This window comes from Rhodococcus sp. NPDC019050, assembly GCF_055664235.1.
Map to the genome: position 1 here is coordinate 230,687 of NZ_JBVOON010000003.1, position 56,313 is coordinate 286,999.

Here is a 56,313-nt window from a genome sequence, read left to right on the forward strand (position 1 = left end):
CATCGTGAGGTTCAGCCGATCTTTGCGGGAGCGGGAGCGGGAAGCAGTGCGGCCCTGCCGTGGGCTGCGAACTCGGCCTCGAGGCGCGTGCGCGCCTCGTCGTCGAGCGGGACGTATTCGGGCGTACGCCCGACACGCACGTACACGGTGTCGTCGGTGTTCCAGGCCGCGGCACGCAACGGCGCCTTGTCGACCTTGTTGCTGCCGGTCAGCGGAATCCGTTCGGTCAGCCGGACGAATCGGGGCCACCACTTGTCGCCCATGTCCGGCTGTTCGGAGAGAAACGCACCGAAGGCAGCAGGATCGAATGTCGCGCCGGGCTCGAGTTCGACGGCGCACATCACCTGGTCGCCGGTCGACGGGTCCGGCACTGCGAAGACCGGCGCGGACAGGATCCCGGGGCAGCGGTGCAGAACCCGCTCGACCGGGGCAGCCGAGAAGTTCTCGCTGTCGACCCGCAGCCAGTCGGAGGAACGGCCTGCGAAGTAGAAGAACCCGTCGGCGTCGCGGTAACCCAGGTCGCCCGACCAGAAGTCGTTGCCCTTGATCCGGTCCGCCATCGCGCCGGGATTCTTGTAGTACCCCTCGAAGGTGTGGGCCGTGTTCCGCGCGACGATCTCCCCGACCGCCTCTCCGTTGAGGAGGCGTCCGGTCTCGTCGAATCGGGCCGGCGGGCATTCCTCGCCGGTCGACTCGTCGAGGATCCGCACGTCGACACCGCTCACCGCGACGCCGAGGGAACCGGCCGGAGTGTCCGGGGTGCGGTTGATCCGGAAGACTCCTTCGCTGGAGCCGTAGCCCTCGATGACCGTGCAGCCGAACCGCTCCGAGAAACGGGCGACATCGACCTCGGAGGCTTCCGTGCCGAAGGCGACCTCCAGCGTCCCGGTCCGGTCGCGCGGGTCCTCGGGGCGGCTGAGGACGTACGCCAGCGCACGCCCCACATAGTTGACGAAGGTGGCACCGTACCGGTGGATGTCGTCGGCGAACCGGCTCGCGGAGAACTTGCGGATCATGCTCACCGTCGCGCCGACGCTCATCGCGGTACCGAGGTTGAGCATGAGGGCGTTGCCGTGGAACAACGGCATGCACAGGTAGGCGACCGAGTCGCGATGCATGCGCGTGCGTTCCGCGAGCGGACCGAGCAGTCGCGCGAGACGACCCTGACTGACGATGACGGCCTTGGGTGCGCCGGTGGACCCCGAACTGAACAGCAGGAGCGCGATGTCCTCCGCGGACGGCGCCGTGCCGGGCAGCGGGGACCCCCGGAAGGGTTCGAGGAACTCCCGGTAACCGGGGGCATCTATGTCGAGAACCTTGTCGGCCGGCAGGCCGTGGTCGGTGCCCTGCACCAGGTGCGCGAGACGAGATTCGGTGATGATCAGATCGACGTCGGCGTGCCGCACGTCGCGTGCGATCTCCGGCCCGCTGCGGCTGGCGTTGATGCCGACGACAACGGCGCCCGCGACGGCACCGGCGCCGATCCAGAAGACGAAGTCGGGAACGTTCTCGAGGAGCACGCCGATGTGGCGCTGCCGCCCGGCGGGCTGGGGCACGGCCGAGACCAGTGCTGCGGCGCGATCGGCGCTCTCCTGCACGACCTCGTCCCAGGTCCACTGCCGGTTCTCGAAGCGCAGACCGACCTTGGTGTCGCCGCGGCGAGCCCGCACTACTTCGGCGAACGTGTCCAACTCATACCTCCAGATAGTGACCAGCCGGTTGGTGACCGAATGAGGACGTCACAGACGGTTCGATCACAACAGACCCCGGTGGTCGGCCGTGTCACATTCCCGACCAGCGGGAGCGTGCGACCCGCTATGCGCCGGCGAACGCGGCCCGGCCACCCGAGAGAACGGCACCGGCACCGGTGGTGACGTCGAACCGGACGTCGTCGGCACCGCCCCACGCGCGGACCTCGGCGACGTCTCCCGGAAAGACGGGAGCCGCGAACCGGCCGGACAGAGCGGTGAGATCGGCGGGATGCGCGCCGAGCACCCGAGCGAGCGGCAGGGTGGTCGCGGCCAGCGTGCAGAGCCCGTGCAGGATCGGGCGCGGCTGCCCGATGCGGGCCGCAGCCTCCGGGTCGATGTGGATGTGGTGCCGGTCGCCGGTGAGCCGGTACAGGACTGCCTGCTCCGCGTGGGTGGTCAGGGTTGCGGTCACATCGGGTTCGCCCTCGGGGTGGGCGGGTGCCGAAGGCCCGCGCTCTCCCCCGAAGCCGCCTGCTCCCGGTGCGAACAGCGACCACGTGGCGACGAAGTAGTCGCTCTCCACGACAACCTCGAACACGGCGGCGCGGCCCTTGTCCCAGACCTCTCCGACGCGCGCGGTCATCGTGATGCTGCCCGAACGCGGCAGCGGTGCCCGAACCTCGAGGCTCTGGGAACCGTGCAGTGCGGTCTTCGTGTCGAACGCGCCGAGGGCACCGAGCGCGTCGGGCGCCCACTGGGCCAGGGTCAGAGCGAACGTCGGCAGGACCCGCAGACGCTCCTCGAACACGAGGTCGAGATCGGTGGCGCCGGCGCCGACCGCCAGCGCGTACAAGATGGCGTCGCGCTCGTCGTAGTCGACCGTTCGGGTGCCGAGTTCGGCACCGCGCCAGGTTGCCGGCGTCGTCGCATCGGTCGTGGTTACGGCGTGTGTGGGCATCGTTTCGTGTCCTTTCCAGGCGTCCGTTCGCACGCTAGGCACCACGTCCGCCCGGGTCACCAGGCATCCCACTGACCGGTACATTCGAACGTCGGGGTGAGGGCGTGAGAGATTCTTGCGATCCACGGCCCAGGAGGAGGGGACAGTCGTGCAGCGTGCAGGAACACCGGGGATTCGCCGGTCGGCGACGCCCCGGCCGGGTCGCGGGAGGCGACCCCGGGTCGACGGTGCGCGATGAGTATCCCTCCCGGTCCCTTCCCGTTCCTGGACCAGCTCATCTCGCGGCTCACAGGGCCAGGCGGCGAATTCGAGATCGTGATGGACGAGGTCCTCGGTACCTCGATGCCGGTCATGCGTAAACGCAACCGTGCTGTGGCCGATCTGCTGTCGCAGTCGCTCGCCTGGGGTGACCGCGAGTATCTGGTCACGGCCGACCGGCGCATCACTTTCGCGGAGAACGCGCGGGAGTCGTACGCACTCGCGGCCGCGCTGCACGAGCGGTACGGCGTGCGCCCGGGTGATCGCGTGGCGATCCTGTCTGCGAACAGACCCGAGTGGGTCACGGTGTTCTGGGCGACGCAGGCGCTCGGTGCCATCACGGTCGGCCTCAACGCGTGGTGGGTGCAGCCGGAACTGGAGTTCGGCATCCGTAACTCGCGTCCGCGCATCGTCTTCGTCGACAGCCCCCGCGTCGAACCGGTCACCGGCATCGTCACGGACGACACTGTGGTGTTGTCCGTCGAAACCGATCTTCCCCGACTGATCGCAGAGTTCGACGGGCGACAACCGTCGCCCCCGAGAATCGACGAGGACGACCCGGCCGTCCTGCTGTACACCTCCGGGACGAGCGGAGATCCCAAGGGCGCCTTGCACTCCCAGCGCAACCTGCTGGCAGTCGTCGACTACCAGCGTTATACCGAAGCGATCCAGAGGATCTGGACGGGCGAAACGTACGACCGCGCTGCCCCCTCCGAGTCCCGCTACCTGCTGACATCGTCGCTTTTCCACATCACGAGCCTGCACAACACAATCGTGCCCAGACTGGCGATGGGAAGCACCGTGGTGATGAACCAGGGGTGGTTCGACGTCCACCGGGTTCTGGAGTTCATCGAGCGCGAGCAGATCACGCATTGGCTGGCCGTGCCGTCGATGGCGGCGCGCATGCTCGAGGACGAAGACCTGGACCGATACGACCTGACGTCGCTGACCCGGTTCACGCTCTCGTCGGAACCCTCCACACCGGAGTTCAAACAGCGTCTGCGCGAGCAACTCCCGTTCGGCCGGCACGCCATGGTCGACAGTTACTCCATCACCGAGTGCAGTACGTCGATCGCCGTGGCCACTGCGCAGGAACTCGAGCACCATCCAGGCACCGTCGGCACGCCCATCCTCACCGTCAGCCTGGAGATCCGCGACAAGTACGGAGCGTGGCTACCCGACGGCCACGTCGGCGAGGTCTGCGTCCGCAGTCCGTTCGTCATGCTCGGATACTGGGACGACGAGAAGGCCACCGCCGAAGCGATCACTCCGGACCGCTGGCTGCGGACCGGCGATTTCGGCGTGGTCGAGGACGGTCGGCTGCGACTGGTCGGCCGTCGCGCGGATCTCATCCACCAGAACGGTGAGAACATCTACCCGTCCGAGGTCGAGCGGGTGCTTGCGCAGCATCCTGCCGTGCGTGAGTGCCTGGTCACGGGAACGCCGCACGCCGACTGGGGACAGGAAGTCGTTGCCGTGGTCGTCCTCGTCCCGGGTGCGACGGTCACCGAAGAGGATCTGACGAAGTTCGCCGCCGAGCACCTCGCCTACTTCAAGGTGCCCACCCGGTGGCGTCTGACCCATGATCTGCTGCCGCGCAACTCCACCGGGAAGATCGTCCGGAAGGGCTGGCGCGGTACCCGCGGACCGGATCTGTGACCGTCCGGGTGGTTCCTGCTGCTGCGCGGGAACCACCCGGACGCTCAACCGGTACGAGATCAGCTCAGGCGCTCCAGAACCATCGCCATACCCTGACCACCACCGACACACATCGTCTCCACACCGAACTGCTTGTCCTGCTCACGCAGGTTGTTCAGCAGCGTGTTCGTGATCCGCGCACCCGTCATACCGAACGGGTGACCCAGCGCGATCGCACCACCGGAGATGTTCAGCTTGTCCTCGTCGATCTCCAACTCACGCGCCGAGCCGAGCACCTGCACCGCAAACGCCTCGTTGATCTCGAACAGATCGATATCCGAAATCCCCATACCGGCATTGGCCAGCGCCTTGCGGGTCGCATCGATCGGGCCCAGGCCCATGATCTCCGGCGAGAGCCCCGACACCCCGGTCGAGACGATCCGCGCCAGTGGCGTCAGCCCGAGGGCCTTCGCTTTGGTATCGGACATGATGACCAGCGCCGCGGCACCATCGTTGAGCGGGCACGCGTTGCCCGCGGTGACCGTGCCGTCGGGCCGGAAGACCGGCTTGAGCTGGCTGACCGCCTCGTAGGTGGTGCCGGGACGCGGGCCGTCGTCGGTGGAGACGACGGTGCCGTCGGCGAGGGTGACCGGCGTGATCTCCTTTTCGAAGAATCCCGACTTGATCGCTTCCTCGGCCCGGTTGTGCGAACGGACGCCCCACCGGTCCTGGTCCTCGCGGGAGATTCCGGTGAACGACGCGACGTTCTCCGCGGTCTGACCCATTCCCAGGTACACGTCCGGAAGCAGACCGTCCTTGCGCGGGTCGGTCCACGCGACGCCACCCTCGGCGAGCGTTGCACTGCGCGCCTGGGCATCGTCGAACAGCGGGTTCTTGGTGTTCGGCAGGCCGTCGGCGTTGCCGGTCACGAAGCTCGACACCGACTCGACGCCGGCGGAGATGAACACGTCCCCTTCGCCGGCCTTGATCGCGTGCAGCGCCATGCGGGTGGTCTGCAACGACGACGAGCAGTAGCGGTTGACGGTCACGCCGGACAGGAAATCGTAGCCGAGTTGCACGGCGATCACCCGCGCGATGTTGAATCCGGACTGACCGGCGGGCTGACCGCAGCCGACCATCATGTCGTCGATCTCGGTGGGGTCGAGTTCGGGGATCTTCGCGAGAGCCGCCGCGACCATCTGGGTCGCCAGGTCGTCGGGGCGGATCGACGCGAGGGACCCCTTGCGTGCACGCCCGATGGGCGATCTCACGGCCGACACGATCACTGCTTCGGTCATCTTCTCTCCTCGTATTCGTTTTCGTAACAGGTTGGGGCCGAATGCAGTACGCCCTCGAGTTTCGAGGGAATCGTGTTTCGGCAAGAGAGCTGTGGGGCGGGCGAGCGTTTCGGGCTCCTGTGCCCCACAGGGTTCGTGTGCTAACTTACCAAGCAATCGCTTGGTTTGGTACAGACGTTAGGAACATGCCATGGGCATCACCTCGACCTCCGACAGCGCCGGTATCACCACGGTCACCGTCGACTTCCCTCCCGTGAACGCCCTTCCTTCACAGGCGTGGTTCGACCTGGCCGACGCGGTCCTCACCGCCGGGAAAGACCCGAAAACGCACGTCGTCATCCTTCGAGCAGAAGGCCGCGGCTTCAACGCGGGCGTCGACATCAAGGAAATGCAGGCCACCGAGGGTTACGAGGCGCTCATCGCCGCCAACCACGGCTGTGCCGCAGCGTTCGCGGCGGTGTACGACTGCGAGGTCCCGGTGATCGTCGCCGTGAACGGCTTCTGCGTCGGCGGCGGCATCGGTCTCGTCGGCAACGCCGATGTCATCCTCGCGTCCGACGACGCGGTCTTCGGCCTCCCCGAGGTGGACCGCGGGGCACTCGGAGCCGCAACCCACCTTGCGCGGCTTGTCCCGCAGCACCTCATGCGCACGCTGTACTACACGGCACAGAACGTGACGGCGCAGCAGCTCGAACACTTCGGTTCCGTCTACAAGGTGGTCCCGCGCGACGAGCTGGACGGTGCCGCGCGTGAAGTCGCCGAGATGATCGCGGCGAAGGACACCCGCGTCATCCGTCGCGCGAAGGAAGCCATCAACCGCATCGACCCCGTCGACGTCAAGACCAGCTACCGCCTCGAGCAGGGCTTCACCTTCGAGCTCAACCTCGCCGGCGTCGCCGACGAACACCGCGACGAGTTCGTCGCCACCGGAAAAGCCCGGTCCAACAGCTGAAGTCCCCACTCTCACAGGAGTTCGAAATCCATGCGTGACAAGAGAATGTCGCTCGACGATGTGGTCGGCGAGCTGCGCAGCGGAATGACCATCGGCATCGGCGGCTGGGGTTCGCGCCGCAAGCCGATGGCGCTGGTCCGCGCGATCCTGCGATCGGACATCACCGACCTGACGGTCGTGACCTACGGAGGCCCGGACCTCGGCCTGCTGTGCTCGGCGGGGAAGGTCAAGAAGGCGTACTACGGTTTCGTCTCCCTCGACTCGGCACCGTTCTACGACCCGTGGTTCGCCAAGGCCCGCACGGGCGGCGAGATCATCGCCCGCGAAATGGACGAGGGAATGGTCAAGTGCGGCCTCGAGGCCGCCGCGGCGCGCCTTCCCTTCCTTCCGATCCGTGCCGGACTCGGTTCGGATGTCGTCGAATTCTGGGAAGGCGAACTGAAGACCGTCACCTCCCCCTATCCGGGACCGGACGGCACCGAGACCTTGATCGCGATGCCCGCACTGAACCTCGATGCGTCGCTGGTGCATCTCAATATCGGTGACGCACACGGCAACGCGGCATACACCGGTGTCGATCCCTACTTCGACGACCTCTACTGCATGGCAGCCGAGAAGCGTTACGTCTCGGTGGAGCGAATCGTCGATACCGAAGAGCTCGTCAAATCCGTTCCGTTGCAGTCGATCATCCTCAACCGGATGATGGTCGACGGCGTTGTCGAAGCACCCGGCGGTGCCCACTTCACTCTCGCGGGTGACAGTTACGGACGCGACGAAAAGTTCCAGCGTCATTACGCCGAGTCGGCCAAGGACCCCGAGTCCTGGCAGAAGTTCGTCGATCGCTTCCTGTCGGGCAGCGAAGACGACTACCAGGCCGCCGTCCAGAAGTTCGCAGCCGAATCCAAGAGTGGGGAGCAGGCATGAGCACCACCGAAACCGTGACCCGCGCCGAATACTGCGCGATCGCATGTGCGGAAATCTTCTCCGGCGCAGGCGAGATCATGGCCAGCCCGATGGCGACCCTCCCGCAGATCGGTGCGCGCCTCGCCAAGCTCACCACCGAGCCCGACCTGCTGATCACCGACGGTGAGGCGCTCATCCTCGCCGAGGTCCCGCCGCTCGGCGCGAAGGCACCGATCGAGGGATGGATGCCGTTCCGGAAGGTGTTCGACGTGGTCGCGTCCGGCCGTCGCCACGTGGTCATGGGCGCCAACCAGATCGATCGCCACGGTAACCAGAACCTTTCGGCGTTCGGTCCGCTCCAGCACCCCACCCGCCAGATGTTCGGCGTGCGCGGCGCTCCGGGCAACACCATCAACCACGCCACCAGTTACTGGGTCGGCCGGCACACCGCCCGGGTGTTCACCGACAAGGTCGACATCGTCTCGGGTGTCGGATACGACAAGGTCGATCCCGAGAATCCGGCGTACCGGTTCCTGAGCATCCCCCGCGTCGTCACGAATCTCGGTGTGTTCGACTTCGGCGGGCCGGGCCACACGTTCCGGGCGCTGTCGCTGCACCCTGGCGTCGAGGCCGCGACGGTCGCCGAGAACACCTCTTTCGAGGTCGCCGGGCTGGACGAGGCCGGCGTGACCCGCGAACCGACCGCCGAGGAACTGCGGCTCATCCGGGAGGTGCTCGACCCGAAGAGCCTGCGTGACCGCGAGGTCTCCCTGTGACGATCCTGCGCACGCCCCTCACGGAACTGGTGGGCATCGAACATCCCATCGTCCAGACGGGCATGGGATGGGTCTCCGGCCCCCGCTTGACGGCTGCGACGTCGAACGCGGGTGGCCTCGGCATCCTCGCCTCGGCGACGATGACGTACCCCGAACTCGAAGCCGCGGTCGCGAAGACCAAGTCGCTCACCGACAAGCCGTTCGGTGTGAACATGCGGGCCGACGCGTCGGATGCCGCTGAGCGCATCGATTTGCTGATCCGCGAGAACGTCAAGGTCGCGTCGTTCGCGTTGGCTCCCAAGAAAGAGCTGATCGCGAAACTCAAGGATCACGGCATCGTCGTGATTCCGTCGATCGGCGCCGCCAAGCACGCGGTGAAGGTCGCGTCGTGGGGTGCGGACGCCGTGATCGTGCAGGGCGGCGAGGGTGGCGGGCACACCGGGCCCGTCGCCACGACACTGTTGCTCCCGAGCGTGCTCGACGCAGTCGACATCCCGGTCATCGCCGCGGGTGGTTTCTTCGACGGGCGAGGACTTGCCGCAGCACTCTCGTACGGTGCCGCCGGCGTTGCGATGGGGACGCGCTTCCTTCTCACCAGCGACAGCGCCGTGCCGGATTCGGTCAAGCAGCAGTATCTCTCGCGTGGTCTTCAGGACACGACGGTGTCGTTGAAGGTGGACGGCATGCCGCACCGCGTGCTCAACACCGACCTCGTCGACAGCCTCGAACGGTCCAGCTACGCGAAGGGATTGTTCGCGGCCGCCCGCAACGCCACGAAGTTCAAATCCATGACCGGGATGAAGTGGTCCACCCTCGTCCGCGACGGTCTCGCGATGAAGAAGGCGAGCGACCGCACGTGGCAGCAGATCATCATGGCCGCCAATACGCCGATGTTGCTCAAAGCCGGTCTGGTGGAGGGTAATACCGAGGCCGGTGTTCTTGCCTCCGGTCAGGTCGTCGGCATGGTCGACGATCTGCCCAGCTGCCGGGAACTCATCGACCGGATCGTCGCCGAGGCTGTCGAGCGGATCGACGCCCTCGATGCACTGCGCGAAACCGGGCGCCCTGCCGCCTGATCCGTCATCTCGTCTGCAGCACCCGGCCACCCGTGGCCGGGTGCTGTGGCATTTCCGGGCCGCAGGCAGCGCGGGCACGGTACCGTTCCCGAAAAGCTGTCACGGCAGGTCGGGGGGTCTCACGTGCAAAGAGCCAGGTCACGAGCATGGGTTGCCGCCGTCATCGCGACGATCGCCGTGGTGTCGGCCGCTCCGGCAGCGGCCGACCCGTCGGGTGGTCCCGATGCGGTGACATGGCAAGCGAGTGTGGACGCTCCCGACGCGTATCCCGGAACCTCGGTCGATTGGGACGTCCCCATCACTCTCGGTGACGGTACGGTGCTGCGGGCGAACGTGTTCCGGCCGGCGCATGCAGACGGCTCACCCGTCTCCGAGCCGACGCCGGTGGTACTGAACCTCACGCCCTACACCAAACTGGTGTCCACGCTCGCCTCGGTGGTCATGGAGGATCCGCCCCTCGGGCCGGTCGTCGAGAATCTCGGCACCACCTTGAATTTGGGTGCACCGCTCGACGGCATCACCGAACTCGCGGCCCCCGCGTCACAACTCGGCAAGGTTTTCGGGCTCAACCGTGACCTCGTGCAGAACGGTTACACCCAGGTCGTCGTGGACGTACGCGGCACGGGTTTCTCCCACGGGCAGTGGCAGATTCTGGGCCCGCGCGAACAACAGGACACGGTCGAGGTCATCGAATGGGCGGCGTCGCAGCCGTGGTCCAACGGTCGCGTGGGAACGACAGGTGTGTCGTACTCGGCGATCAATCAGATTCAGGCGGCGGGACTTCGGCCCCGGGCTCTCGACGCCGTGTTCGCGGTCGAACCCGGCAACGACCTTCTCCGCGACATCGTCGGTACGGGTGGCGCACTGGGCATCGGTTTCATGCCCGCCTGGCTGGGTCTCGTCAACGGCCTCAAGTGGCTGCCCGATCTGCAGGCGCTGATCGAGGGCCGCTTCGATGCCCAGTGGTTACGCGATCGGCTCGTCGACCCCACCACGAAGATCCCCGAACTGATCGAGGTCATCACGGCCCCGAGCGTCGACTCCGTCTCTCCGGGCGCCCTCGAGGTCGCACAGGACGGGCCCTTCTATCAGGAGCGGCAGGCGCGTCTCGAGTCGATCACGGTGCCCACCTTCGTCTTCGGGAATTGGCACGACATCTTCGCGAACAGCGAACCCGACATCTACAACCGGATTCCCGTCGAACCCGGCCGTAAGCAACTCGTCATGGGCGACGGGTACCACGCCGTGACGGGAACGGGCTTCGGCAGGCCGGGATATCCGCCGAACATCGCGGCGCTGCAGCGCGCGTGGTTCGACCGCTGGCTCCGGGACATGGACAACGGAATCGACGCGTACGGTCCCGTCACCTTGTTGCAGCAGGGCGGGGGGTGGACCACCACCGGGCAGTTTCCCCGCGCGGGCGTCCGCCACGAGAAACTGTTCCTGGCGGCGGACCCGAGCGGGACGGCGGGGCATGCGGTGCACGACGGGACACTCGTGTCCGCTCCCCCGGCCGACGCACGACGCTTGACCGTCGCCCCGGGACTGCGCGGGTTCTGCTCGCGCGAAGGAGCACAGGGCACCGCCGGCATCACCGTGTTGCTCGGCGCGGCGTGCAGCAAGGACTCCCGATTTCACGAGGCCGAGGCACTGACGTTCACCACCGATGCCCTTTCCGAGCCGATGGTGTTGTCGGGGCCGATCAACGTGCACCTCAACACCGTCCTCGACGCCACGGACGGGTTCTGGTCGGTGACGGTCAACGACGTTGCCCCGGACGGACGCTCCACGGTCCTGTCGAGTGGCTCGCTCGTCTCCTCCCTCCGAGCGATCGACGACTCCCGGAGCTCGTTCACGGCCGACGGCGACTACGCCGAGGCACACCCGATCCTCACGCTCGCGACGAGGAAGCCTGTCGTGCCGGGCGAACCGACGGCGCTGGACATCAGCACACTGCCCACGGATGCGTTGGTCGCACCGGGCCACCGGCTACGCATCGACGTGTACGCCGCCAACGTTCCGCGGTCGCTTCCGCTGGGACCGATGACCAGAGAGAGCGGGCTGCGTCCGCAGCACCTCGAACTGGACCCGTCTACCCCGAGTCTCGTCACTCTACCGACGGTGCGCTAGCTCAACTGGGAGAATCAATCGTCAGGACCGCCGCAGTGGTCGCGCAGCCCGACGCGGTGTGAAGTCTGCAGCCACCACTGTGAAGGGTGCCTCGATGCCGAAACTGAGCCGTTCTATGAGAACGTCCAATCGCATTACGACCTGTCCGACGAATTCTTCGACCTGTTCCTCGATCCCACGCGAACCTACAGTTGCGCCTTCTTCGAGCGCGACGACATGTCGCTCGAGGAGGCGCAGAAGGCGAAGATCGACCTTTCCCTCCGCAAATGCGACCTGCGACCCGAGATGACACTGCTCGACATCGGGTGTGGGTGGGGCTCCACCATGCGGCGGGCGATCGAGCGGTACGACGTCAACGTCATCGGCCTGACGTTGAGTCGCAACCAGTACGAACACGTCTCCGAGATGATCTCGGGGCTCGCGCTCGGGCGCCGTTCCGCAGAGGTCCGGTTGCAGGGCTGGGAGGACTTCGACCAACCGGTGGACCGGATCGTGAGTATCGGGGCGTTCGAGCATTTCCGCCGGCGCCGCTACGACACGTTCTTCGAGCGCACCGCGCGCATCCTGCCGCCGGACGGCCGGATGTTGCTGCACACCATTGTCGGCCACTCACGGCAACTGCTCGAGGACATGGATGTCGAGGTGAACCGGGACGACGCCCTTTTCCTCCGGTTCATCCTGCGAGAGATCTTCCCGGGTGGACAGCTCCCCGAGCGCGACATGATCATTACCGGCGCACAGCGTCACGGCTTCTGGGTGCAGAACATCGAATCGCTCCAACCGCACTACGCGCACACCCTGGACCTGTGGGCCCACGCCCTCGAGTCCCGCCACGACGAGGCGGTGGAGTTGGCGTCCGAAGAGGTCTTCCAGCGGTACATGCGGTACCTCACCGGCTGCGCCGAGAACTTCCGTCGCGGACTGATCGACCTTCAGCAGTTCACCCTCGTCAAGCATCCCCGGGCGGGTGCGCCAGGTACCGCCTGACGCGACGGTGATCACACGTAAATCTGCAGCGACCACTGTAGACAATCGCTTTTTGTGGTTGTAAATTATGCGTTGTAAGTGAGAGCGAGACCGAAGAGAAGAGCAGGGACGACCTGCCTACGGAGGAATCGAGAAGCTTGGAGTAGGGCGCGTCGAGCCGGTGAGTTGAGTATCCGGAAGTGCTCGAAGCGTTCGACTCCATCGGGGCCGGAGCTGGTGCGGCCCCTGGATACAGGAATTACCCGACTGGAGGTGGTGCGCGGTCAGTAGTCGAAATCGAGTTCCGTCCACCGAGGCGGGACGACAGTGAATGGCCGACCGACCAGTTGGCCCGTGTAATTAGATGAACCCCTTGGACCCCGGCGCCGACGGCGCCGGGGTCCCCGTCCATGTATACGAAGGGCGACGCGGACACCCCGTGAAACGAAACAGAGACGCCGAAGACAAGTTCGACGACGAGAACTTCCCTGCGTACAGCATGGGACGCGCGGCCGAAATCCTCGGCGTCACCCAGGCATTCCTCCGGAGCCTCGACACCGCGAACCTGGTCAATCCGATGCGGTCGGAAGGCGGTCACCGGCGGTACTCGCGATACCAACTGCGCATCGCATCGCGGGCACGGGAACTCGTAGATCAGGGCACCGCACTCGACGCCGCCTGCCGGATCATCATCCTGGAAGATCAGCTCAGCGAAGCGTTGCGCATCAACGAAGAACTACGGCAATCCACGTCCGGCGCCCCGGAGACAGCTGGGCCGGGCGGCGCCTCGACCCCCGAGACCGACTCCCTCGACTGAGCGGGATCGTCAACAACACCGTGCACCGGGCTTCGCGTCCGCCTCGGCGTGCCGCTCCCTCCAGTACTCGCGCTCACTCGGAACCGCGCAGCCCGGATGGTGCCTGCGGTGCCACTCGGCATACCGGGCGTAGTCGTGGTCGCCCATCAGCGCGCCGACCCACCACCACAGCCGGCGCAGTGCGGCGCTCATTGCGCACCTGTCTTCTCGGAACTGGGCCGATGGGCACTGCCGTCCCGCGTACCCGCCGCGCCGGGTGCCCTGACCTTTCCGGATGCGATCAATTCGTCCCACTGCTTCTGCAACTCGCGTTCGGCCGGAGTCGGGATGAAGCCCGCGGGCGCGAAGATCTTGGACGGAACTTCCGGGGATTCCGTCGTCGGCAGACCACCCGCACGGACCGCTCGGACACAGACCACGAGGCCGGCCGCGACCACCACGAGCACCAGAACCGCGAACACGATCGACAACGTGCCCTGAATGAACGTGTTGCGGATGACGGCGTCGATCTCGGCGGCACTGTCTGCCGACCCGAACGCCGTGGCCCCCGAATTCTTCGCGTCCACGAAAGCCCTGTGCTGCGCCCAGTACCCGACCGCACGGTCGGAGGAGAAGATCTTCTGCCACGAGGCGGTCATCGTCACCACGAGGTCCCACAGCAGCGGAACGCCGGGGATCCACGCCCACTTCAGCATTCCCTTCTTCACCACGATGGCCAGGACGACCGTCAGAGCGATCGCCGCGAGCAACTGGTTGGCGATGCCGAAGAGCGGGAAGAGCGTGTTGATGCCGCCGAGCGGGTCCGTCACGCCCATCAGCAGGATCGCGCCCCACGCAGCGACCACTATCAGGGAGCAGAGCCACGCACCGGGCCGCCAGGACGGATCCTTGAAGCGGTGGGCGGGTCCCCCGAAATTGCCGAGCGAGTCCGAGAGCATGAAGCGGGCGACACGCGTGCCCGCGTCGACCGTCGTGAGGATGAACAGCGCCTCGAACATGATCGCGAAGTGGTACCAGAACGATTTCAGGGCGTCGCCACCGAACAGATCGCTGAGCACCTGGGACATCCCGAACGCGAGGGTCGGTGCCCCGCCGGTACGCGAAATGATGCTGTCCTCCCCCACGGCGGCAGCGGCCCCGGCGATCTGTTCGGGGGTGATGTCCGGCGCCGACAGACCGAGTCCGTTCACGTACGCGGCGGCCGTTTCCGGAGTACCGCCGGTGAGAACCGCGGGGGCGTTGAGCGCGAAATACAGGTGCTGATCGATGATGCACGCGGTGACCAGAGCCATGATCGCGACGAACGATTCGGTAAGCATCCCGCCGTACCCGATCAGCCGGGTCTGCTTCTCCTTTTCGAGCATCTTCGGCGTGGTGCCGGACGAGATGAGGGCGTGGAATCCCGACAGCGCACCACAGGCGATGGTGATGAAAAGGAACGGGAACAGCGAACCGGCGAATGCGGGACCGTTACCGGCGATCGCAAAGGACGACACCGCCGGCATCGTGATGTCGGGACGGGCGACGAGGATGCCCAGTGCGAGCAGCGCGATGGTGCCGACCTTCATGAAGGTCGAGAGGTAGTCGCGGGGAGCGAGCAGCAACCACACCGGGAGCACCGAGGCGGCGAACCCGTACGCGATCATCAGCCATGCGATCGTCACCGGGGATAGCGTGAACCACGCTGTGCCCCAGCTCGTCTCGGCCACCCATCCCCCGGCGATGATCGCGAGGAGCAGCAGCGCCACGCCGATGAGCGACACCTCGGAGACCTTTCCGGGCCGCAACAGCCGCAAGTACACGCCCATGAACAAGGCGATGGGGATCGTCATCGCGATGGAGAACAGACCCCACGGGCTCTGGGCCAGCGCATTGACCACCACGAGCGCAAGCACGGCGATGAGGATGATCATGATGACGAAAACCGCGATGAGCGCGGCTGTTCCGCCCACCACGCCGAGTTCCTCCCGGGCCATCTGGCCGAGGCTGCGCCCGCGTCGGCGCGTGGATATCCACAGCACGAGGAAGTCCTGGACGGCGCCGGCGAACACGACGCCCACGATGATCCAGATCGTGCCCGGCAGATAACCCATCTGTGCGGCGAGGACCGGCCCGACGAGCGGTCCGGCACCGGCGATCGCGGCGAAGTGATGCCCGAACAGGACCCGGCGGTCCGTCGGCATGTAGTCCTTGCCGTTCTCCAGGATCTCGGCCGGGGTGGCGCGGTCGTCGCGCGGCCGCACGATCTTTCGCTCGATGAACTTGGCGTAGAACCGGTAGGCGATCAGGTACGTACACACCGCCGCGATGACGAACCAGACCGCGTTGATGTTCTCCCCTCGTACCAGCGCGATCATCGACCAGGCCACGGCACCCACGAGCGCGAGAATCACGAACACGATTCGTGAGGCGAGCGACATCGGAGTTCGGTCGATGACGCCGACAGGGGGAAGATCCGGATCCGTACGGAGATATTCGACGTACTCGCGACTGGGCGACGACTGCTCGACGGCCATTTCGGCTCCTCACCGGATCGGCGCGGGACCCTGCGAGACGCCACGGTGGTCCGCGTCGTCGCGCACGGTGTTGGCCTGGGTCACGGTACTCGGGTGACCCCGGTGAAAACCTCGGAAATGGCGCGAATGTGAAGGTTCGATCTGCTGTCGCCCGAGCTTCGCTGTGGGGCGGCAGCAGGGTCAGCCGCGCGCCGCTATCCGCGCCCGTACCTCGGGGCGGCGTAGCGGCGGCACGGTGCGGGGAGGTTGTCTGCGCTCGGGCAGCGACGCCAGCAACCTGGTGGTCGTCGCAGCGACCTCGGCGACAGCCTGCTCGAACGGCTCCCGGGTCGCGTCGGACAGGGATTGGATTCCGGTGACCTTGCGGACGTACTGCCGGGCGGCCGCCTCGATTTCCTCAGCGGTCGCTGCCGGTTCGAGTCCGCGCAGCTCGGTGATGTTCCGGCACATGATTCGAGGGTAGAGGCGCCGCGCCCGTCGCGCGCCGTTCGGCAACAGCCGGAACGAACGCGCCACGGGCGCGACGGACTACGAACGTGGTGGAGCGGAGCGTCAGAGGCGCTCGATGATCGTGACGTTGGCGGTGCCGCCACCTTCACAGATGGTGAGCAGACCGTAGCGGCCGCCGGTGCGCTCGAGTTCGTTGAGCAGCGTCGACATCAGCTTGGTGCCGGTCGCGCCGAGGGGATGACCGAGCGCGATCGCGCCGCCGTTGACGTTGACCTTCGCCGGGTCGGCGCCGATCTCCTTGATCCAGGCCAGCACGACCGGCGCGAACGCCTCGTTGATCTCGATCAGGTCGATGTCGTCGATCGTCAGGCCGGTCTTTTCGAGGGCGTACTGCGTCGCCGGGATCGGCGCGGTCAGCATGAAGATCGGGTCGTCGCCACGTGCGCTCAGGTGGTGGATCCGCGCGCGGGGCTTCAGGTCGTACTTCTTCACGGCCTCCTCCGACGCGAGCAACACTGCGGAGGCGCCGTCGGAGATCTGGCTCGCGACGGCTGCGGTGAGGCGGCCCCCTTCGACGAGCGGCTGCAGCGTCGCCATCTTCTCGAGGCTGGTCTCGCGCGGTCCCTCGTCGACGGTGGCGTCACCGAGCGGCACGGTCTCGTTGTCGAAGCGGCCGGCGGCGATCGCGGCCTTGGCGCGTTCGTGGCTCTGCAGCGCCCACTGCTCGAGCTCTTCGCGGCTGATGTCCCACTTCTCGGCGATCATCTCGGCGCCCTTGAACTGGGAGACCTCGTCGCTGCCGTAGCGCTCGGTCCAGCCCGTCGAACCACCGAACGGGGTGTCGAATCCGTACTGCTGTCCCGCCGTCATCGCCGACGAGATCGGGATCTGCGACATGTTCTGCACGCCGCCCGCGATGATGAGGTCGGCGGTGTTGCTCATGATCGCCTGTGCGCCGAAGTGCAGTGCCTGCTGGCTCGATCCGCACTGGCGGTCCACGGTCACGCCCGGCACGTGCTGCGGGTATCCGGCGGCGAGCCACGCGGTGCGGGCGATGTTGCCGGCCTGACCGCCGATGGCGTCGACGCAGCCGAACACCACGTCGTCGACGTCACCGGGGTCGATGCCGGTGCGCTCGACGACAGCCTTGATGACGTGCGCGCCGAGATCGGCCGGATGCACGCCGGACAGGCCGCCCTTCTTCTTGCCGATGGGTGTGCGCACCGCGTCGACGATGTAGGCCTCGGTCATGATTGCTCCTTATGCAGGTCCGGGTTCGACAGTCCGTCGAGCACGATGGAAAGGTATTGCTGTGCAACTTGTTCTGCGGTGAGTGCGCCACCCGGGCGGTACCAGCGCACCGCGACCCACACGGTGTCGCGGACGAACCGGAAGACGAGTTCGACGTCGAGATCCGGGCGGAACGTACCGTCGGCGACACCGCGTTCGAGCACACCGACCCACAACTCCCGAAATTCGGTGTTGCGTTCGCTGATGTACGCGAAGCGCTCGCCTTCGAGGTGCTTGGCTTCGTCCTGATAGATGGCCACCGCCGAATGCGACCTGTCGATCGAGTCGTACGAGGTGGTCACCAGTGCCTCGAGAGTCGACCGGGAATCGAGTCCCGACGCGACGATCTTGCGGTAGCGGTCGAACAGGTCGTCGAGGAATCCGCGCAGGATCTCGTCGACCATCGATTCCTTGGAGTCGAAGTGGTGATAGAGGCTTCCCGAGAGAATCCCGGCCGCATCGGCGATGTCGCGCACGGTCGTCGCGCGGACGCCCCTCGAAGCGAAGAGATCGGCGGCAATGGCGAGCAGTTCGGCGCGGCGTCCGGTCTTGCCGTTGCTGTCGTCGCGAGGTGGAGTCATGAAGACATCCTTTCAAGCTGCCGTACGCGGTCCCGGTCGCGGGGAGCCACGCTCGGGCGAGTCAGGCGCGCTGGGACGAGACGGACACGACCTCGCCGGTCAGGTACGTGGTGTAGTCGCTCGCGAGCATCGCGATGGTTGCCGCGACCTCCCACACCTCCGCGGCGCGACCGAACGCTTCACCCGCTGCGAGCCGGTCGAGCAGTTCCTCGCTGGTGACCTTTGCGAGGAAGGCGTGCCGCGCGATGGACGGGGCCACGGCGTTGATCCGCACTCCGTACTCCGCGGCTTCGATCGCCGAGCACCGGGTGAGCGCCATGACGCCGGCTTTCGCCGCGGCGTAGTGCGCCTGCGAGTGCTGGGCACGCCAGCCGAGCACCGACGCGTTGTTGACGAGCACCCCGCCGTGATCGACCGAGCGGAAGTAGCGCAGCGCCGCCCGCGTGGCGCGGAAGGTGCTGGTGAGGGTGATGTCGAGAACGCGGTCCCACTGCTCGTCGGTCATGTCCACGACGGGCGTCTCGCCGCCGAGACCGGCGTTGTTGATGAGGACGTCGATGCGGCCGAGTCGCTCGGCGGCACCGGTGATGAGCGCGTCGACCTGTTCGGTGGACGACACGTCGCACACGATCGAGGCGACCTGCTGCTCGGGGAACTCCGCCGCGAGCTTGTCGGCGGCTTCCCCGAGACGACGCTCGTGGAAGTCGGAGACGAGCACGTCGGCGCCTTCGAGCAGGGCGCGCCGCGCCGACGAGAAGCCGATCCCGGTGCCGGCTGCGGCCGTGACGACGACCTTCTTGCCCGCGAGCAGCCCGTGACCCGGTGTTTCGACGGGCGCGGTGGCGAGCGGTGAAACGGCTGGCGAAGTGGTCACGGACGTGCCTCCCGGGGAAGGCCGAGCACGCGCTCGGCGATGATGTTGCGCTGGATCTCGTTGGATCCGCCGTAGATGGTGTCGGCGCGGGTGAACAGGAACAGTCGCTGCCACTCCGCGAGTTCGAGATGTTCGGGGTCTGTGAGGACGGACGGCGTACCGGCGTGGTCGTGGTCGGGGCCCACGAGTGACGCAGCGCCCTCCACGTCCATCGCCAGTGCGCCGAGGTCGCGATGCCAGTTGGCCCACAGCAACTTCGCGACCGACGCCTGTCCCGGGTCCGCGTCGTCCAGGGTACGCACGGCGTGCGCGCGCATGACCCGAAGCCCGATGCGGGCACGTGCGATCTTCTCGCGAACGGCGGGGTCGTCGAGCGCGCCGTTGGCTGCCGCGACGTCGGTGATGGTCCGGAGTTCGCGGTCGAACCCGATCTGCTGACCGAGGGTAGAGACGCCGCGCTCGAAGGTCAGCAGCCCCATCGCGACCTTCCACCCGTCACCGGGTGCTCCGACGACGAGATCGGCGTCGATCACGGCGTCGTCGAAGAAGACTTCGTTGAATTCGGACGTGCCGGTGAGCTGCTGGATGGGCCGCACCGTCACGCCGGGCTGGTCCAGCGGCACGAGCAGGAAGCTCAGACCGTGGTGCCGCGAGGATCCAGGTTCGGTGCGGGCGACGACGAATGCCCACTGCGCGACGTGGGCCAGCGAGGTCCACACCTTCTGTCCGTTGATCACCCACTTGTCGCCCTCGAGGCGGGCGGTGGTGGTGACGTTGGCCAGATCCGAGCCGGCGCCCGGTTCGGAATAGCCCTGCGCCCACAGTTCGGTGACATTGCGGATTCCGGGCAGGAAGCGCTGCTTCTGTTCCTCGGTTCCGAACGCGATGAGGGTGGGACCGAGCAGTTCCTCACCGAGGTGGTTGACCCGCGCGGGCGCATTCGCCTTCGCGTATTCCTCGTGGAAGATGACGCGCTGTTCCATCGTCGCGCCTCTTCCGCCGTACCGGGTGGGCCAGCCGATGCAGGTCCAGCCCGACTCGGCGAGGTGACGATCCCACGCAAGGCGTTGTTCGAAGAATTCGTGTTCGCTACCGGGTCCGCCCTTGCCCCTGAGCTCGGCGAACTCGCCGGTCAGGTTCTCCTCGAGCCACTGCCGTACGGTGGCCGCGAATTCCGCATTGTCCAGGCTCTCGCTCTCGTGCACGTCTGTACGATAACCTACCAAGCAATTGCTAGGTAGGGAGCTACGTGAACACAACACCCGGAACCACGCCGGCCGCCCTCATCCGTGCCGTCGGCGACCACGCGAACAGACTCGCCGTCGCCGACGGCGATACCCGTCTGACCTTCACCCGACTGCACGAGTACGTCCGTGACTTCGCTGCCGCCCTCGTGGCCCGCGGATTCCGGCCGGGTGAGCGTGTCGCCATCTGGTCCCCCAATACTTTCCACTGGGAGATAGCCGCTTTGGGCGTGCACTGGGCCGGCGGAGTGGTCGTACCCGTCAACACCCGCTACACGGGCAGCGAAGCCGCCGACATCGCCGAGCGCGTCGGTGCGGCCGCACTCGTCGTGGCGGGGGAATTCCTCGGCGGCGACCGTCTGGCCGCTCTGCGCGAGGCAGCCCCCGAGCTGTCCATCCCGACGATCGTGCGAGTCCCGCTGGGCGGGAACGACACTCCGTCGGACAATGTGTTCGAGTGGGACGACTTCCTCGCGCTCGCGACCGACGACCTGCGCGCGGAAGGTGACGCGCGCGCGGCAGCCGTGCAGCCGGATGACGTGGCCGACATCCTCTTCACCTCCGGCACCACCGGCCGCAGCAAAGGCGTACTGAGCGCGCATCGCCAAACGATCGGTGTCGCCGACGCCTGGGGTGACTGCGCCGAACTGTCCCCCGACGACAACTATCTGATCATCAACCCGTTCTTTCACAGCTTCGGCTACAAGGCGGGCTTCGTCGCGGCGCTGCTCGAGGGTGCGACGGTGATCCCCATGGCGGTGTTCGACACCGAGAAGGTCATGGAGATCGTGTCGCGGGAGAACATCAGTGTGCTTCCCGGGGCGCCCACGATCTATCAGTCGATTCTCGATCACCCCCGGCGCGACGAGTACGACATGTCGACCCTCCGCATCGCGATCACGGGTGCTGCACCGGTGCCCGTCGCTCTCGTCGAGCGCATGCAGCAGGAACTGAGCTTCGACGCGGTGCTCACCGCGTACGGGCAGACCGAAGCCGTGGTCGCCACGATGTGCCGGGTCGACGACGATCCGGTGACCGTGTCCACCTCCTCGGGCCGCGCCACCGCCGGCTTCGAGGTGCGCATCGGTGAGAAGGACGAGATCCTGCTCCGCGGCCCCAACGTGATGCTCGGGTACCTCGACGATCCCGAGGCGACCGCCGCCACCATCGACCCGGACGGCTGGCTGCACACGGGCGACGTCGGCGTGCTCGACGAGCGCGGTTACCTCGACATCACCGACCGGCTCAAGGACATGTACATCAGCGGCGGATTCAACGTGTATCCGGCGGAAGTCGAAGCCGCCCTGTTGCGGGTCCCCGGGGTGCACGAGGTGGCGGTCATCGGGGTGCCCGACGCGCGTATGGGCGAGGTCGGGCGGGCGTTCGTCGTCCCACTGGACGGGCAGCAGCCCACAGAGGCCGACATCATCGCGTATGCCAAAGAGAAACTCGCCAACTTCAAGGTTCCGCGGTCGGTCCGATTCGTGGACGCACTGCCCCGAAACCCGTCCGGCAAGGTACTGAAAAACGTTTTGCGTGAGGAGAAGTCATGACCGTCCCGTTCGAGCCCGATGTCGTCACCTACGAGGTGCGCGACGGCGTCGCGATCGTCACTCTCAACCGTCCCGACTACCGCAACGCGCAGAACTCGGTCATGACGTACGCCCTGGACGCCGCGTTCGAGAAGGCGGTCGAGGACGACGAGGTGAAGGTGATCGTGCTCGCCGGCAACGGCAAGCACTTCTCCGCCGGTCACGATCTCGGCACACCCGGCCGCGACCACCACGTGCACTACGACAACAAGGCCGTCATGTGGTGGGACCACGTGGACAAGGACGGCGGGGACCAGCGCTACGCACGCGAGATGGAGGTGTACCTGGGGATGTGCCGTCGCTGGCGTGAGATCCCCAAGCCGACCATCGCTTCCGTCCAGGGCGCGTGCATCGCCGGTGGTCTCATGCTGGCGTGGGTGTGCGACCTGATCGTCGCGTCCGAGGACGCCTTCTTCTCCGATCCGGTCGTGCGCATGGGTATTCCCGGCGTCGAATACTTCGCGCACCCCTGGATTCTGGGAACGCGGTTCGCGAAGGAAATCCTCTACACCGGCGATCGTTTCAGCGCACAACGCGCCTACGAGGTCGGCATGGTCAGCCGCGTCGTCACACGTGAGAACCTCGAGTCCGAAACCCTCGCTCTGGCAGCACGTATCGCCGAGATGCCGCGGTTCGGTCTGGCTCTGACGAAGCGCGCGGTGAACCAGTGCGAGGACCAGATGGGCATGCGCAACGGGATGGATTCCGTCTTCGGGCTTCATCATTTCGCGCACGCGCACAACGCCGAGGTGGGCAGCGATTCCCTCGGTGGCATGAATGCCAAGTCGATGGCCGCGAGCGCGCGGCCCGCCCAGGAAGGGTCGAAGTAGTGGACCTCGAACTCGACGACGCGACAGTCGCGTTCCGCGACGAGGTGCGCGCGTTCCTGAAAGAGAACGTGCCCGCGACCCCGCTGAAGTCGATGGACACAGCGGAAGGTTTCGAAGAACACCGTCAGTGGGAACGCCTGCTCGCAGATGCGCGTATGTCCGTCGTGGCGTGGCCGACCGAACTCGGTGGCCGCGACGTGAACCTGCAGCAGTGGGTCGCATTCGAAGAGGAGTACTACCGCGCGGGTGCGCCCGGGCGCGTAAGCCAGAACGGCATCTTCCTGCTCGCCCCCACGCTCTTCGAACACGCACACCCCGAACAACTCGCACGGATCATGCCGCGCATGGCACGCGCCGACGACATCTGGGCGCAGGCCTGGTCGGAGCCGGAGTCGGGCAGCGACCTCGCGTCGCTGCGGTCCACCGCGACCCGGGTGGACGGCGGATGGCTGCTCAACGGACAGAAGACGTGGAGCTCCCGGGCGTCGTACGCCGACATGGGTTTCGGGCTCTTCCGGTCCGATCCGGACGCCCAGCGCCACAAGGGCATCACGTACTACATGTTCGATCTGCGGGCCGAGGGTGTCACCGTGCGTCCCATTCCGCAGCTCGACGGCGAGCCCGGCTTCGCGGAGATCTTCCTCGAGGACGTCTTCGTTCCCGACGACCCCGCGAACCCCGGAGAGTCCGGCGTGATCGGCGCCGTGAACGAAGGCTGGCGGGTCGCGATGAGCACCGCGTCCAACGAACGTGGGCTGTCCCTGCGCTCGCCGGGCCGGTTCCTCGCGGCGACCGACCGGTTGCTGCGCAGCTACCGCGACTCCGCCCTGCACGGCGACACCGCGACCCGCAATCGTGTCGCCGACGCGTGGATCGGTGCACGCGCCTACGAGTTGTCGACGTGGGCGACGGTCACCCGCTTGCACAACGGCGGTCAGCTGGGTGCGGAATCGTCGATCAACAAGGTGTTCTGGTCCGAATGGGACATCGCCACGCACGAAACCGCGCTCGGCCTGAAGGGTCCGGAAGCCGAACTCGTCGACGGGTGGACCGACGGTTACCTGTTCTCGCTGTCGGGTCCGATCTACGCGGGCACCAACGAAATCCAGAAGAACGTCATTGCCGAGCGGCTGCTCGGCCTCCCGAGGGGTGACCGATGAGATTCGCACTCGACGAGTCCCACGAAGACTTTGCGTCCAGCATCGATGCGCTGCTCACCAAGTCGGACATGCCCGCGGTGATCCGCGCGTGGAACACAGGTGACACCGCCGCCGGTGCCGCCGTCTGGCAGCGACTCGCCGATACCGGGGTCAACGGGCTGCTCGTTCCCGAGGAGCACGACGGTCTCGGTGCCGACGCGGTCGATCTCGTCGTCGCCCTCGAGCAACTCGGACGCCACGCTGTTCCGGGTCCTGTCGTCGAAACCGTCGCGGTGGCACCGCTGCTGCTCGCGGCGGTCGCCCCGGACCGGCTGGGCGCACTGGCCGGCGGATCGCTCGCCACCGTCGCCTTCGCACCGCACGTCCCGTATGCGGTGGACACCGAGGTCGCCGATCTCGTGCTCCACGTCGCCGACGGCACCGTGTCGGTGGGCACTGCAGGCCGGGTACGCGAATCGGTCGACCGGTCGCGTCGCCTTTCGGAGGTGAGCCCGGCCGAGACACTCGGAACGTCCGACACGGCCGCAGCATTCGACGTCGGCGTGCTCGCGTCCGCCGCCCAGTTGCAGGGGCTCGGCCGGACTCTGCTCGACACCACTGTCGAGTACGCCCAGCAGCGCAAGCAGTTCGGGAAGGCGATCGGCTCCTTCCAGGCCGTCAAACATCATCTCGCGGAAGTAGCAGTGGGTCTCGAGATGGCCCGTCCGCTCCTGCACGGCGCCGCGATCGCCGTGCGCGACGGACTGCCGACCGCCTCGCGCGACGTCTCGGCCGCCAAGGTGGCCTGCGGGGACGCCGCATACCGCGCCGCACGCACCGCGCTCCAGGTGCACGGCGCGATCGGGTACACCCAGGAATACGACCTGTCGCTGTGGATCACCAAGGTGCGCGCCCTGGTCACCGCGTGGGGCGCACCAGACCTGCACCGTGCCCGCGTCGTCGATGCGCTGGAGAAGGCAGAAACCGCAGGAGTGGCGTCGTGACGTTCGAAAACGAGGATCGCGCCGCACTGCGGGAGTCCGTCCGCACTCTGCTCGCGAAGCACTCCGACTCCGCAGCGGTGCGCAAGGCGATGGCGTCGCCCGACGGGTACGACGCCGAATTGTGGACCCGGCTGGTCGAGCAGATCGGAATCGCGGCCCTCGCGATCCCCGAGGAGTACGACGGCGTCGGTGCGAGCCTCGCCGAAACCCACGTCGTACTCGAAGAACTCGGCCGTAGCCTCGCCCCGTCGCCGTTCCTCGGATCCGCAGTTCTCGCCGCGCAGGCCGTGCTGCTGTCCGGTGACTCCGACGCGGCGGGCAGGCTGCTGCCGGGAATCGCCGCAGGCGAGATCGTGGCCGTGTGCTGGGCGGCGAAGTCCGGCTGGGACACGCCCGGTGTCGTCGCCGACGGTGACGTCCTGACCGGCACCGCCCACTACGTGCTCGGCGGCGACGTCGCGGCGACGCTGCTGGTACTCGCCACCGACGGCGACTCCGTCGCTCTCTTCGAAGTCGATCCCGCAGCGGAGGGCGTGTCGAGGCGGCGGGTACCGACGATGGATCCCACCCGCACACTGGCGGAGGTGTCGTTCACGGACGTGCGCGGGACGCGGTTGTCGTCTCCTGCCGATCTCGTCGACCGACTCCGGACCGTCGCCGTGATCGCGGTGTCCGCCGAGCAGGTGGGTGCCGCGCAGGCCGCACTCGACCTCACCGTCGAATATGCGAAGAACCGCAAGCAGTTCGGCCGCGTCATCGGGTCGTTCCAGGCGCTCAAGCACCGGATGGCCGACATGTACGCGCTCGTCGAGACGGCACGCTCGATGTCGTATGTGGCCGCACTCTCGCAGGATCCGCAGGATGCCTACGCAGCGAAGGTGTACTGCTCGGAAGCGTTCGAGCAGGTCGCGGCGGAGACGATCCAGTTGCACGGGGGCATCGCCATCACCTGGGAGCACGACGCGCAGCTGTACTTCAAACGCGCACACGGCACCGCCCAGTTGTTCGGCCCGCCCCGCGCCTACCTGCAGGCGATCGCCGGCTGATCGGACCGTCTGCACCGGTACCCCCGTCGCGCCACCGCTCCGTCGCGCCACCGCCGGAGGACGCGGGCACGCATGTCCGTGCCCGCGTCCTGCGGCAGTGGTTAGCCTGTAGGGATGACAACTCCCGACATCACGCTGAATTCCGGAACGACCATCCCGCAGCTCGGCCTGGGAGTGTGGCAGGCCACCAACGAGGAAACCGAGCATGCCGTGCGCTTCGCGATCGACGAAGCCGGATACCGGCACATCGATACCGCGGCGGCGTACGGGAACGAGGAGGGCGTCGGACGGGGTATCGCCGCTGCGTCGGTTCCTCGTGAGGACATCTTCCTGACGACGAAGCTCTGGAACGCCGACCAGGGCTACGACCGCGCCCTCGCCGCGTTCGACGACAGCCTCGCGCGTCTGGGCACCGCCTACGTGGACCTCTACCTCATCCACTGGCCGCTGCAGGACAACGAGCGGTTGCTGCGCACCTGGGACGCGCTCGAGAATATCGCCGAGTCGGGGCGCGCGAAAGCCGTCGGCGTCTGCAACTTCGAACCGCACCACCTTCAGCTGCTCGTCGACCGCGGTGGCATGCTTCCCGCGGTGGACCAGGTCGAACTCCACCCCCACCTCCCGCAGCAGGAGATCCGCACCTTCGCGGGCGAGCACGGGATCGCCGTCGAATCGTGGAGCCCGCTCGGCGGGACCAGCAATGCCGGGTGGGGCCCGCTCTCGAAGCCGAACACGCTGCTGGTGGACCCGATCATCACGCGCATCGCCGACCGGCACAGCAAGTCGCCGGCGCAGGTCCTCATCCGCTGGCACCTGCAGAACGGCCTGATCGTCATTCCGAAATCGGTGCACGATCAGCGCATCGCCCAGAACATCGACGTGTTCGATTTCGAACTCGACGAACTCGATCTCAGCGAGATCGCGACGCTCGACGACGGCGAACGCGTCGGCATGCATCCCGACGAGATGAACATGGGCGCACCCGCCTGATCTCTTCCCCTCCGAGACTGGAACGTGTTCTCATTGCTGACACCCGTTCCACATCTCCGGAGAGGTAGCGATGACCGACACCACGACCCACCTGATCGAGGGAAGAACGGTCGAGATGCCCGTCCGGGTACGGACCGCGACCGCATTCATGGGCGTGTTCTCCGTGTCGGCCGACCGCGCGCAGTCCTCGATCGCCCCGACCGGTCTCGAAATCCTCCGGTACCGGCCGGGGCGAGGACTGTGCACACTCGTCTTCGTCGACTACGTCGACGGCGACCTCGGACCGTACAACGAGTTCGGAGTGTGCTTCCTCGTCCGCGATCACCAGCAGCAGCAAGGCGGTGTGCTGGGCGATCTGCGGCAACTCGCGACGGGCGGCGCGGGCGCACTGATCCACCACCTGCCCGTGGACGGTGACTTCACGCTCGCAGCGGGCCGCGGCATCTGGGGTTTTCCGAAGACGCTCGCCGACTTCGACGTCGATCACCGGAGCAGCACCAGGCGCGGTTCGGTGAGCGCCGACGGATCACTGATCGCCGAACTCACCGTATCCCCGGGTATTGCCGTGCCCGGCAAGGGAATCGCCGCCTCGCTCGCCGCGTACTCCCACCTCGGCGGGGTGACGCGCCGAACGACGTGGGAGATGAATCCGAGCGGGGTGCGCACCCGACCCGGTGGCGGCAGCCTGAGACTCGGAACGCATCCCATCGCCGACGAACTGCGGTCGCTCGGACTACCGCGCCGCGCGCTGGTCACCTCGACGATCCCGGACTTGAAGATGACGTTCGGCAGCGCCACCGAAATCCGCGCCTAGACCACCGCGGGCCCGTCGGCACCCTGCAAGCCCTCGAGCCGGCGCACCGCATCCTGGAGGTGCTCGTCGAGCATGGCGTGCACACGGTCGGCGGGGGCGCTCCGGATGGCGGTCTGCAACTCGACGTGCTCGTCGACCTGTACGTGCAGATCCGGATAGGTGGTCTGGAGGGCGCCCAGGCACATCCGGGTCTCGACGAGGAGCGTGCGTGCCGCGCGGACGAGTCGCGGGCTCGACGCACTCGCGACCAGAATCTCATGGAAGCGCTGATCGCCGTCGGACACACCGGCCGGATCGTCCCGTTCGGCGGCTGCCCGCATCGCATCTACGGCGGGAGCCAGGTCGCGCCAGGCCTGTTCGCGGCGGCCGGCGAGAATCATGTCGAGGGCGCCGCCCTCGATGACGCGGCGGCTGCGGTAGATGTCGACGACGTCGTCGAAGGTCAGTTCGGTCACGAAGATCCCGCGGTTGCGGATGCTGTAGAGCAGCCCTTCCGACAACAAGCGCTGCATCGCTTCCCGGAGCGGCCCCCGCGACACTGCGAAATGTGCCGCCAATTCGGCTTCCCCGAGCTGGGTGCCCGGTGCGAGCGCCCCCTTGACGATCGCCGACCTCAGTTGCTCGGAAATGAGTTCCGCGGTCGACGGCCGCGCCACGGGACGGAGATCGTCGAGATCACCGAGCGCCATGATCGATACCTTCCTCGAACAAAGTGCCCAGTTCCGGGCGCATCACTGTACATCCGGCGAGCCGCAACCCTTGCCACACGGTCACCTGGTTGGCGGTGAGAACCGGTTTCCCGACCTGCTTTTCGAGCTCCCTCATGATGCGGAGCGTGTGCATCGCGGTGTCCGGGACGAGAATCGCTTCGGCGTCCGGATGGTCGTTCGCCGCAGCGAGATCGAGCACTTCGCCGGGGGTGAGCGTTCCCACCACGGCTGCGGTCTCTATGCCCGCGCCGCTGAACGACACCACCTCGATGCCGGACGCCGCGAGAAAGTCGACGAAGAGTTCGCCGACGTCGCGCGGATAACTCGCGGCCACCGCGACCCGTGTGATTCCGAGCGCGCGCAGTGCGTCGACGAACGCGAAACTGGTACTCGACGCCGGCACTCCCCCAGCCTCCGCCGACACCCCGTCGGCCTGGGCGCGTGCACCGTCCACTCCGTACACGAAACTGCCGGAGGTGCAGGCCCATACGACCGAGTCCGGTCCGTGGGCCGCGAGTCGCTGTGCGCCGTCGGCGAGTTTGGCAGGGCTGCCCAGGTCGAGCAACTCCGGCACGGCATGCAGATCGATACCGTAGATGTGTTCCACGGGGAACGCCGCGCCGAGGAGGTCGGCGGCGAACTCGTAATCGTCTTCGGCTGCGTGGTCGGGGTAGATGATTCCGACTGTCACCGTGCGGTGTTGCAGCATCAGAAGACTCCTCTCAGCCATTTTCCCGGTCCGGTCATGGGTAGTCTCATCCGCCCGAGGCAGGCCCAGATGGTGAGCTGATTCGCGGTGAGGACCGGTTTGCCGAGTTCCCGCTCGAGCGGGGCGATGAGGTCGTAGGTGGGGAGATTGGTGCAGCTGACGAAGATCGCCTGGGAGTCGGGGTGATCCGCGGCGATGATGCGCTCGGCGATGGTGCGGTAGTTGACCTTCCAGATGCCGCCACCGAGACCCAGGTGGGTGGACCGGACGACATCGGTACCCGCCTCTGCCAGAAAATTGTGCAGCAGCTTGGTCAGTTGCTCGTCGTAGGGGGTGATCACGGAGATGCGGGTGAGGTCGAGGTCCCGCAGTGCTTCGAGCAGCGCGCCCGAGGTGGTGACGGCACAGGGCGCACCCGCTTCGCAGATGGCGTCGCACAGTGTATTTTCGTAGCCGATCCCTTTGATGAAGCTCCCGGAGGTGCAGAGGTAGGCAACTACTTCGGGTTCGACCTGCAGGACGTCGCGCGTGGCGGTCGCGAGATGCCTTTTCTCCGAAACCAGTTCGGCCATCTCCAGGCTGACGGGCACCGGCTCGTACGGCGTGCGCGCCAGATGCAGGCTCACTTCGAGCGGCGCCCAGCGCCACAATTCCCTCTCCAGCGCGAGATCGAAGGGCGCGATGATGCCCACCCCGCGCTGCGCGAGGGGCCCCTCGAATTCGGGGATATCCAGTTCCATAGGTCCCCCGAACGTCGCAACTCCGACACTCCCCTGGCGGGTAAGATTGTTGACAATAATACGATGCACTCATACGGTGTCAAACGTGAAACCGAACCCGGTCGTGGCAGTGCTTCATGAAGAAGCCCTCCCCGACCCGGCGCGGATGGCTCCGGTGGCCGAGCACGCCACCGTCCGTTACACCCGGCGCGACGGACTTGCCGACGCGCTCGACGGCGCCGATGTCCTGTTCGTCTACGACTTCCAGACCGACGCACTCCCTCACGCATGGCACGCGGCGGGCACCCTCGACTGGGTTCATGCCGCTTCGGCCGGTGTCGACCCGCTGATGTTTCCCGAATTGCGCGACAGCGACGTCACGGTCACCAACTCGCGCGGCATCTTCGACGTCCCTATCGCCGAATATGTCCTGGCTCAGATACTTTCGTTCGCCAAGGACATTCCGGAATCATTGCGCCTGCAACGGGACCACGTCTGGAAGCACCGCGACTCCGAGCGCATAACGGGCCGCAGCGTCCTGGTCGTGGGTACCGGGCCCATCGGGCGGGCGATCGCACGGTTGCTCACCGCGGTGGGGATGAACGTCAGCGGGTCCGGTCGCCGCAGCAGCGACGACGACCCCGACTTCGGCACCGTCACCGCGACCGCGGATCTTCCGGCAGCGCTGGCCGTGTCCGATTTCGTCGTCCTGGCAGCGCCTCTCACCGACACCACCCACGGATTGTTCGACGCCGAGATGTTCGCAGCCATGAGGCCGGGAGCACGGTTGATCAATGTCGGGCGGGGTGAACTCGTGTGCACGGACGACCTCGTGGCCGCGTTGCGCTCGGGTGCCGTCGCAGGCGCCGCCCTCGATGTCCTCGACCCCGAACCGTTGCCCGACGACCACCCCCTGTGGGATCTGCCCGGCGTCGTGATCACCCCGCACAACTCCGGTGACTTCTTCGGGTGGCGGGACACACTCGTCGATGCATTCGCCGACAACTTCCGGCGTTGGAGAGAAGGATTGCCACTCGAGAATGTCGTGGACAAGCGACTCGGTTACGTGCCGAGTTCGTGAGGGAGGGTGTGCCCGGGACGAACCGGACCGCGGCACAACACCCGGACAAGGAGAGCGCGATGCACCCCACCGACATGACCGCGGTCGAACTCGTCACCGCCTTCTCCTCCGGTGAGCTGTCTCCGGTGGAAGCCACCCGGGCCGTGCTCGACGAGATCGCCGCGCGCGACGGTGAGATCAACGCGTACTGCCTGGTCGACGAGGAGAAGGCGCTCGCTCAGGCGCGCCGGTCCGAGGAACGCTGGCGCACGGGGTATTCCAAGGGCCTCCTGGACGGCGTACCCATCTCGATCAAGGACGTATTCCTCACCGACGGCTGGCCGACGCTGAGGGGATCCCAAGCGGTCGACGAAGATCAGCCGTGGGACGTCGACAGCCCGGTGACCGCCCGGTTGCGCGAGGACGGCATGGTGTTCCTCGGAAAGACCACCACGCCCGAGATCGCCTGGAAGGCGGTGACCGATTCCGCTTTGTGCGGCATCACCCGGAATCCCGCCGACACCACCAAGACCGCCGGTGGTTCCTCGGGTGGAAGCGCCGCGGCCGTCGCCGCGGGATTGGGTCCCTGCTCGGTGGGCACCGACGGCGGTGGCAGCATCCGGATCCCCGCCGCGTTCTGCGGTGTCGTGGGATTCAAGCCCACGCACGGACGGATCCCGCTGTTTCCCGCGAGCCCGTTCGGCCCGCTCGCCCACGCCGGCCCGATCACCCGGACCGTCGAGGACGCGGCCCTGCTCACCGACATCCTTTCGCTGCCGGATCACCGCGATCCGACCGCGCTCGCACCGCCGCTCACGACGTTCAGAGGTGCGCTCGCGCGTGAGGTTCTGGGCATGGGCGTGGCGTACTCGAAAACGCTGGGGTACGTCACGGTAGATCCCGAGGTCGGGGAGATCATCGACGCCGCGGTGCGGAAACTCGACGAGGCGGGGCTGCCCGTCACCGAGGCGGACCCGGGCTTCGGTGACCCGCTCGAGGCGTTCGAGGTCTTGTGGGCGTCGGGCGCCGCGGCAATGCTGGCGTCGTTCCCTCAGGGCACACGCGACAAGGTGGACCCCGGCCTGGGTGCGATGTGGGAACGTGGCGAGCACCTCCGCGCCGTCGACTATCTGGACGCGCGGGCGGTCGCCACGACCCTCGGAATCACGATGGGCCACTTCCATCAGACGCACAACGTGCTCCTCACGCCGACGGTGCCGATTCCCGCGTTCGAGGCCGGCCACGACGTACCGCCCGGATCAGCGGCGAGCGGGTGGCCGCAGTGGACGCCGTTCACCTATCCGTTCAACCTCACGCAGCAACCGGCGATCAGTATTCCGGTGGGCAGGACGGCCGGGGGCCTGCCGGTGGGCCTGCAGATCGTCGGACCGCGTCACTCCGACGATCTGCTGCTCGCCGTTGCCCGGTTCGCCGAGTACGCGTTGAGCTAGGCACGGTCAGGGCACGAGGACGTACCGTCCCCGCACGCTTCCCGCGACGACGGCGCGGTGCACGTCCGCGACCTCGTCCAGCGGCACGACGGCATGCACCCGCGTCGGCAGTTCGCCGGAGGCTGCGCGGGCCAGCAGATCGCGCAACTGTGCTCCGTCGGCATAGGTTTCCACGGCGGAGGTGGAGATCCCGCGTTCGGCGGCCGGGACGTCGTTGGGCTTGACCCCGACGAATCTCCCACCGTCGCGAACCAGCGCGAGTGCCTCTTTCTGCATCGAGGCAGCGTCGGCGACCGCGTCCCAGCCCTGCTCCGCATGCGACACGAATTCCGCACCCAGCCCGCGGACGAACTTCTCGTCGTCTGACCGGGCGAGACCGGTCACGTCCCACCCCCGCTCCGCGGCGAGCGCAACGAGATATCCCCCGACCACTCCGGCGGCGCCGGTGACGAGCAGGCGATTCCCACCTGCGGGCGCGTCGCCGAGGAGGTCGAGCATCCGGGCTGCCGCCAATCCGTTGACCGGCACCGTGGAGGCCGCGAGCAGGTCCAGGTCGTCCGGCACGACAGCGAGTTCGCCGACCTGCACGACGATTTGTTCGGCATAGGTGCCGTAGTCGCGATCGAAACCGCTCACCATTCCTGCGACGCGGGTACCGGCCTCCAGGTCAACTCCCGGCCCGCTTTCGAGCACGGTGCCTGCGAAGTCCCATCCCAGCCCCGTGTGCTCGGGCTGGTCGATCAAGCCGATGCTGTGGAAGAACCCGCCGGCGACGCCGAGGTCGACGGGGTTCACCGGTGCCCCGGCAATCGCCACTCGGACCTGTCCTGGTCCCGGCCGCACGACCGGGACGTCGATGAACTCGATGGAGTCGGGTCCGCTCGGAACACGCACCACGGCGGTGCGGAAGGTCGAGGTGTTCATCATCTGCTCCCCACTACTTGTTTCGAATTGCCTTCCGCTTCATCATGGGTAGGTAGCTCTCCAACGGGAAGTACGCACTCGAAAGTGCGTAAGCCACCCGCCGGTAGGAAGGGAGGGGCTCATGTCCACGATGACGGCGGCTCAGAAGCGGGCCCACGTGCAAGCCGAGTACGACGCATTCCTGGCGGAATGCCCCAGCCGTCAGTTGCTCGCTCGCATTTCGGACAAGTGGGTGGCACTGATCCTCGCCACCCTCGGGAGCGACGGACCATCGCGGTCCGACGCCGAATGCGCAGGCGAGCCCCGGGCTATGCGCTACTCCGAGTTGTCGCGCAGATTGGCGGGGGTGAGCCAGAAGATGCTCACCCAGACGTTGCGCTCACTCGAACGCGACGGTCTGCTGACGCGGACCGTCACCCCGACCGTGCCGGTCACGGTCACCTACGAACTCACCGAACTCGGGCTTTCGCTCCACCGGGTGATTCTCGGCATCAAGGTGTGGGCCGAGGCGAACATGGACGAGGTGCTCGCGCACCGCGAGGAATACGACGCGCGCTGAGATACCGGCAGATGGTCAGGCTCGGGCGAACGTGAGGGTCTCCCCCGCCGTGCCCTCCGTCCACAAGTCGTTGCACGCCGACGCGAGTCCGGGCAGTCCTTCCTCGATGGTGGCGAACACGTTGCCGGGCACCCATCCCACGTCGCCGTTGAGAAGCAGATTGTTCCGCCCGTAGAACAACGCCAGATCGGTGGCGCCCTGCGCCGCGTGTGCCTCCGATCCCGGTTCGTAGCCGTACGCGGAGTTTCCGATCTCCCACGGCTCGAAGTCGAACAGGCACACGTCTCCGGGGATGGGTGTCACCGTCGGATTCTCCCGATGCGGGGCGGCGGTGATCCTCGGAACGAGGGTGTACACCTCGTTACGGGCGTACTTGGCGTGAAATGCAGAGCCGTTCTGCGGGAGAGCATTCCACACCGCATCGCACGTGAGCGGTGCCTCCGCGTCGAGGAGCCGGGCGCGGCAGGAGACGCCGCGCTTGTCGAGAGAAATGGTGATGAACCGGGGCACGGAATCTCCTTCGTACGTGCGGTGTCAGACCTCAGCGAGAACCTCCGACCAGATATCGAGCGCCTCCTCGATCTGCTCTCCGGTCACGATCAACGGTGGGATCATGCGTACCACGTTCATGTAGGGACCGCATGTCAAGAGCAACAAGCCTTTTCGTGCGGCAGCCTGCTGTGCTGCCGTGGCACCGTCCCGGTCGGGTGCACCGTCCGCATCGACGAATTCGGATCCCACCATGAGCCCGAGCCCGCGAACATCGCCGACGGCGCCCGTCGCTCGCGTGCGCGCACCCGAGAGCAGTTCACTTCCACGGGCCGCCGCGTTCGCCACGAGCCCTTCCTTCTCGATCACCTCGAGCGTCGCAACGGCCGCCGCACACGAGACCGCGTTGGCCCCGTAGGTTCCGCCCTGCGATCCCGGACGGGCACGTGCCATCAGCTCTTCCGACGCCGCGATACCCGACAGCGGAAATCCGCTCGCGAGTCCCTTCGCCATCGTGATCACATCCGGCCTGACGTCGAAATGCTGGTGCCCGAAGAACTTTCCGGTGCGCCCGAACCCGGTCTGGATCTCGTCGAACACGAGCAGGATTCCGTACCGGTCGGCACACTCCCGCAGGCCCTGGAAGAAGCGGGTGTTGCCGGGAACGTAACCACCTTCGCCGAGAACGGGTTCGACGATGAACGCCGCAGTCTCGTCGGGCGCGGTGACCGTGGTGAACAGGAACTCCAGCTCTCGTAACGCGAAATCCGTTGCCTCGTCTTCGCTCCAGCCGTATCGGTAGGCGGTGGGGAACGGTGCGATGTGCACGCCGCCCATCAGCGGTGAGAAGCCGGCCGAGAACCGGGTGCCCGAGGTCGTCATGGACGCGGCAGCAACCGTCCGGCCGTGGAATCCGCCGTGGAAGACGACCACGTTGGGACGACCTGTCGCCTGCCGGACGAGGCGCAACGCAGCTTCGACGGCCTCGCTTCCGGAGTTGGCGAAGAAGAGGGAATCGAGACCTTCGGGCAATACCGGGCCGAGAGCGTCGACGAGTTCGAGCAGGGGCCGGTGCATGACGGTCGTGTACTGCCCGTGGATCAGGGTGCCGACCTGCTGCCGTGCCGCCTCGACCACGTGGGGATGACAGTGCCCGGTACTCGTGACGCCGATGCCGGCGGTGAAATCCAGATAGCGACGACCTTCGCTGTCGTACACGTGGCAACCGGACGCGTGGTCGACGGTGACGGGGGTGGCTTGAAGAAGAAGTGGTGACAGTCGTGCCATGAGGACCCTCCCGGGATACCTACCGAATTCGGGCACTTTCCGTTGTCGGATTGTTGACAATATGCATAACATGGGCACACGCCGAAGGGCAACGGAACGGGGGCTACGAGGTTCGGCAGGGTGGAGTATCGGCGCTCCGGCGCTGCTCGGCGCGGGTGCCGCGCGGCCCGAGAGTGTCGGTGGCGCGCGCCCCGAGAGTTTCGTCGGCGCGTCCGGAGGGAATGCCCTCAGCGACAACAGCGCCGACCGATGAGGTAATGATGATTACGAACAACGAACTCGATACCCTCGCTCGTGCCACCGCGTACGGTCCGGACGGCACCAAACTCGGAAAAGTCGGCGAGGTGTATCTCGACAACCGCAGCGGCGAACCGGGCTGGATCACCGTCGTGACCGGACTGTTCGGTACCCGCCGCCACTTCGTCCCGGTGGACGACGCTTCACTGGACGACAGGGGCGTGCACGTGCCCTTCGACAAGGACACCGTGACCGGTGCTCCCAATGTCGACGAGAACGGCGAGCTCACCCCGCTCGAAGAAGACGAACTGTACCGCTACTACAGCCGGTCCCACGGAACCGATTCGTCGTCCGCCGACGCGCATCGCACCACGGATGCCGGGCACACGGGTGACACCGACCGGTTCGGGGACACCGACCGATTCCAGGACTCCGACCGCACGGGCACGCTGCCCCCCGATGCCGCACGCGAAGGCATCGCCGGCAACTACCGCCCGTCGCACGACACCCAGCGCGACGATTCGCTCCAGCACTCGGTTCCCGGCGACACGGCCTCCACGCCCTCGACCCCCTCGGGTACCGCGCACGGAGTGTCCGAATCGCGCGACCACACGACCGGCACGCCGTCGTACGGCACGACCGAGACCGGGTCCGCGGATCGCTCGCGCAATCCCGCCCCCAGCACGCTCTCCACGCCCACACCCGGCACGCACTCCATGCCCGGCTCGCAGGGCACGCACTCCGCGCAGGGCACGCAGGACACGTCGGGCACGCACTCTGCGCCCGGCACCCAGGGCACGCACGCCGCCCCCGGCACGCACTCCACGCCGGACACGCACTCGAGCCACTCGAACCCGGACCCCCGCATCACCCGCGCATCCGACACCCACTCCAGCACCGACCGCAGCCCGGGCCAGGAAAGCAAGAGCCACAGCAGTGGCGACCAGCCGCGCAAGCCGCGCCTCGTCAAGCGCGTCGTCACGACCGAGTACTACGAGGAAAACCCGGACGATTCCACCCAGTCCTGAACTACACGGCAGTCCTGAGCAAGCGACTCAGTCCTGAGTGATCGACCGAGCGTCGAGCACTTCGAGACGAAAAGGGCGCCGGCTCCGGGGATTCGTTCCCGGAACCGGCGCCCTCTTGTCTGTCAACAGCCCGGTGTTCTACAGCCAGGTGTCTTCGGAGGCGGTGGTCAGAAACGCCTCGAGGTCGTCGCGCCACCCCGCGGGCACCGTCTTGTCCGGTTCGATGCCGGTGTACTGGCCCCGGTAGAACAGCAGCGGGCGTTCCTTCTCGTCGCGAACCTCGCTGAGCGAGGCAACCCGGCCGAATACGACCCAATGATCTCCACCGTCGTGGACCGTCTCCACGGTGCAGTCGATGTGGGCGAGCGACCCGGTCAGGATCGGGGAACCCAACTCGGACGGAGACCACTCGATCCCAGCGAACTTGTCCGGTTCGCGGGAGCCGAATCGCGCGCAGCTCTCCTGCTGTTCCTCGGCGAGCACGTTCACGCAGAAGCGCCCGGAGTTCTCGATGGCTCCCCACGACCGCGACTGCTTGGTCGGGCAGAACAAAACGAGCGGCGGGTCGAGCGAGAGCGCAGCGAACGACTGGCACGCGAACCCGACGGGTTCGTCGCCGTCCATGGTGGTGATGATGGTGACGCCCGTGCAGAACTGCCCGAGGACGGTGCGGAACGACTTCGGATCGATCGCACCCCCCGCGTCGCCGGTCGGCACGGTCACGGCTGCATCCCCACCGAGAAGTCGTGGCCCCAGAGGCTCACCGCGGTGGATTCACGGGCGATCCAGCCTTCGTCCTCGACCTGCAATCCCTCGCAACCGAATTCGATGTCGAATCCGCCCGGTGTCTTCATGTAGAAGGACAGCATCTTGTCGTTGACGTGCCGGCCGAGCGTCGCCGACATCTTGACGTTCTTGCGCAGTGCACGATCGAGGGCGAGGCCGACGTCGTCGGAGTTCTCCACCTCGATCATGAGGTGAACGATGCCGCTCGGGGTCGGCATCGGCATGAACGCGAGACTGTGGTGCCGCGGATTGCACCCGAAGAACCGGAGCCACGCCGGATCGCCGTCCGCGGGCCGCCCGACGATCTGCGGAGGCAGACGCATGGAGTCGCGCAGGCGGAACCCGAGCACATCCCGATAGAACCGCAGCGATTCCTCGTCGTCCCGTGTCGAGAGCACGACATGGCCGAGGCCCTGTTCCCCGGTGACGAACCGGTGCCCATAGGGGCTGACGATCCGCCGGTGCTCGAGCGCCGCACCGTGGAACACCTCCAGGGTGTTGTCCGACGGGTCCTGGAAGGTGATCAGTTCGACGACGCGCCGATCTGCCAGTTGTTCGGCGGTGCCTTCCTTGAACGGAACTCCGGCGGCCGAGAGATTGTCGCGAACCTGTTGGAGATCTGCGGCATTCGCGGTTTCCCATCCGGAGACCAGAAGCCGGTCGGACTCGTGGGGCTCGATCACGAGGCGCGCGGGAAAGTCGTCCATCCGCAGGTACAGAGAATCGGAGTCGGACCCTTTGCCCTCGATCATGCCGAGGACCTTGAGCCCGTACTCGCGCCACGCGCCCATATCGGTAGCGCCGATGCGAAGGTATGCCAGGGATCGGATACTCATGACTTGTCTCCGTCCGTCAGAAAGTCCACGGTGAGCTTGTTGAATTCGTCGAACTTCTCGAGCTGTGCCCAGTGCCCGCAGCCACCGAACACGTGCAACTGTGCGCGCGGAATCATCTTGAGCGCGACCAGCGCACCGTCGAGCGGGTTGACGCGGTCCTCACGACCCCAGATGAGCAGGACGCGCTGACGCAACTTGTAGGCGTCGCGCCACAGCATCCCCTTCTCGAACTCTCCGCTGGAGAAGGACTTGCCCATCGCTTTGGCCGCGGCCAGCGATTCCGGCGTGCTCGCCGCGGCGAATCGTTCCTCCACAAGTTCCGGCGTGATCAGCGACTGATCGAACACCATGATCCGCAGGAACGCCTCGAGGTTCTCGCGGGTCGGGTCGTAGCTGAATTTGCCGAGGTTCTTCACGCCCTCGGTGGGGTCGGGTGCGAACAGGTTGACGCTCAGCCCCCCGGGTCCCATCAGGACGAGCCTGCCGGCACGATCGGGGTAGTCGAGCGCGAACCGCACCGCGGCGCCGCCGCCGAGTGAATTGCCCAGCAGGTGCACGCGATCGGTGATTCCGAGGGTGTCGAGCAGACCCGCCAGAGCCGCCGAACTGTGCACGAAGTACTGCGGATGTTCGGTCGGCTTGTCCGACTGTCCGTATCCCGGCTGGTCTACGGCGAGCACATGGAAGCGGCGGGCGAGCACCGGAATGTTCTTGGCGAAGTTCGACCACGACGACGCTCCCGGGCCCCCACCGTGCAGCAACACGATCGTGGTGTCGTGACCGACGCCCGCCTCGTGGTAGTGCAGGCGCAGATCGTCGGTGACCTGCGCGAAGCGGGAGGTCGACTCGTAGGTGATCTCTTCTGTTGCAGTCACAGGCGTTCCTAGACCATCGTGTCGTTGAGCGGGAGGCCGAACTCGGCGGCGCCGAACATCACGTACGCGCGTTCGGCGTCGTTGGCGGCGTGCACGCGGCCGGCGTGCGCGTCGCGCCAGAAGCGCTGGATCGGCGTCCCGTTGGCGAGCGCGGTCGCGCCGGAGTTCTCGAAAAGCCGGTCGATCGAGGCGATGGCACGGCCGGTCGCGCGGACCTGGTCGCGGCGCGCCCTCAGGCGGATCTCCATCGGGACGTCTTCACCCCGCAGCAGGCAGTCGTATTCGTCCGCGACGTTGCCCGAAAGCTGGCGCCAGGCGGCATCGATGTCGCTCGACGCCTCGGCGATGCGGATCTTGGCGAACGGGTCGTCCTTCGCCTTTTCGCCGGCGTAGGCGGCGCGGACACGCTTGCCCTGATGCTCGACGTGAGCGTCGTACGCCCCGTAGGCCATACCGACGATCGGCGCCGAGATTGTCGTGGGATGAATGGTGCCCCAAGGCATCTTGTAGACCGGTGCGGTGTTCTGCTCGAGGCCCGGCGAGGCGAGCTCGTTCATCGTCCTGAAGCTGAGGAACCGGTGACGCGGCACGAAGACGTCCTTGACGACGATGGTGTTCGAGCCGGTTCCGCGCAGTCCGACCACATTCCACACGTCGTCGATCTCGTACTCGGATCGGGGAATGAGGAAGCTGCCGAAGTCGACCGGGCGACCGTCCTTGATCACGGGACCACCGACGACCACCCAACTCGCGTGGTCACATCCGGACGACCATGCCCAGGCGCCGCTGACCTTGTAACCACCGTCGACGACCTCACCGGCACCCATCGGGGCGTAGGACGACGAGATGCGGACGTCCGGATCCTCGCCCCACACCTCTTCCTGCGCCTCCTGGCCGAACAGGGCGAGGTGCCAGTTGTGGACGCCGATGATGCCGGAGACCCACCCGGTGGACCCGCAGGCGCTCGCGATGTTGCGCACCGCGGTGTAGAAGGTCACCGGGTCCGCTTCGTAGCCACCCCACTGGGCCGGTTGCAGCAACCTGAAGAACCCGGCTTCCTGAAGCGCCTTGACCGACTCGTCGGGCACACGGCGCAGATCCTCGGCCTCCTGCGCACGTTCGCGCAGGGTGGGCAGCAGTGCGTCGATCCGCTGCAGTACCTCGTGGCTGTCGTGGTCGCCCACTGGACGCTCCCGTCTGTTCAGGAATTGATGCTTGTACCGAGACTAGAACATGTTCCTATTTGTGTCGAGAAGCGCGGGATCTGCGGATACATCCCTTAATGCTCAGGACCAAAGTCCCGGTTCGCTTCCCCTTCGAGGCTCGATTCTATAACGTGTTCTAACAAGAGATTGTGGAAGGAAGTGAGCTGACATGGCACAGATTCGCGAGATCGACATCGGCGAAGCCCGGACGCGGTTCGCTCGGGGCTGGCACTGCCTCGGGCTCAGCAGGACGTTCGCCGACGGACGTCCCCATGCCGTCGAAGCCTTCGGCACCAAACTGGTGGTGTGGGCCGACAGCAAGGGCGATCTGAACGTGCTGGACGGCTACTGCCGCCACATGGGCGGCGACCTGACCCAGGGCGAGATCAAGGGCGACTCGGTGGCGTGCCCGTTCCACGACTGGCGATGGGGCGGCAACGGCAAGTGCACCGAGATCCCCTACTCGCGCCGAGTCCCCCCACTGGCACGCACCCGCGCGTGGACCACGATGGTCAAGCACGGCCAGTTGTTCGTGTGGAACGACCCCGAGGGCAATCCGCCGCCGCCCGAGGTCACGATTCCCGACATCGAGCATCACGGCACCGGTGAGTGGACGGACTGGACGTGGAACCAGATCCTCATCGAGGGCGCGAACTGCCGCGAGATCATCGACAACGTCGTGGATATGGCGCACTTCTACTACATCCACTTCGCCTTCCCCACGTTCTTCAAGAACGTGTTCGAGGGCCACGTCGCGGAGCAGTACCTCAACACGCGCGGCCGCCCCGACAAGGGGATGTCCACGCAGTACGGACTCGAATCCACCCTCGAGTCGTACGCGGCGTACTACGGGCCCTCCTACATGATCAACCCGATGACCAACAGCTACGGCGGGTACAACGTCGAGTCGGTCCTGATCAACTGCCACTACCCGGTCACGCACGACTCGTTCATGCTGCAGTACGGCATCATCGTCAAGAAGCCGACCGGGATGTCCGACGAGCAGTCGGACAAGCTGGCAGCCAAGTTCACCGAGGGCATCGGTGAGGGCTTCCTCCAGGACGTCGAGATCTGGAAGAACAAGACCAAGATCGAGAACCCGCTGCTGTGCGACGAGGACGGACCGGTCTACCAACTGCGTCGTTGGTACGAACAGTTCTACGTCGACGTCGCCGACGTCACCGAGAAGATGACGGGCCGGTTCGAATTCGAGGTCGACACCGCGAAGGCCAACGAGGCCTGGGAGAAGGAAGTCGCCGAGAATCTGGCGCGCAAGGCCACCGAAGAGAAGTCCGGCAAGCAGGAAGCCGAGGTCTGACGATGAGTTCCTCGACCCGGCAGCGAAGGTGGGCGAAGTCTCCCGACTTCGCCGATCGGCCCGATCGGGTCGAGGCCATCGCCACCCAGACCGCAATCGACAAGATCAACTATCTCGAGTCGGGCCAGCACGAGGTGAAATGCCGGGAATGCGGCACCTGCGTACTGGTACGTAAGAACAGCTACAAGCACACGAGCGTGCAGTGGCAGGACGATCCCGACGCGGTGTGCCCCACCTTCCGCGACTCCGGCGTCACTCCCGGCACGTCGATCAGCCCCCGCGAGGGCTGCCCGCAGTTGCGGGCCTCGATCGAGCGCGCAGTGCTCGACGGTGCGATCTCGGTTCCCGACCCGTCGGGGCCGTAGATCTTCGGAGCCACACGGGCGCCCGTACCCGAACAGACACATCCCCGGCAGAGAACTCCCGCCGGGGATGTGTCGTAGAGCGATCCGGTGCACTCCACCGGTACAGAATGCGAACAAGGGCCCGCCGATTTACTGGCTCGGCTCAGGCAGTCCCTCGCATTCGACCTGGGGATTGACACCCGCATAGTTGAGCGGGCCGGCAACGACGGTGGTCGCCACCGTGGCCAAGCTGCTGCAATTCTGCTCCGAGTCTCCGAAGTAGCCTCGCTGCCAACCAGCGATGCCACCGATCACCAGCCAGACCAGCACCAAGAGAGTCAACAAACGCACGGCTCCACCTCGCAGTCGATGATGTGTCCGACATGTTCGGACGGGCTGCGGATACCCACCTCGAAAACGAACAAACACACCGTTTTCCACCAAGCGGGCATTGCGGTCATTCACGGCGCCCCTGCCGAGGTCGTTCACCCGGTCGACGCGGCCTTGCCGCAGCGCCATCCGCCCGCTCCCAATATTGGAACGGGTTCTGCTCCAGTCCGCCCGCGCGAATACCGTGCCGTACAGAAAAGATGGACTAGCAACCCCCTCGTTCTATAACGTGTTCTACATGAGCAATCAGGAGTACGACATCGTCGTCGTCGGCAGCGGCGCCGGCGGAATGACCGCCGCGATCACCGCCGCCCGAAAGGGGTCGAGCGTCGTCCTGATCGAGAAGGCGTCCCGATACGGCGGTTCGAGCGCCCGTTCCGGCGGCGGCGTGTGGATCCCCAACAACGACGCACTCCGCGCGGCCGGCGTGGAGGACACTCCTGAGGCCGCCCGGACCTACCTCCACAGCATCATCGGCGATGTCGTACCCGTCGAGAAGATCGACACCTACATCGATCGCGGACCCGAGATGCTGTCGTTCGTCCAGAAGCACAGCGCACTCGAACTGCAATGGGTCCCGGGGTATTCCGATTACTACCCGGAGGCACCCGGTGGCCGTGCCGGAGGCCGCTCCGTGGAGCCGACACCCTTCGACGGCCGCCGCCTCGGCGACGATCTCGCGCTCCTCGAACCGGATTACGCTCGGGCACCGAAGAACTTCGTCATCACACAGGCCGATTACAAATGGCTGAACCTTCTGGTGCGCAACCCCCGCGGCCCCCTCCGCGCTCTGCGGGTCGGAGCACGCTTCGTCTGGGCGAACGTCACCAAGAAGCATCTGCTGGTGCGAGGCCAGGCCCTCATGGCGGGCTTGCGGATCGGACTGCGCGACGCCGGTGTCCCCCTGCTGCTCGACACCGCACTGACCGACCTCGTCGTGGAGGACGGCGTCGTCCGGGGCGTCACCGTCGAGTCGAACGGTGAGCAGCAGGTCATCCGTGCCCGCAAGGGCGTGATCCTCGCCAGCGGCGGTTTCGAGCACAACGACGAGATGCGCAAGAAGTACCAGCGCGCACCGATCGGCACGGAGTGGACGGTGGGCGCCAAGGCCAACACCGGGGACGGCATTCTCGCCGGCCAGAAGCTCGGCGCTGCGGTCGATTTCATGGACGACGCATGGTGGGGCCCGTCCTTCCCCCTCACCGGCGGACCGTGGTTCGCATTGTCGGAGCGAAGCCTTCCCGGCTGCATGATGGTCAACAGCGCCGGAAAACGATTCGTGAACGAGTCGGCGCCCTACGTCGAAGCGACCCACGCGATGTACGGCGGAAAGCACGGACGCGGAGAGGGACCCGGAGAGAACATTCCGAGCTGGCTGATCCTCGACCAGCGTTACCGCGACCGGTACACGTTCGCGGGCATCACGCCGCGCACCCCGTTCCCCGGCCGCTGGGAGAAGGCCGGTGTACTCGTGAAGGCCGGGTCGATCAGCGAACTCGCCGAGAAGATCGGAGTGCCCGCCTCGGCACTCACCGACACCGTCGAACGCTTCAACGGTTTCGCACGCGCAGGCAAGGACGAGGACTTCGGGCGCGGCGAATCGGAATACGACCACTACTACGGCGACCCCCGCAACAAGCCCAACCCGAGCCTCGGGGTCGTGGACAAGGCCCCGTTCTACGCGTTCAAGGTCGTGCCCGGCGATCTGGGCACCAAGGGCGGCCTCGTCACCGACGTCCACGCACGGGTGCTGCGGGAGGACGGCACGGTGATCGACGGTCTCTACGCCACAGGCAACGTCGGTTCTCCCGTCATGGGCCACACGTATGCGGGTCCGGGCGCGACGATCGGCCCTGCAATGGTTTTCGGTTACCTGGCTGTGCTCGACATCCTCGACTCCGCGCCCGGTGGACACGTCGACGACGAACTGACCGAATCAGCCGAAAGTCTCTGATCACCCGACCCGCTGCGCCCGTCTCTCGAAAGGACCACTCCGCGTGCCCATCGATCCCGCCGTCGCCCTCGGCGCCGAACTGCCCGCCCAGGAATTCTCGTGGACGAGCAGCGACGTTCAGCTCTACAACCTCGGTCTCGGTGCCGGATCACGCCCGACGGAACCCGGTGAGTTGCGGTACCTGAAGGACCACGGTCCCCAGGTGCTGCCCACCTTCGCGACGGTCGCCGCCACGTTCCACCAGATCGAGCCGCCGAAGGTGTCGTTCCCCGGGATCGAGATCGACCTGGCGAAGGTCGTGCACGGAAGCCAGGAGGTGACCGTGCACGCGCCCATTCCGGCGTCGGGCAAGGGCCGCACCGTCACTCGCATCTCCGAGGTGTGGGACAAAGGCAAAGCCGCGGTGATCGTCCAGGAGTCCACCACCGAGGATCTCGACGGCAATCCGCTGTGGACGGCCCGCTCGTCGATCTTCGCGCGCGGTGAAGGCGGATTCGGCGGTGAACGTGGGCCGTCCGAGTCGGTCGGATTTCCCGACCGCGAACCCGACGCGGAAATCGACGTGCCGACCCTGCCCCAGCAAGCGCTCCTGTACCGGATGTGCGGCGATCGCAATCCGCTGCACTCCGATCCCGAGTTCGCCGCTGCAGCAGGCTTTCCCGCTCCGATCCTCCACGGACTGTGCACATACGGGATCGTCTGCAAGGCAGTCACCGACGCACTCCTCGACTCGGATGCAGCGCGGCTCGCAGGATTCAAGGCACGGTTCGCGGGTGTGGTCTTCCCCGGGGAGACGCTGCGCGTGCGCGTCTGGGATGAAGGTTCCCGCAAGCTCGTGACCGCCTCGGTGGTCGAACGTGATCTGGCCCCCGCACTTGCCGATGTCGTCCTGACCGTGTCGTGATCACGGACTCCTCCGAAAGCTGATTGCAAACATGACGATTCGAGACTCCGCGTCGAGGCTGTCCCGGCGCAACTTCCTCGCGGCAGGTGCCGGGACGCTGGCGGCCACGGCACTGGGCGGCTGGGTTCCGGCCCACGCCGTCCCGTCCGGATCGGCAGCGACAACCCTTCCGACGCCGCCGGCATTCCCGGAAGGCATCGCCCTCTATCAGCAGGCGTACCAGAACTGGTCCAAGGAGATCATGCTGGACGCTATCTGGACCTGCGCACCCCGAACCCCGGACGACGTCGTACGACTGGTCAATTGGGGACACCGGAACGGCTACACGATCCGCCCGCGCGGCGCGATGCACGGCTGGACACCGCTGACGATCGTCAACGGCGCACCCATCGACCGCGTAATCCTCGCGGACACCGTCGCGCACCTGAATTGGGTGGACGTCGATCCGGGTGGTTCTCCCCCGACGGTCACGGCGGGTCCCGGCGCCACGCTCGACGCGATCACGACCGCGCTTCAGCAACACGGCCTCGGCTGGGCGAACCTACCCGCCCCGGGTGTACTGACGATCGCAGGCTCGCTCGCCGTGAACGCCCACGGTGCCGGGTTACCCGCCGACGGCGAATCTCCCGTTCCCGGACACACCTTCGGCTCGCTCAGCAACCTCGTCACGGAACTCACCGCGGTCGTGTGGAACGGCAGCGAATACTCGTTGCGCACATTCACCCGCGCGGACTCCGACATCACCCCGCTGCTCAGCCATCTGGGCCGCACGTTCGTCACCTCCGTCACCATGCAGGCGGGCCCCAACTACCGGATGCGCTGCCAGAGCTTCACCGATATCCCCTGGGACGAACTGTTCTCCCCCGCCGGCGCTCCGGGTCGCACCTTCGAATCGTTCGTGCGCAGCTCAGGTCGCGCCGAGGCGATCTGGTATCCCTTCACCGACAAGCCGTGGCTGAAGGTCTGGTCGCTCGCCCCCGAAAAACCCGCCGCGTCCCGAGAGGTGAACGGCCCCTACAACTATCCGTTCTCCGACAACGTCCCGGAGCCGATCACCGATCTGCTCGGTCAGCTGACGGCGGGGAACACCTCGATCGCCCCGGCGTTCGGGCAGACCTACTACGGCGTGACGGTCGCGGGTTTGGCAGCAACGGCGTCGTCCGACATCTGGGGTTGGTCGAAGGACCTGCAGTTCTACATCAAGGCGACGACACTGCGGCTGACCGAGGGCGGTGGAGCTGTGCTCACCAACCGCGCGAACATTCCGAACGTGATCCACGACTTCACACATTGGTTCCAGGAGCGCATCGAGCACTACCGCGCGCTCGGGCAGTACCCCCTCAACGGACCCGTCGAGATCCGATGCTGCGGTCTCGACCGGCCGGAAGACGTCCTGGTTCCTTCGGCCGGACCGCCGACACTCGCGTCGACGCGTCCCCGCCCCGACCACCCGGAGTGGGACACGGCCATCTGGCTCAATGTGCTCGGTGTACCGGGCACGCCCGGCATGTTCGCGTTCTACCGCGAAATGGAACAGTGGATGAGGCAGCGCTACAACGGCAAGGATTCCACCTTCCGGCCCGAATGGTCCAAGGGCTGGGCATTCGGTCCGGATCTGCCGTACACCGACGAGGCCATCATCTCGCGAGGACTTCCGGAGACATATCGGGAAGGCGTGCCGGCAGAGGACAACTGGGATTCGGCGCGCGCGGTGTTCAATCGCCTCGATCCACATCGCGTCTTCAGCAACAGTTTCATCGACACGTTGCTCCCCTGAGAGGGCTCGTCAGCTTTGCTAATGTTCTGCCCCATGCGGAATCTGCGGCGGTGGGCTGGTGCGGTAGCGGTACCGATCTTGGTACTGGGCGGAGGGATGACGCTCGCCGGAACGGCATCGGCACTGCCGTCCACCGGCTCGGTCGTCGCACCCTCGGGCCAGGACGCCGCCGTGAGTTTCGACGCCGACGGCACCACTTTCCACGGCAGCCTCCGCACCCCGGACGGCGACACCAAGGGCGCCGCGCTGCTGATCCCGGGTAGCGGACCGAGCGACCGCAACGGCAACCAGTCCGGTATCGCCCGCTCGGATGTGCTGATCCGGATCGCGGATTCCCTGGCAGCACAAGGGATTGCATCGCTGCGTTTCGACAAGATCGGCGCAGGCGAGACGGGGCCGGGCAGGTACACCACGGAGACCATCGGCGAGTACGGGTTCACCGACCAGGTCGATCATGCGGCCGCCGCGGCCGACCTGCTCGCCGAGCGCACAGGCGTCCCCACGTCGGACATCCTGGTCCTGGGACACAGCGAAGGCGGTTTGACGGCGCTCGCACTGGCAGACCGCGGAGTCGGGCGCGGATTCGGCCTGTTGCAGCCTCTTCCGATGCGCTACCTCGACCTGATCTCCGCTCAGCTCACGGCGGTGAGCGAGTCCGGGCAGCTGAGCCCCGAGGAGGCCGAAACGGTTCGAACCGACGTGGCGCGGGCCGTCGAATCCCTGCGCACGACGGGAACCGTCCCGGCGGACCTGCATCCGATCGTCACGCAGCTCGGCGTGAACGAGGACAACGCCAAGTTCCTCTCCGAGGCCGATCGGCTCGACCCTCCGGCACTCGCTGCGCGACTCGAGGCCGGCATCCCGGTGATGCTCACCTGCTCCGACAAGGATCTCAACATCAGTTGCGAGCAGATCGACCCGCTACGCCACGCGCTCGAGCACACCGATCTGCGGTTCGAGCGTTTCGCCACCTCGAACCACCATCTCGAAGAGATCGGTCCACTGCCCCCGAGCGCCGCCGACGTGATCGCGCTGCTCCCCGTCTCGGCGGAGTTCGCAGCGGTCATCGACGACTGGGCGGCACAACAAGCGGGCTAGTCTGCCCGCCGGCATCCCCCCGACGGTCTCAGCGGCTGACCGCCTTCTTGTACCGGTAGATGGCCAACGGCACGAACACGATCAGGATCAGCGCGGTCCACAGCAGCGATGCGACGACGGGATGCTGCAGCGGCCACACATCGGGTGGCGGCACCATGGGGTTGGTGTTCCCGAACAGATCACGCACAGCCTGGGTGAGCGCCGAGAGCGGATTCCACTCGGCGACCGTGCGGAGCACCGGCGGCATCGACGACGGATCGACGAAGGTGTTCGCGACGAACGACAGCGGGAAGATCACCATGAAACTCGCGTTGTTGAACACCTCCGGCGTGCGGACCCACATTCCGACCACCGCCATCACCCACGACAACGCGTAGGCGAAGAGCAACAGCAACAGATAACCCGCCACGGCCTCGCCGACCGACGAATGGATCCGCCAACCGACCACCAGGCCGGTCAACGACATCACCACGAGACTGACGACATTGATGAGCACGTCCGTGGTCGTCCGCCCGATCAGGACCGCCGACGGCGCCATGGGCAGCGACCGGAATCGATCGATGATGCCCTTCTGGAGGTCTTCGACCATGCCCAGCCCGGTCCACGTAGAACCGAAGATCACGGTCTGCGTGAAGATGCCGGCGATGAGGAATTCGCGATACGACATTCCGGGAATGTCGATCGCGCTCCCGAACACGTACGCGAACAGCAACACGAACATGATCGGCGAGAGCATCGTGAAGACCATGAGGTCGGGCACTCGCTTGATCTTGATCATGTTGCGCTTGGCTATGGTCAGCCCGTCCGACGTGACCATCTGCAACGAATTCACTGCGCAGCCTCCTCGACCTTTTCGGCCTCATGGCCCGTCAGCGTCAGGAATACATCGTCGAGGGTCGGTTTCCGCAAGGCGACGTCGGACACCCTCACGCCCGCCACCGCGAGCTTTCCCAACGCTGCGGCGAGCGCCTCGGCGCCCATACTGTCTCCCACACCGCTCAGGGGAACGGTGATCATTCCGGTGCCCTGGTCGAGCTTGATTTCTCCCGCCGCCACCGACACGAGTTCGCGGCACGCGATCTCCTGGTGCCGGGGGTCGGGCACGCCGATTTCGATGCGTTCGGCGCCTACCTTGCTCTTGAGTTCGTCGGCGCTGCCGCGGGCGATGACCTTGCCGCGATCGATCACCGCGATGTCGTCGGCGAGTCGCTCCGCCTCGTCCATGTACTGCGTGGTGAGCAGGAGGGTGGTACCCCGCGCAACCAATGTGTCGATGACCTCCCACAACGCCAGCCGAGCGCGGGGGTCGAGGCCGGTGGTGGGCTCGTCGAGGAAGAGGACGGGAGGTTCGGCGACCAGCGCGCCCGCGAGATCGAGTCTGCGGCGCATACCTCCCGAATAGCCCTTGACCGGGCGGTCACCGGCATCTTCGAGGTCGAACTGCGCGAGCAACTCGCGCGCTCTGTCTCTACTGCGCTTGACGCCGAGGTGGTAGAGCCTGCCGACCATCTCGAGGTTTTCGAAGCCGGTGAGGTATTCGTCCACCGCCGCGTACTGCCCCGACGCGCCGATGTGGGAGCGGAGTGCGGCGGCGTCGGCGACGACGTCGAAGCCCGCGACATGAGCACTGCCCTCATCGGGGACTATCAGCGTGGTGAGGACCCGGACCATCGTCGTCTTGCCTGCCCCGTTGGGGCCGAGCAGCGCGGTGACCGTCCCCTCGGGCACGTTCAGGTCGATTCCGTCGAGGGCTTTGACATCCCCGTACGTCTTGATCAGTCCTTCTACGACTATGGCATCCGCCATGAGTCCTCCCTGACTGGTGGTTTGTGCTCGTCAGTCTGCACGAAAGGACCGACACGTTTCGACAGGTTTTCTCATCGCACAGGCCCGGGAAAGGCAGCGATACGCCGCGCCAACCACAGTAGGCTGCTGTACTGGGTGCCGAAAGTCGATTCGCCTCGTGCCACGCGAAGACGGTCACCAATGAGCGCAGCGATGTCCCCGCAACCGACGAACCGGTCGGGTTCCACCCTCGTGCTCACCGTCCTGGCGGCGAGCCAGTTCCTCATGACGCTCGATACGTCCGTGATGAACGTTTCCATGGCGACGGTCGCACAGGATGTCGACACCACCGTCACCGGCATCCAGACCGCGATCACGCTGTACACCCTCGTCATGGCTTCGACGATGATCACGGGCGGCAAGATCGGCACCATCCTCGGTCGCCGGCGCGCACTCGCCATCGGATTGGTGGTCTACGGCGTCGGTTCCTTCGTCACCGGACTCGCTCCGAACCTCGCCGTGCTGCTCGTCGGATGGTCGCTCCTGGAAGGTCTCGGGGCCGCGCTGATCATGCCTGCCATCGTCTCTCTCGTCGCAGCGAACTTTCCCCCTGAACGCCGTTCTGCGGCATACGGACTCGTTGCCGCGGCCGGTGCCATGGCCGTCGCCGTCGGACCTCTGCTCGGCGGCACCGTCACGACCTTCTTCTCGTGGCGTTACGTGTTCTTCGGTGAAGTGGTCATCGTCGTAGTCATCCTCCTGGCCTTGCGAAAGGTCAAGAATGTTCCACCGGAGCGTGTTTCGCTCGACGTGATCAGTTCCGTCCTGTCGGTCGCCGGGCTCGCCATGGTGGTGTTCGGCGTCCTGCGTTCGAGCGAATGGGGCTGGATCAGAAGCACTACCGGAGGACCGGAAGTACTCGGTGTCTCACCGGTGATCTGGCTTCTCGTCGTGGGACTCCTGGTGCTCTACGGATTCCTGAGACGGCAGACCGCATTGCTGCACCGAGGCAGGGTTCCGCTGGTCGATCCCCGGCTCATGACCAACCGTCAGCTCACGGGCGGTCTCGGTATGTTCTTCGCGCAGTTCGTCGTACAGGCGGGAGTGTTCTTCACCGTTCCACTGTTCCTGTCGGTCGTCCTGGAACTGAGTGCGCTCGAAACCGGGCTGCGCATTCTCCCGCTGTCGATCGCGCTCATCCTCGCAGCCGCAGGAATTCCGAAACTGCGGCCCCACGCCGATCCCCGCCGTGTCGTGCGCGCCGGTCTCGGATTCATGATCGCCGGCATCCTGATCCTGACGGCAGGAATGGACCCGGGCGCCGACGCCACCGTGGTCGCTGTGCCGATGTTGCTCATGGGACTCGGGCTCGGCGCACTCGCGTCGCAACTCGGCGCGGTGACGGTTTCCGCGGTGCCCGACTCACAGAGCGCCGAGGTCGGCGGGTTGCAGAACACCGCCACCAATCTCGGCGCATCACTCGGCACCGCTCTGATCGGATCCGTCATGATCGCCTCTCTCACGTCGTCGGCGGTGATCGGCATCGAGAACAATCCCGACATCCCACCGTCCGTCCAGCAGGAAGCCGACACGCGACTCGCCTCCGGCGTCCCGTTCCTTTCGGATACGCAACTCGAGGAAGCCCTGACCGATGCAGGCGTGGAGGAGACGACGCGGGACGCAATCGTCGCGGTCAACGGGGACTCCCGGCTCGAGGCACTTCAGACCGCATTCGGCGTCACCGCACTCCTCGCCGTGGCCGCGCTGTTTGGCACCGGCCGGCTACCCCGCCGAGCGGTCGGCTCCGAGCCCGGCGGCTGACTTCCGGTGCCCCGCGAGCCGGGAGAGTTGAACCCAGTCCAGCACCGGCCGGGGAACCCGCACGCCCGGCCGATTACGGGGCACGCGGACCCGCAACGCGCCGGGGACGACGGTGCAGTGCACCGGGGAGGGAACCCGCACCGATTCTCCGTCCACACCCACCGCGATTTCGGGATCGTCCGAGTACACCACGACCTCTGCGGCTGTCCGCTGCACGAGGCCCCTGCTGCGCGCCCGGCGGAGAACTCCGACAACCTGCCCGGCCCGGTGGACCGAGAGCGCGACGACACCTAGTGTGCCCCGGTCGAGACGGAGACGTCTCCCCATCCCGACAAGGTCGTCGGTGGTATACGGATTGTTGCTCACGAGCAGCGCCCGTGGATCGTCGAGGACCATGCCCTCGATGCGTGCACGCAGACCCGGGTGCGCGCTACCGTCCAGCAGATCGGGGAGCAGGTCGAGAACTGTCTTGGCCTTGTCGTCGCGGTACTGCGGGCTGCGCACGATTTCGGCGTACACCCCGAACGAAGCGTTGTTGACGAACGGACGACCGCCCAGTCGCCCGAGATCGACGCGCAACTCGACGGCGTCGCGAAGCGCCTCGAGCCCTGCCACGGGGTCGTCGCGGTTCAGACCGAGGTCGAGGGCGAAATGGTTGCGGGTCCCGGCGCTGATGACCAGGAACGGAATCCCGTGTTCGGCAGCCACACCCGCGACCAGCGCCTGGGTACCGTCGCCGCCGGCGACCCCGAGCAGATCGGCTCCCCTCTCCACCGCCCGGCGCGCGAGTTCTTCGACGTCGACGTGTTCGGGTCCGTCCAGCAGGAAGACTTCGGCTCCGAGTTCCTCCGCCCGGCGTTGCAGGTCGAAGCGGACCACTTTCCCGCCCCCGGAGTGCGGGTTCATCACGATGAACGGCCGTTGCACGGGCGCCGCCGGGTACTCGGGCATCGTCGCCTCGGACGAACGGATCCGCAGCGCGGCGCGAGCACATCCGTACGCCAGCAGCAGCAGACCCGCCTCGAGCGGGAGCACCCAGAACTCCCGTTCCCCCACGATCACGGTCACCACGATCAAAGGCGCGAGCATCGCTGTCACCAGCGCCGCCGCCCGGAGAAGCCCGCGCAGCGTGAGGATTCCGAAGGTCGCGAAGACGCCGACGACCACCGCCGCGATGCTCGCCGCGGTGAGGAGGACTGCTCCGCGCAGTCCCGCGACGACGATCGGCACCACCAGCGCGGACAAGAGAAGAATCCAGGCAGCGCGTGCCGACCACAGGGCGAAGCGGTTTCCGGACTCTCGCACCGGCGGGGACATCAGCAGTGACCAGGAGTGGGAGCGCCGACCCGACGACCGCGGATCAGCGCTCCCTGCCCCCGACTATGCGTACGCCCGCGGATCCCAGGTGGAGACCGCCCAGATGACCACGATGTCGAGCGCGATGATGAGGATGGACCACCAGGGGTAGTACGGCAGCCACAAGAAATTGGCGATGACGGAGATCGCGGCGATGACTATTGCCGTCACTCGCGCCCAGGTGGTGCCCGTCATCAGCGCCACGCCGATGAGGATCATGAGTGCGCCGACCACGATGTGGATCCAACCCCAGGTGGTGACATCGAATTCGTAGGTGTACGCCAGTCCCACCACGAAGATTTCGTCCTCGGCCACCGCTGCGATGCCCTGCAGCACGGACACGACGCCGAGCGTCGCGAGAATGATGGCAGCACCTACCGATGTTCCCGCCGCCAGACCTTGTTTCACACTGGGGTCACGGCGGGTTGCACGCACTTCTTGGGACATGTCCGTCCTTTCCGGAGGCGAGTGATAGACGTAGTATGCGCGCAGTCACTGCGTCCGTACACAAGATCGAGTTTTCTCTCCGGCGGCCACATCCGTGCCGTAGAATCGCCGCGCCGTCCGGGATTCCAGCGCCTTCGGGTCGCAGACCGACGTCGACGACATGTGGAAGCATGGATACCGGGACCGATTCTCCGGTCCGCACGCTGCACCCACCGGACACGTTCGAAGGGACGCAGGATGTCCAGCTCCACATCGGCCGGCGGACCTGACGAAAACCCCGGCGTAAACGCTTCCACCGACAAGGTGACCCGCGGCTCGTGGGTCCGGCTGATCGCCGTTCTTGTCGGGCTCACCGCGGTCGTCGGTGGGATGTTGCTCGCGTTCGCGCTGCCCTCCATCCACGGCGGACCCCACGAAATGAAGCTCGGCCTCGCCGGGCCGCAACCCGCAGTCGACGCCGTCGCGGGAAACCTCGCCCCCGACGAATGGACCGTCGTCCGCTTCGACTCCCCCGACAAACTCGTCGCCGGTATCCAGAAGCGCGAAGCTACAGGGGGAATCGCGTTCGCGGCCGACGGTGTCGATGTCTACACGGCCGCCGCGGCCGGCGCGCCCGGTGCCGCCGCCATCACCGCGGTCGGAACGGTCGTCGCCCAGCAGCAGCAACTGCCCGTGCGGACGCACGAGGTGGTGCCGTTTCCTGTGGACGACCCCCGCGGAGCCGGATTGACCGCCGCGGCGCTCCCGATGGTCTTCGGCGGGCTCATTCCGGCCATCGCACTGACGCAGCTGTTCCCCGGACGCAACCGCCTGTTGCTGCGCCTGGTCGGCGTCGTGGTCTTCGCGTTGTTCGCCGGGGCAGCCCTCACCGCCATCCTCCAGTTCGGTACCGGGTCGCTGGCGGGTAACTACTGGCTCACCGCCGAGGGTCTCGCGCTCGGCATGGGTGCGCTCGCGCTGACGGTCCTCGGCCTCGAGGCCGTGCTCGGGCCGGTCGGCGTCGCCGTCGGCGCTTTCGTGATGATTTTCATAGGAAATCCGCTCTCGGCACTGGGAACGGGAAGCAACTGGCTTCCCGACGGATGGTCCACGTTCGGACAGCTCATGCCCCCGGGAGCAACCGGTTCGCTCTTGCGCGCGAACGCGTTCTTCGGCGGCATCGGCAGCGGGTTCCCGAGCGTGGTGCTCGGCTGCTGGGTCGCGTTCGGTCTCGTCCTTGCGGGCATCGCCGCGCTGCGCGATCCGATCACCGACACCACAGCCGCTGATCACGAGTGAGCGGCGGGCGGCCCCGGATCGGGCCGCCGCCTCCCGTCAGCGCGTGAGAACGAGACCGGAGGTGGGCACGCCTGTTCCTGCCGTGACGAGCACGTTCTCGACGTCGTCGACCTGATTGCACGACGTGCCGCGGATCTGGCGAACCGCTTCCGCGATTCCGTTCATACCGTGTATGTACGCCTCGCCGAGTTGCCCGCCGTGGGTGTTGAGCGGCAGCCTGCCGCCGAGTTCGATGCCGTCGGCGACGAAGTTCTTCGCATCTCCACGATCGCAGAATCCCAATTCCTCGAGTTGCATGAGGACGTACGGCGTGAAGTGGTCGTACAACACCGCGGTCTGGATGTCCCGGGGGCGCAGACCGGATTGCTGCCAGAGCTGATCTCCGACGATGCCCATCTCGGGCAGACCTGTGAGTCCGTCGCGGTAGTAGCTCGTCATGATGTATTGGTCGGGTCCGCTGCCCTGCGCGGCCGCCGCGATCACGGCGGGCACCTGCTTCAGGTCGTTTGCACGCTCGGGAGTGGTGATCACGAGCGCGACACCCCCATCCGATTCCTGACAGCAATCGAGCAAGCGCAGCGGTTCGGCGATCCAGCGCGAATTCTGGTGGTCTTCCAGAGTGATCGGCTTACCGTAGAAGAACGCCTTCGGGTTGTTCGCCGCGTGCGCCCGGTCCGCGACCGCGACCGCTCCGAAATCGGCGCCGGTGGCGCCGGAGACGTGCATGTACCGCTGCGCCACCATCGCCACGAACGACGCCGGTGTGCTCAGTCCGTGCGGGTAGGAGAACGCGTTGTCGGTACCCGACGAATTGACCTGGGCGGCCAGCGTGCTGTTCACCTGCCCGTATCGCGCTCCGGACCGTTCATTGAATGCGCGGTAGGCGACGACCACGTCCGCCACGCCGGTCGCGACGGCCATCGCCGCCTGCTGCACGGTGGCGCATGCCGCGCCGCCGCCGTAATGGATGCGCGAGAAGAACTTCAGGCTCGGGATGCCCACCGAACGTGCAACCGCCACTTCGGTATTGGTGTCCATGGTGAACGAGACCAGACCGTCGACGTCGGCGGGGGTCAGTCCGGCGTCGTCGAGGGCGTCACGTACGGCTTCCGCCGCGAGGCGCAACTCGCTGC

54 protein-coding genes and 1 pseudogene (2 of these 55 only partly in view) are annotated in these 56,313 nt (G+C 66.5%); 28 read left to right on the top strand and 27 right to left on the bottom strand.

Annotation, left to right across the window (positions count from 1 at the left end; translation table 11 throughout):
• The 3 genes from AC0B44_RS05660 to AC0B44_RS05670 all read right to left on the bottom strand — a co-directional run.
• Positions 1 to 3 carry the 5' portion of a nuclear transport factor 2 family protein gene (locus AC0B44_RS05660; RefSeq protein ID WP_471901942.1) on the bottom strand. Its footprint begins 369 nt before the window's first position, so 3 of the gene's 372 nt are visible here — the first part of the coding sequence; its start codon is at positions 1 to 3; the stop codon falls past the left edge of the window.
• An 8-nt stretch (positions 4 to 11) separates the two neighbouring features.
• Positions 12 to 1,691, bottom strand: a complete 1,680-nt coding sequence (locus AC0B44_RS05665) for an AMP-binding protein (RefSeq protein ID WP_471901943.1) — start codon at positions 1,689 to 1,691, stop codon at positions 12 to 14.
• Between the two features lie 124 nt (positions 1,692 to 1,815).
• Positions 1,816 to 2,649 (bottom strand): MaoC/PaaZ C-terminal domain-containing protein, encoded by an 834-nt coding sequence (locus tag AC0B44_RS05670; protein ID WP_471901944.1) that lies wholly within the window; start codon positions 2,647 to 2,649, stop codon positions 1,816 to 1,818.
• 234 nt (positions 2,650 to 2,883) lie between these two features.
• Between AC0B44_RS05670 and casG the strand changes: the two genes are divergently transcribed.
• Complete coding sequence (gene casG, locus AC0B44_RS05675) at positions 2,884 to 4,566, top strand: steroid-24-oyl-CoA synthetase (RefSeq protein ID WP_471901945.1); 1,683 nt, start codon at positions 2,884 to 2,886, stop codon at positions 4,564 to 4,566.
• 59 nt (positions 4,567 to 4,625) lie between these two features.
• On the opposite strand, the gene AC0B44_RS05680 is transcribed toward casG, so the two are convergent.
• Entirely contained in the window at positions 4,626 to 5,843 is a 1,218-nt protein-coding gene (locus AC0B44_RS05680; protein WP_471901946.1) for an acetyl-CoA C-acetyltransferase, read from the bottom strand.
• A 190-nt stretch (positions 5,844 to 6,033) separates the two neighbouring features.
• Between AC0B44_RS05680 and echA20 the strand changes: the two genes are divergently transcribed.
• The 7 genes and pseudogenes from echA20 (at position 6,034) to AC0B44_RS05715 (ending at position 13,463) form a co-directional block, all read left to right on the top strand.
• Entirely contained in the window at positions 6,034 to 6,795 is a 762-nt protein-coding gene (echA20, locus tag AC0B44_RS05685; RefSeq protein ID WP_471901947.1) for a (7aS)-7a-methyl-1,5-dioxo-2,3,5,6,7,7a-hexahydro-1H-indene-carboxyl-CoA hydrolase, read from the top strand.
• A 30-nt stretch (positions 6,796 to 6,825) separates the two neighbouring features.
• Positions 6,826 to 7,719, top strand: coding sequence for a cholesterol ring-cleaving hydrolase subunit IpdA (gene ipdA, locus AC0B44_RS05690; RefSeq protein WP_471901948.1), 894 nt, complete (start codon positions 6,826 to 6,828; stop codon positions 7,717 to 7,719).
• The gene (gene ipdB / locus AC0B44_RS05695; protein ID WP_471901949.1) at positions 7,716 to 8,474 is read left to right on the top strand and encodes a cholesterol ring-cleaving hydrolase subunit IpdB; all 759 of its coding nucleotides are present in this window, start codon (positions 7,716 to 7,718) and stop codon (positions 8,472 to 8,474) included. The genes ipdA and ipdB overlap by 4 nt, the downstream gene beginning before the upstream one ends.
• Positions 8,471 to 9,550 (top strand): NAD(P)H-dependent flavin oxidoreductase, encoded by a 1,080-nt coding sequence (locus tag AC0B44_RS05700; protein WP_471901950.1) that lies wholly within the window; start codon positions 8,471 to 8,473, stop codon positions 9,548 to 9,550. Before ipdB ends, AC0B44_RS05700 begins: the two co-directional genes overlap by 4 nt.
• Before the next feature lie 123 nt (positions 9,551 to 9,673).
• Complete coding sequence (locus tag AC0B44_RS05705; protein ID WP_471901951.1) at positions 9,674 to 11,680, top strand: CocE/NonD family hydrolase; 2,007 nt, start codon at positions 9,674 to 9,676, stop codon at positions 11,678 to 11,680.
• Positions 11,681 to 11,788: 108 nt separating this feature from the next.
• Positions 11,789 to 12,667 (top strand): annotated as a pseudogene (locus AC0B44_RS05710) (cyclopropane mycolic acid synthase family methyltransferase); the annotation flags it as partial.
• Positions 12,668 to 13,085: 418 nt separating this feature from the next.
• On the top strand, positions 13,086 to 13,463 hold the full coding sequence (locus AC0B44_RS05715) for a helix-turn-helix domain-containing protein (RefSeq protein ID WP_471901952.1): 378 nt from the start codon (positions 13,086 to 13,088) through the stop codon (positions 13,461 to 13,463).
• Positions 13,464 to 13,472: 9 nt separating this feature from the next.
• On the opposite strand, the gene AC0B44_RS05720 is transcribed toward AC0B44_RS05715, so the two are convergent.
• From AC0B44_RS05720 to AC0B44_RS05750, 7 genes are all read right to left on the bottom strand, one after another.
• Complete coding sequence (locus tag AC0B44_RS05720; RefSeq protein WP_471901953.1) at positions 13,473 to 13,655, bottom strand: YbdD/YjiX family protein; 183 nt, start codon at positions 13,653 to 13,655, stop codon at positions 13,473 to 13,475.
• Positions 13,652 to 15,979, bottom strand: a complete 2,328-nt coding sequence (locus AC0B44_RS05725) for a carbon starvation CstA family protein (RefSeq protein ID WP_471901954.1) — start codon at positions 15,977 to 15,979, stop codon at positions 13,652 to 13,654. The genes AC0B44_RS05720 and AC0B44_RS05725 overlap by 4 nt, the downstream gene beginning before the upstream one ends.
• 180 nt (positions 15,980 to 16,159) lie before the next feature.
• Positions 16,160 to 16,429 carry a DUF2277 domain-containing protein gene (locus AC0B44_RS05730; RefSeq protein ID WP_072702365.1) on the bottom strand — a complete coding sequence of 90 codons (270 nt, stop codon included), beginning with the start codon at positions 16,427 to 16,429 and terminating at the stop codon, positions 16,160 to 16,162.
• Positions 16,430 to 16,531: 102 nt separating this feature from the next.
• Entirely contained in the window at positions 16,532 to 17,680 is a 1,149-nt protein-coding gene (locus AC0B44_RS05735; protein WP_471901955.1) for an acetyl-CoA C-acetyltransferase, read from the bottom strand.
• Positions 17,677 to 18,300, bottom strand: a complete 624-nt coding sequence (locus AC0B44_RS05740; RefSeq protein WP_471901956.1) for a TetR/AcrR family transcriptional regulator — start codon at positions 18,298 to 18,300, stop codon at positions 17,677 to 17,679. The genes AC0B44_RS05735 and AC0B44_RS05740 overlap by 4 nt, the downstream gene beginning before the upstream one ends.
• A 61-nt stretch (positions 18,301 to 18,361) precedes the next feature.
• Positions 18,362 to 19,174: an SDR family oxidoreductase gene (locus AC0B44_RS05745; RefSeq protein WP_471901957.1), complete on the bottom strand. Its 813-nt coding sequence runs from the start codon at positions 19,172 to 19,174 to the stop codon at positions 18,362 to 18,364.
• Positions 19,171 to 20,379, bottom strand: coding sequence for an acyl-CoA dehydrogenase family protein (locus tag AC0B44_RS05750; protein ID WP_471901958.1), 1,209 nt, complete (start codon positions 20,377 to 20,379; stop codon positions 19,171 to 19,173). The genes AC0B44_RS05745 and AC0B44_RS05750 overlap by 4 nt, the downstream gene beginning before the upstream one ends.
• A gap of 44 nt (positions 20,380 to 20,423) precedes the next feature.
• Between AC0B44_RS05750 and AC0B44_RS05755 the strand changes: the two genes are divergently transcribed.
• The 7 genes from AC0B44_RS05755 to AC0B44_RS05785 all read left to right on the top strand — a co-directional run bounded on the left by AC0B44_RS05755 (position 20,424) and on the right by AC0B44_RS05785 (position 27,833).
• The gene (locus tag AC0B44_RS05755; RefSeq protein ID WP_471901959.1) at positions 20,424 to 21,971 is read left to right on the top strand and encodes a FadD3 family acyl-CoA ligase; all 1,548 of its coding nucleotides are present in this window, start codon (positions 20,424 to 20,426) and stop codon (positions 21,969 to 21,971) included.
• Entirely contained in the window at positions 21,968 to 22,840 is an 873-nt protein-coding gene (locus AC0B44_RS05760; RefSeq protein ID WP_471901960.1) for an enoyl-CoA hydratase, read from the top strand. Before AC0B44_RS05755 ends, AC0B44_RS05760 begins: the two co-directional genes overlap by 4 nt.
• Positions 22,840 to 24,000 carry an acyl-CoA dehydrogenase family protein gene (locus AC0B44_RS05765; protein WP_471901961.1) on the top strand — a complete coding sequence of 387 codons (1,161 nt, stop codon included), beginning with the start codon at positions 22,840 to 22,842 and terminating at the stop codon, positions 23,998 to 24,000. Before AC0B44_RS05760 ends, AC0B44_RS05765 begins: the two co-directional genes overlap by 1 nt.
• On the top strand, positions 23,997 to 24,983 hold the full coding sequence (locus tag AC0B44_RS05770) for an acyl-CoA dehydrogenase family protein (RefSeq protein WP_471901962.1): 987 nt from the start codon (positions 23,997 to 23,999) through the stop codon (positions 24,981 to 24,983). Before AC0B44_RS05765 ends, AC0B44_RS05770 begins: the two co-directional genes overlap by 4 nt.
• Complete coding sequence (locus tag AC0B44_RS05775; protein ID WP_471901963.1) at positions 24,980 to 26,029, top strand: acyl-CoA dehydrogenase family protein; 1,050 nt, start codon at positions 24,980 to 24,982, stop codon at positions 26,027 to 26,029. Before AC0B44_RS05770 ends, AC0B44_RS05775 begins: the two co-directional genes overlap by 4 nt.
• A 114-nt stretch (positions 26,030 to 26,143) precedes the next feature.
• Entirely contained in the window at positions 26,144 to 27,019 is an 876-nt protein-coding gene (locus AC0B44_RS05780; RefSeq protein ID WP_471901964.1) for an aldo/keto reductase, read from the top strand.
• A 70-nt stretch (positions 27,020 to 27,089) separates the two neighbouring features.
• Positions 27,090 to 27,833: an acetoacetate decarboxylase family protein gene (locus tag AC0B44_RS05785; protein ID WP_471901965.1), complete on the top strand. Its 744-nt coding sequence runs from the start codon at positions 27,090 to 27,092 to the stop codon at positions 27,831 to 27,833.
• Here AC0B44_RS05785 and AC0B44_RS05790 read toward each other — a convergent pair.
• Genes AC0B44_RS05790 through AC0B44_RS05800 form a run of 3 tightly spaced genes read right to left on the bottom strand, consistent with a single transcriptional unit; the run spans position 27,830 to position 29,992 of the window.
• Positions 27,830 to 28,522 carry a GntR family transcriptional regulator gene (locus AC0B44_RS05790; protein WP_471901966.1) on the bottom strand — a complete coding sequence of 231 codons (693 nt, stop codon included), beginning with the start codon at positions 28,520 to 28,522 and terminating at the stop codon, positions 27,830 to 27,832. The two genes, AC0B44_RS05785 and AC0B44_RS05790, sit on opposite strands and share 4 nt — an antisense overlap.
• Positions 28,509 to 29,252 (bottom strand): maleate cis-trans isomerase family protein, encoded by a 744-nt coding sequence (locus AC0B44_RS05795; protein WP_471901967.1) that lies wholly within the window; start codon positions 29,250 to 29,252, stop codon positions 28,509 to 28,511. Before AC0B44_RS05795 ends, AC0B44_RS05790 begins: the two co-directional genes overlap by 14 nt.
• Entirely contained in the window at positions 29,252 to 29,992 is a 741-nt protein-coding gene (locus AC0B44_RS05800) for a maleate cis-trans isomerase family protein (RefSeq protein WP_471901968.1), read from the bottom strand. The genes AC0B44_RS05795 and AC0B44_RS05800 overlap by 1 nt, the downstream gene beginning before the upstream one ends.
• 85 nt (positions 29,993 to 30,077) lie before the next feature.
• Here AC0B44_RS05800 and AC0B44_RS05805 point away from each other — a divergent pair, with 85 nt between their 5' ends.
• Positions 30,078 to 31,052 carry a D-2-hydroxyacid dehydrogenase gene (locus AC0B44_RS05805; RefSeq protein WP_471901969.1) on the top strand — a complete coding sequence of 325 codons (975 nt, stop codon included), beginning with the start codon at positions 30,078 to 30,080 and terminating at the stop codon, positions 31,050 to 31,052.
• A gap of 59 nt (positions 31,053 to 31,111) precedes the next feature.
• Complete coding sequence (locus AC0B44_RS05810; protein WP_471901970.1) at positions 31,112 to 32,482, top strand: amidase; 1,371 nt, start codon at positions 31,112 to 31,114, stop codon at positions 32,480 to 32,482.
• Positions 32,483 to 32,488: 6 nt separating this feature from the next.
• On the opposite strand, the gene AC0B44_RS05815 is transcribed toward AC0B44_RS05810, so the two are convergent.
• Positions 32,489 to 33,406 (bottom strand): NADP-dependent oxidoreductase, encoded by a 918-nt coding sequence (locus AC0B44_RS05815; protein WP_471901971.1) that lies wholly within the window; start codon positions 33,404 to 33,406, stop codon positions 32,489 to 32,491.
• A 121-nt stretch (positions 33,407 to 33,527) separates the two neighbouring features.
• Between AC0B44_RS05815 and AC0B44_RS05820 the strand changes: the two genes are divergently transcribed.
• Positions 33,528 to 33,965, top strand: a complete 438-nt coding sequence (locus AC0B44_RS05820) for a winged helix-turn-helix transcriptional regulator (protein WP_471901972.1) — start codon at positions 33,528 to 33,530, stop codon at positions 33,963 to 33,965.
• Positions 33,966 to 33,980: 15 nt separating this feature from the next.
• On the opposite strand, the gene AC0B44_RS05825 is transcribed toward AC0B44_RS05820, so the two are convergent.
• Both AC0B44_RS05825 and AC0B44_RS05830 read right to left on the bottom strand, forming a co-directional pair.
• Positions 33,981 to 34,475, bottom strand: a complete 495-nt coding sequence (locus tag AC0B44_RS05825; protein WP_471901973.1) for a DUF3830 family protein — start codon at positions 34,473 to 34,475, stop codon at positions 33,981 to 33,983.
• Between the two features lie 24 nt (positions 34,476 to 34,499).
• Positions 34,500 to 35,741, bottom strand: coding sequence for an aspartate aminotransferase family protein (locus AC0B44_RS05830; protein ID WP_471901974.1), 1,242 nt, complete (start codon positions 35,739 to 35,741; stop codon positions 34,500 to 34,502).
• Between the two features lie 70 nt (positions 35,742 to 35,811).
• Here AC0B44_RS05830 and AC0B44_RS05835 point away from each other — a divergent pair, with 70 nt between their 5' ends.
• Both AC0B44_RS05835 and AC0B44_RS05840 read left to right on the top strand, forming a co-directional pair.
• On the top strand, positions 35,812 to 35,994 hold the full coding sequence (locus tag AC0B44_RS05835; RefSeq protein WP_471901975.1) for a hypothetical protein: 183 nt from the start codon (positions 35,812 to 35,814) through the stop codon (positions 35,992 to 35,994).
• 7 nt (positions 35,995 to 36,001) lie between these two features.
• Positions 36,002 to 37,006: a PRC-barrel domain-containing protein gene (locus tag AC0B44_RS05840; RefSeq protein ID WP_471901976.1), complete on the top strand. Its 1,005-nt coding sequence runs from the start codon at positions 36,002 to 36,004 to the stop codon at positions 37,004 to 37,006.
• Positions 37,007 to 37,144: 138 nt separating this feature from the next.
• Here the strand turns inward: AC0B44_RS05840 and hsaB are convergent, their stop codons facing one another.
• From hsaB to hsaA, 4 genes are read right to left on the bottom strand one after another with little or no spacing between them, the layout of a single operon-like run.
• Positions 37,145 to 37,729, bottom strand: coding sequence for a 3-hydroxy-9,10-secoandrosta-1,3,5(10)-triene-9,17-dione monooxygenase reductase subunit (gene hsaB, locus AC0B44_RS05845; protein WP_471901977.1), 585 nt, complete (start codon positions 37,727 to 37,729; stop codon positions 37,145 to 37,147).
• Positions 37,726 to 38,628: an iron-dependent extradiol dioxygenase HsaC gene (hsaC, locus tag AC0B44_RS05850; protein WP_471901978.1), complete on the bottom strand. Its 903-nt coding sequence runs from the start codon at positions 38,626 to 38,628 to the stop codon at positions 37,726 to 37,728. Before hsaC ends, hsaB begins: the two co-directional genes overlap by 4 nt.
• On the bottom strand, positions 38,625 to 39,503 hold the full coding sequence (gene hsaD, locus AC0B44_RS05855; RefSeq protein ID WP_471901979.1) for a 4,5:9,10-diseco-3-hydroxy-5,9,17-trioxoandrosta-1(10),2-diene-4-oate hydrolase: 879 nt from the start codon (positions 39,501 to 39,503) through the stop codon (positions 38,625 to 38,627). The genes hsaC and hsaD overlap by 4 nt, the downstream gene beginning before the upstream one ends.
• Positions 39,504 to 39,511: 8 nt before the next feature.
• The gene (gene hsaA, locus AC0B44_RS05860) at positions 39,512 to 40,687 is read right to left on the bottom strand and encodes a 3-hydroxy-9,10-secoandrosta-1,3,5(10)-triene-9,17-dione monooxygenase oxygenase subunit (RefSeq protein ID WP_471901980.1); all 1,176 of its coding nucleotides are present in this window, start codon (positions 40,685 to 40,687) and stop codon (positions 39,512 to 39,514) included.
• Positions 40,688 to 40,877: 190 nt separating this feature from the next.
• On the opposite strand from hsaA, the gene AC0B44_RS05865 reads away from it, so the two are divergent.
• Both AC0B44_RS05865 and AC0B44_RS05870 read left to right on the top strand, forming a co-directional pair.
• A complete protein-coding gene (locus AC0B44_RS05865; RefSeq protein WP_471901981.1) occupies positions 40,878 to 42,026 on the top strand; it encodes a Rieske 2Fe-2S domain-containing protein in 1,149 nt (382 codons plus the stop codon).
• Positions 42,027 to 42,028: 2 nt separating this feature from the next.
• Positions 42,029 to 42,391, top strand: coding sequence for a hypothetical protein (locus AC0B44_RS05870; RefSeq protein ID WP_471901982.1), 363 nt, complete (start codon positions 42,029 to 42,031; stop codon positions 42,389 to 42,391).
• 129 nt (positions 42,392 to 42,520) lie between these two features.
• On the opposite strand, the gene AC0B44_RS05875 is transcribed toward AC0B44_RS05870, so the two are convergent.
• The gene (locus AC0B44_RS05875) at positions 42,521 to 42,703 is read right to left on the bottom strand and encodes a hypothetical protein (RefSeq protein WP_471902071.1); all 183 of its coding nucleotides are present in this window, start codon (positions 42,701 to 42,703) and stop codon (positions 42,521 to 42,523) included.
• 295 nt (positions 42,704 to 42,998) lie between these two features.
• Between AC0B44_RS05875 and kstD the strand changes: the two genes are divergently transcribed.
• The 4 genes from kstD (at position 42,999) to AC0B44_RS05895 (ending at position 48,493) form a co-directional block, all read left to right on the top strand.
• Complete coding sequence (gene kstD, locus AC0B44_RS05880; RefSeq protein ID WP_471901983.1) at positions 42,999 to 44,714, top strand: 3-oxosteroid 1-dehydrogenase; 1,716 nt, start codon at positions 42,999 to 43,001, stop codon at positions 44,712 to 44,714.
• A gap of 43 nt (positions 44,715 to 44,757) precedes the next feature.
• On the top strand, positions 44,758 to 45,618 hold the full coding sequence (locus tag AC0B44_RS05885; protein WP_471901984.1) for a MaoC/PaaZ C-terminal domain-containing protein: 861 nt from the start codon (positions 44,758 to 44,760) through the stop codon (positions 45,616 to 45,618).
• 31 nt (positions 45,619 to 45,649) lie between these two features.
• The gene (locus AC0B44_RS05890) at positions 45,650 to 47,395 is read left to right on the top strand and encodes a cholesterol oxidase substrate-binding domain-containing protein (protein WP_471901985.1); all 1,746 of its coding nucleotides are present in this window, start codon (positions 45,650 to 45,652) and stop codon (positions 47,393 to 47,395) included.
• 96 nt (positions 47,396 to 47,491) lie between these two features.
• Entirely contained in the window at positions 47,492 to 48,493 is a 1,002-nt protein-coding gene (locus AC0B44_RS05895) for an alpha/beta hydrolase (RefSeq protein WP_471901986.1), read from the top strand.
• Positions 48,494 to 48,521: 28 nt separating this feature from the next.
• Here AC0B44_RS05895 and AC0B44_RS05900 read toward each other — a convergent pair whose 3' ends face one another.
• Positions 48,522 to 49,325: an ABC transporter permease gene (locus AC0B44_RS05900; RefSeq protein WP_471901987.1), complete on the bottom strand. Its 804-nt coding sequence runs from the start codon at positions 49,323 to 49,325 to the stop codon at positions 48,522 to 48,524.
• Positions 49,322 to 50,299: an ATP-binding cassette domain-containing protein gene (locus AC0B44_RS05905; RefSeq protein WP_471901988.1), complete on the bottom strand. Its 978-nt coding sequence runs from the start codon at positions 50,297 to 50,299 to the stop codon at positions 49,322 to 49,324. Before AC0B44_RS05905 ends, AC0B44_RS05900 begins: the two co-directional genes overlap by 4 nt.
• A 192-nt stretch (positions 50,300 to 50,491) precedes the next feature.
• Between AC0B44_RS05905 and AC0B44_RS05910 the strand changes: the two genes are divergently transcribed.
• Positions 50,492 to 52,099, top strand: coding sequence for an MFS transporter (locus AC0B44_RS05910; RefSeq protein ID WP_471901989.1), 1,608 nt, complete (start codon positions 50,492 to 50,494; stop codon positions 52,097 to 52,099).
• Here AC0B44_RS05910 and AC0B44_RS05915 read toward each other — a convergent pair.
• Both AC0B44_RS05915 and AC0B44_RS05920 read right to left on the bottom strand, forming a co-directional pair.
• The gene (locus AC0B44_RS05915) at positions 52,061 to 53,416 is read right to left on the bottom strand and encodes a diacylglycerol/lipid kinase family protein (protein WP_471901990.1); all 1,356 of its coding nucleotides are present in this window, start codon (positions 53,414 to 53,416) and stop codon (positions 52,061 to 52,063) included. The two genes, AC0B44_RS05910 and AC0B44_RS05915, sit on opposite strands and share 39 nt — an antisense overlap.
• Positions 53,417 to 53,479: 63 nt before the next feature.
• Complete coding sequence (locus tag AC0B44_RS05920; RefSeq protein WP_471901991.1) at positions 53,480 to 53,902, bottom strand: DUF7144 family membrane protein; 423 nt, start codon at positions 53,900 to 53,902, stop codon at positions 53,480 to 53,482.
• 237 nt (positions 53,903 to 54,139) lie between these two features.
• On the opposite strand from AC0B44_RS05920, the gene AC0B44_RS05925 reads away from it, so the two are divergent.
• Complete coding sequence (locus AC0B44_RS05925; RefSeq protein ID WP_471901992.1) at positions 54,140 to 55,180, top strand: ABC transporter permease; 1,041 nt, start codon at positions 54,140 to 54,142, stop codon at positions 55,178 to 55,180.
• 36 nt (positions 55,181 to 55,216) lie between these two features.
• On the opposite strand, the gene AC0B44_RS05930 is transcribed toward AC0B44_RS05925, so the two are convergent.
• Positions 55,217 to 56,313: the 3' portion of a lipid-transfer protein gene (locus tag AC0B44_RS05930; protein WP_471901993.1), read on the bottom strand. 70 nt of this gene lie beyond the right edge of the window; 1,097 of the gene's 1,167 nt are visible here — the last part of the coding sequence; the start codon falls outside the window, past its right edge — the gene reads right to left on this strand; it ends in the stop codon at positions 55,217 to 55,219.

Bases quoted from the DNA above. Each gene is read 5' to 3' on its own strand.
- AC0B44_RS05670 (WP_471901944.1), bottom strand. From the start codon at position 2,649: ATGCCCACACACGCCGTAACCACGACCGATGCGACGACGCCGGCAACC.
- casG (WP_471901945.1), top strand. From the start codon at position 2,884: ATGAGTATCCCTCCCGGTCCCTTCCCGTTCCTGGACCAGCTCATCTCG.
- AC0B44_RS05680 (WP_471901946.1), bottom strand. From the start codon at position 5,843: ATGACCGAAGCAGTGATCGTGTCGGCCGTGAGATCGCCCATCGGGCGT.
- echA20 (WP_471901947.1), top strand. From the start codon at position 6,034: ATGGGCATCACCTCGACCTCCGACAGCGCCGGTATCACCACGGTCACC.
- ipdA (WP_471901948.1), top strand. From the start codon at position 6,826: ATGCGTGACAAGAGAATGTCGCTCGACGATGTGGTCGGCGAGCTGCGC.
- ipdB (WP_471901949.1), top strand. From the start codon at position 7,716: ATGAGCACCACCGAAACCGTGACCCGCGCCGAATACTGCGCGATCGCA.
- AC0B44_RS05720 (WP_471901953.1), bottom strand. From the start codon at position 13,655: ATGAGCGCCGCACTGCGCCGGCTGTGGTGGTGGGTCGGCGCGCTGATG.
- AC0B44_RS05725 (WP_471901954.1), bottom strand. From the start codon at position 15,979: ATGGCCGTCGAGCAGTCGTCGCCCAGTCGCGAGTACGTCGAATATCTC.
- AC0B44_RS05730 (WP_072702365.1), bottom strand. From the start codon at position 16,429: ATGTGCCGGAACATCACCGAGCTGCGCGGACTCGAACCGGCAGCGACC.
- AC0B44_RS05735 (WP_471901955.1), bottom strand. From the start codon at position 17,680: ATGACCGAGGCCTACATCGTCGACGCGGTGCGCACACCCATCGGCAAG.
- AC0B44_RS05740 (WP_471901956.1), bottom strand. From the start codon at position 18,300: ATGACTCCACCTCGCGACGACAGCAACGGCAAGACCGGACGCCGCGCC.
- AC0B44_RS05760 (WP_471901960.1), top strand. From the start codon at position 21,968: ATGACCGTCCCGTTCGAGCCCGATGTCGTCACCTACGAGGTGCGCGAC.
- AC0B44_RS05770 (WP_471901962.1), top strand. From the start codon at position 23,997: ATGAGATTCGCACTCGACGAGTCCCACGAAGACTTTGCGTCCAGCATC.
- AC0B44_RS05780 (WP_471901964.1), top strand. From the start codon at position 26,144: ATGACAACTCCCGACATCACGCTGAATTCCGGAACGACCATCCCGCAG.
- AC0B44_RS05785 (WP_471901965.1), top strand. From the start codon at position 27,090: ATGACCGACACCACGACCCACCTGATCGAGGGAAGAACGGTCGAGATG.
- AC0B44_RS05790 (WP_471901966.1), bottom strand. From the start codon at position 28,522: ATGGCGCTCGGTGATCTCGACGATCTCCGTCCCGTGGCGCGGCCGTCG.
- AC0B44_RS05795 (WP_471901967.1), bottom strand. From the start codon at position 29,252: ATGCTGCAACACCGCACGGTGACAGTCGGAATCATCTACCCCGACCAC.
- AC0B44_RS05800 (WP_471901968.1), bottom strand. From the start codon at position 29,992: ATGGAACTGGATATCCCCGAATTCGAGGGGCCCCTCGCGCAGCGCGGG.
- AC0B44_RS05810 (WP_471901970.1), top strand. From the start codon at position 31,112: ATGCACCCCACCGACATGACCGCGGTCGAACTCGTCACCGCCTTCTCC.
- AC0B44_RS05815 (WP_471901971.1), bottom strand. From the start codon at position 33,406: ATGAACACCTCGACCTTCCGCACCGCCGTGGTGCGTGTTCCGAGCGGA.
- AC0B44_RS05820 (WP_471901972.1), top strand. From the start codon at position 33,528: ATGTCCACGATGACGGCGGCTCAGAAGCGGGCCCACGTGCAAGCCGAG.
- AC0B44_RS05830 (WP_471901974.1), bottom strand. From the start codon at position 35,741: ATGGCACGACTGTCACCACTTCTTCTTCAAGCCACCCCCGTCACCGTC.
- AC0B44_RS05835 (WP_471901975.1), top strand. From the start codon at position 35,812: ATGGGCACACGCCGAAGGGCAACGGAACGGGGGCTACGAGGTTCGGCA.
- AC0B44_RS05840 (WP_471901976.1), top strand. From the start codon at position 36,002: ATGATTACGAACAACGAACTCGATACCCTCGCTCGTGCCACCGCGTAC.
- hsaC (WP_471901978.1), bottom strand. From the start codon at position 38,628: ATGAGTATCCGATCCCTGGCATACCTTCGCATCGGCGCTACCGATATG.
- AC0B44_RS05865 (WP_471901981.1), top strand. From the start codon at position 40,878: ATGGCACAGATTCGCGAGATCGACATCGGCGAAGCCCGGACGCGGTTC.
- AC0B44_RS05870 (WP_471901982.1), top strand. From the start codon at position 42,029: ATGAGTTCCTCGACCCGGCAGCGAAGGTGGGCGAAGTCTCCCGACTTC.
- kstD (WP_471901983.1), top strand. From the start codon at position 42,999: ATGAGCAATCAGGAGTACGACATCGTCGTCGTCGGCAGCGGCGCCGGC.
- AC0B44_RS05890 (WP_471901985.1), top strand. From the start codon at position 45,650: ATGACGATTCGAGACTCCGCGTCGAGGCTGTCCCGGCGCAACTTCCTC.
- AC0B44_RS05895 (WP_471901986.1), top strand. From the start codon at position 47,492: ATGACGCTCGCCGGAACGGCATCGGCACTGCCGTCCACCGGCTCGGTC.
- AC0B44_RS05905 (WP_471901988.1), bottom strand. From the start codon at position 50,299: ATGGCGGATGCCATAGTCGTAGAAGGACTGATCAAGACGTACGGGGAT.
- AC0B44_RS05910 (WP_471901989.1), top strand. From the start codon at position 50,492: ATGTCCCCGCAACCGACGAACCGGTCGGGTTCCACCCTCGTGCTCACC.
- AC0B44_RS05915 (WP_471901990.1), bottom strand. From the start codon at position 53,416: ATGTCCCCGCCGGTGCGAGAGTCCGGAAACCGCTTCGCCCTGTGGTCG.
- AC0B44_RS05920 (WP_471901991.1), bottom strand. From the start codon at position 53,902: ATGTCCCAAGAAGTGCGTGCAACCCGCCGTGACCCCAGTGTGAAACAA.
- AC0B44_RS05925 (WP_471901992.1), top strand. From the start codon at position 54,140: ATGTCCAGCTCCACATCGGCCGGCGGACCTGACGAAAACCCCGGCGTA.